50 protein-coding genes (2 of these 50 cut by a window edge) are annotated in these 57671 nt (G+C 57.9%); 19 read left to right on the top strand and 31 right to left on the bottom strand.

The features are described 5' to 3' along the window. From QEH54_RS12165 to QEH54_RS12150, 4 genes are all read right to left on the bottom strand, one after another. Positions 1–591, bottom strand: partial view of an OprD family outer membrane porin gene (locus QEH54_RS12165; RefSeq protein ID WP_309018950.1) — the start only. 642 nt of this gene lie to the left of the window's left edge; 591 of the gene's 1233 nt are visible here — the first part of the coding sequence; the start codon lies at positions 589–591; the stop codon falls past the left edge of the window. A gap of 46 nt (positions 592–637) precedes the next feature. After that, a complete protein-coding gene (locus QEH54_RS12160) occupies positions 638–2449 on the bottom strand; it encodes a methyl-accepting chemotaxis protein (RefSeq protein WP_309018949.1) in 1812 nt (603 codons plus the stop codon). A gap of 317 nt (positions 2450–2766) precedes the next feature. Next, entirely contained in the window at positions 2767–3687 is a 921-nt protein-coding gene (locus QEH54_RS12155; RefSeq protein ID WP_309018948.1) for an alpha/beta hydrolase, read from the bottom strand. 65 nt (positions 3688–3752) lie between these two features. Next, on the bottom strand, positions 3753–4526 hold the full coding sequence (locus QEH54_RS12150; protein ID WP_309018947.1) for a TIGR01458 family HAD-type hydrolase: 774 nt from the start codon (positions 4524–4526) through the stop codon (positions 3753–3755). A gap of 167 nt (positions 4527–4693) precedes the next feature. Between QEH54_RS12150 and QEH54_RS12145 the strand changes: the two genes are divergently transcribed. Both QEH54_RS12145 and QEH54_RS12140 read left to right on the top strand, forming a co-directional pair. Continuing rightward, the gene (locus QEH54_RS12145) at positions 4694–5806 is read left to right on the top strand and encodes an aminotransferase class I/II-fold pyridoxal phosphate-dependent enzyme (RefSeq protein ID WP_309018946.1); all 1113 of its coding nucleotides are present in this window, start codon (positions 4694–4696) and stop codon (positions 5804–5806) included. Continuing rightward, positions 5796–6332, top strand: coding sequence for a RidA family protein (locus QEH54_RS12140; protein WP_309018945.1), 537 nt, complete (start codon positions 5796–5798; stop codon positions 6330–6332). The genes QEH54_RS12145 and QEH54_RS12140 overlap by 11 nt, the downstream gene beginning before the upstream one ends. A gap of 16 nt (positions 6333–6348) precedes the next feature. On the opposite strand, the gene QEH54_RS12135 is transcribed toward QEH54_RS12140, so the two are convergent. The 9 genes from QEH54_RS12135 to QEH54_RS12095 form a co-directional block, all read right to left on the bottom strand. Beyond that, positions 6349–7638, bottom strand: a complete 1290-nt coding sequence (locus tag QEH54_RS12135) for an aminotransferase class V-fold PLP-dependent enzyme (protein WP_309018944.1) — start codon at positions 7636–7638, stop codon at positions 6349–6351. Positions 7639–7779: 141 nt separating this feature from the next. Further along, positions 7780–8499, bottom strand: a complete 720-nt coding sequence (locus QEH54_RS12130; protein ID WP_309018943.1) for a cytidylate kinase-like family protein — start codon at positions 8497–8499, stop codon at positions 7780–7782. A gap of 128 nt (positions 8500–8627) precedes the next feature. After that, positions 8628–9470 carry an aldo/keto reductase gene (locus QEH54_RS12125; protein ID WP_309018942.1) on the bottom strand — a complete coding sequence of 281 codons (843 nt, stop codon included), beginning with the start codon at positions 9468–9470 and terminating at the stop codon, positions 8628–8630. Between the two features lie 81 nt (positions 9471–9551). Next, positions 9552–10424, bottom strand: coding sequence for a 1,4-dihydroxy-2-naphthoate polyprenyltransferase (locus QEH54_RS12120; RefSeq protein ID WP_309018941.1), 873 nt, complete (start codon positions 10422–10424; stop codon positions 9552–9554). Between the two features lie 20 nt (positions 10425–10444). After that, positions 10445–10675 carry a hypothetical protein gene (locus tag QEH54_RS12115; protein ID WP_309018940.1) on the bottom strand — a complete coding sequence of 77 codons (231 nt, stop codon included), beginning with the start codon at positions 10673–10675 and terminating at the stop codon, positions 10445–10447. An 18-nt stretch (positions 10676–10693) separates the two neighbouring features. Continuing rightward, entirely contained in the window at positions 10694–11341 is a 648-nt protein-coding gene (locus QEH54_RS12110; protein WP_309018939.1) for an HAD-IB family phosphatase, read from the bottom strand. Positions 11342–11510: 169 nt separating this feature from the next. Continuing rightward, positions 11511–11756: a type B 50S ribosomal protein L31 gene (locus QEH54_RS12105; protein ID WP_309018938.1), complete on the bottom strand. Its 246-nt coding sequence runs from the start codon at positions 11754–11756 to the stop codon at positions 11511–11513. Between the two features lie 31 nt (positions 11757–11787). Beyond that, positions 11788–11913 carry a type B 50S ribosomal protein L36 gene (gene ykgO / locus QEH54_RS12100; protein WP_083794514.1) on the bottom strand — a complete coding sequence of 42 codons (126 nt, stop codon included), beginning with the start codon at positions 11911–11913 and terminating at the stop codon, positions 11788–11790. A 124-nt stretch (positions 11914–12037) separates the two neighbouring features. Continuing rightward, a complete protein-coding gene (locus QEH54_RS12095) occupies positions 12038–12601 on the bottom strand; it encodes a YqgE/AlgH family protein (protein WP_309018937.1) in 564 nt (187 codons plus the stop codon). 146 nt (positions 12602–12747) lie between these two features. Here QEH54_RS12095 and QEH54_RS12090 point away from each other — a divergent pair, with 146 nt between their 5' ends. Continuing rightward, entirely contained in the window at positions 12748–13503 is a 756-nt protein-coding gene (locus QEH54_RS12090; protein WP_309018936.1) for a Nif3-like dinuclear metal center hexameric protein, read from the top strand. A 73-nt stretch (positions 13504–13576) separates the two neighbouring features. After that, complete coding sequence (gene aroQ, locus QEH54_RS12085; RefSeq protein ID WP_309018935.1) at positions 13577–13993, top strand: type II 3-dehydroquinate dehydratase; 417 nt, start codon at positions 13577–13579, stop codon at positions 13991–13993. Here aroQ and QEH54_RS12080 read toward each other — a convergent pair. From QEH54_RS12080 to QEH54_RS12065, 4 genes are all read right to left on the bottom strand, one after another. Next, the gene (locus QEH54_RS12080) at positions 13967–15322 is read right to left on the bottom strand and encodes a hypothetical protein (RefSeq protein ID WP_309018934.1); all 1356 of its coding nucleotides are present in this window, start codon (positions 15320–15322) and stop codon (positions 13967–13969) included. The genes aroQ and QEH54_RS12080 overlap by 27 nt on opposite strands. 248 nt (positions 15323–15570) lie before the next feature. Beyond that, on the bottom strand, positions 15571–17379 hold the full coding sequence (locus QEH54_RS12075) for a hypothetical protein (protein WP_309018933.1): 1809 nt from the start codon (positions 17377–17379) through the stop codon (positions 15571–15573). Then, entirely contained in the window at positions 17369–18337 is a 969-nt protein-coding gene (locus QEH54_RS12070; protein WP_309018932.1) for a trypsin-like peptidase domain-containing protein, read from the bottom strand. The genes QEH54_RS12075 and QEH54_RS12070 overlap by 11 nt, the downstream gene beginning before the upstream one ends. Next, on the bottom strand, positions 18334–20469 hold the full coding sequence (locus QEH54_RS12065) for a hypothetical protein (protein ID WP_309018931.1): 2136 nt from the start codon (positions 20467–20469) through the stop codon (positions 18334–18336). Before QEH54_RS12065 ends, QEH54_RS12070 begins: the two co-directional genes overlap by 4 nt. Before the next feature lie 366 nt (positions 20470–20835). On the opposite strand from QEH54_RS12065, the gene QEH54_RS12060 reads away from it, so the two are divergent. The 3 genes from QEH54_RS12060 (at position 20836) to QEH54_RS12050 (ending at position 26978) form a co-directional block, all read left to right on the top strand. Further along, complete coding sequence (locus QEH54_RS12060) at positions 20836–21933, top strand: hypothetical protein (RefSeq protein ID WP_309018930.1); 1098 nt, start codon at positions 20836–20838, stop codon at positions 21931–21933. Positions 21934–22232: 299 nt separating this feature from the next. Beyond that, entirely contained in the window at positions 22233–24347 is a 2115-nt protein-coding gene (gene fusA, locus QEH54_RS12055; protein ID WP_309018929.1) for an elongation factor G, read from the top strand. A 264-nt stretch (positions 24348–24611) separates the two neighbouring features. After that, positions 24612–26978: a hypothetical protein gene (locus tag QEH54_RS12050; RefSeq protein ID WP_309018928.1), complete on the top strand. Its 2367-nt coding sequence runs from the start codon at positions 24612–24614 to the stop codon at positions 26976–26978. A gap of 122 nt (positions 26979–27100) precedes the next feature. Here QEH54_RS12050 and QEH54_RS12045 read toward each other — a convergent pair whose 3' ends face one another. After that, complete coding sequence (locus QEH54_RS12045; protein WP_309018927.1) at positions 27101–28732, bottom strand: choice-of-anchor I family protein; 1632 nt, start codon at positions 28730–28732, stop codon at positions 27101–27103. Between the two features lie 177 nt (positions 28733–28909). Between QEH54_RS12045 and QEH54_RS12040 the strand changes: the two genes are divergently transcribed. After that, the gene (locus QEH54_RS12040) at positions 28910–30079 is read left to right on the top strand and encodes a hypothetical protein (protein ID WP_309018926.1); all 1170 of its coding nucleotides are present in this window, start codon (positions 28910–28912) and stop codon (positions 30077–30079) included. Positions 30080–30415: 336 nt separating this feature from the next. Next, positions 30416–31126 (top strand): VPDSG-CTERM sorting domain-containing protein, encoded by a 711-nt coding sequence (locus tag QEH54_RS12035; RefSeq protein ID WP_309018925.1) that lies wholly within the window; start codon positions 30416–30418, stop codon positions 31124–31126. A gap of 72 nt (positions 31127–31198) precedes the next feature. On the opposite strand, the gene QEH54_RS12030 is transcribed toward QEH54_RS12035, so the two are convergent. Both QEH54_RS12030 and QEH54_RS12025 read right to left on the bottom strand, forming a co-directional pair. Continuing rightward, positions 31199–32701: a hypothetical protein gene (locus tag QEH54_RS12030; RefSeq protein WP_309018924.1), complete on the bottom strand. Its 1503-nt coding sequence runs from the start codon at positions 32699–32701 to the stop codon at positions 31199–31201. A 118-nt stretch (positions 32702–32819) separates the two neighbouring features. Next, positions 32820–33839, bottom strand: coding sequence for a hypothetical protein (locus tag QEH54_RS12025; protein WP_309018923.1), 1020 nt, complete (start codon positions 33837–33839; stop codon positions 32820–32822). A 171-nt stretch (positions 33840–34010) separates the two neighbouring features. Here QEH54_RS12025 and QEH54_RS12020 point away from each other — a divergent pair, with 171 nt between their 5' ends. The 4 genes from QEH54_RS12020 (at position 34011) to QEH54_RS12005 (ending at position 39956) form a co-directional block, all read left to right on the top strand. Continuing rightward, entirely contained in the window at positions 34011–35444 is a 1434-nt protein-coding gene (locus QEH54_RS12020) for an SLC5 family protein (protein WP_309018922.1), read from the top strand. A 151-nt stretch (positions 35445–35595) separates the two neighbouring features. Then, complete coding sequence (locus QEH54_RS12015; protein ID WP_309018921.1) at positions 35596–37101, top strand: hypothetical protein; 1506 nt, start codon at positions 35596–35598, stop codon at positions 37099–37101. 40 nt (positions 37102–37141) lie between these two features. Further along, positions 37142–38119: a glycosyltransferase family 2 protein gene (locus tag QEH54_RS12010; RefSeq protein ID WP_309018920.1), complete on the top strand. Its 978-nt coding sequence runs from the start codon at positions 37142–37144 to the stop codon at positions 38117–38119. 163 nt (positions 38120–38282) lie between these two features. Continuing rightward, a complete protein-coding gene (locus QEH54_RS12005) occupies positions 38283–39956 on the top strand; it encodes a hypothetical protein (protein WP_309018919.1) in 1674 nt (557 codons plus the stop codon). A gap of 14 nt (positions 39957–39970) precedes the next feature. Here QEH54_RS12005 and QEH54_RS12000 read toward each other — a convergent pair whose 3' ends face one another. Then, complete coding sequence (locus tag QEH54_RS12000; protein WP_345785654.1) at positions 39971–40975, bottom strand: rhodanese-related sulfurtransferase; 1005 nt, start codon at positions 40973–40975, stop codon at positions 39971–39973. A gap of 194 nt (positions 40976–41169) precedes the next feature. Between QEH54_RS12000 and QEH54_RS11995 the strand changes: the two genes are divergently transcribed. Next, positions 41170–42651: a capsule assembly Wzi family protein gene (locus QEH54_RS11995; RefSeq protein ID WP_309018917.1), complete on the top strand. Its 1482-nt coding sequence runs from the start codon at positions 41170–41172 to the stop codon at positions 42649–42651. Between the two features lie 12 nt (positions 42652–42663). Here QEH54_RS11995 and QEH54_RS11990 read toward each other — a convergent pair whose 3' ends face one another. The 4 genes from QEH54_RS11990 to QEH54_RS11975 all read right to left on the bottom strand — a co-directional run bounded on the left by QEH54_RS11990 (position 42664) and on the right by QEH54_RS11975 (position 45635). Further along, on the bottom strand, positions 42664–43521 hold the full coding sequence (locus tag QEH54_RS11990) for a VOC family protein (RefSeq protein WP_309018916.1): 858 nt from the start codon (positions 43519–43521) through the stop codon (positions 42664–42666). A 132-nt stretch (positions 43522–43653) separates the two neighbouring features. Further along, complete coding sequence (locus QEH54_RS11985) at positions 43654–44025, bottom strand: DUF6768 family protein (protein ID WP_309018915.1); 372 nt, start codon at positions 44023–44025, stop codon at positions 43654–43656. Further along, positions 44022–44579 carry an RNA polymerase sigma factor gene (locus QEH54_RS11980; protein WP_309018914.1) on the bottom strand — a complete coding sequence of 186 codons (558 nt, stop codon included), beginning with the start codon at positions 44577–44579 and terminating at the stop codon, positions 44022–44024. The genes QEH54_RS11985 and QEH54_RS11980 overlap by 4 nt, the downstream gene beginning before the upstream one ends. Before the next feature lie 105 nt (positions 44580–44684). After that, positions 44685–45635 (bottom strand): YafY family protein, encoded by a 951-nt coding sequence (locus QEH54_RS11975; protein WP_309018913.1) that lies wholly within the window; start codon positions 45633–45635, stop codon positions 44685–44687. Between the two features lie 115 nt (positions 45636–45750). Here QEH54_RS11975 and QEH54_RS11970 point away from each other — a divergent pair, with 115 nt between their 5' ends. Next, complete coding sequence (locus QEH54_RS11970) at positions 45751–49290, top strand: leucine-rich repeat protein (RefSeq protein WP_309018912.1); 3540 nt, start codon at positions 45751–45753, stop codon at positions 49288–49290. A gap of 79 nt (positions 49291–49369) precedes the next feature. Here QEH54_RS11970 and ilvC read toward each other — a convergent pair whose 3' ends face one another. Next, positions 49370–50854, bottom strand: a complete 1485-nt coding sequence (gene ilvC, locus QEH54_RS11965) for a ketol-acid reductoisomerase (protein ID WP_309018911.1) — start codon at positions 50852–50854, stop codon at positions 49370–49372. Between the two features lie 190 nt (positions 50855–51044). Beyond that, complete coding sequence (locus QEH54_RS11960) at positions 51045–51779, bottom strand: class I SAM-dependent methyltransferase (RefSeq protein WP_309018910.1); 735 nt, start codon at positions 51777–51779, stop codon at positions 51045–51047. A 79-nt stretch (positions 51780–51858) separates the two neighbouring features. On the opposite strand from QEH54_RS11960, the gene rplU reads away from it, so the two are divergent. From rplU to QEH54_RS11945, 3 genes are all read left to right on the top strand, one after another. Next, positions 51859–52173 (top strand): 50S ribosomal protein L21, encoded by a 315-nt coding sequence (rplU, locus tag QEH54_RS11955; protein WP_309018909.1) that lies wholly within the window; start codon positions 51859–51861, stop codon positions 52171–52173. Between the two features lie 43 nt (positions 52174–52216). Then, positions 52217–52459: a 50S ribosomal protein L27 gene (gene rpmA, locus QEH54_RS11950; protein ID WP_309018908.1), complete on the top strand. Its 243-nt coding sequence runs from the start codon at positions 52217–52219 to the stop codon at positions 52457–52459. 168 nt (positions 52460–52627) lie between these two features. Continuing rightward, positions 52628–52981 carry a hypothetical protein gene (locus QEH54_RS11945; protein WP_309018907.1) on the top strand — a complete coding sequence of 118 codons (354 nt, stop codon included), beginning with the start codon at positions 52628–52630 and terminating at the stop codon, positions 52979–52981. Positions 52982–53106: 125 nt separating this feature from the next. Here the strand turns inward: QEH54_RS11945 and QEH54_RS11940 are convergent, their stop codons facing one another. The 3 genes from QEH54_RS11940 to QEH54_RS11930 all read right to left on the bottom strand — a co-directional run bounded on the left by QEH54_RS11940 (position 53107) and on the right by QEH54_RS11930 (position 56173). Then, positions 53107–54519 (bottom strand): NAD(P)/FAD-dependent oxidoreductase, encoded by a 1413-nt coding sequence (locus QEH54_RS11940; protein WP_309018960.1) that lies wholly within the window; start codon positions 54517–54519, stop codon positions 53107–53109. Between the two features lie 148 nt (positions 54520–54667). Next, positions 54668–54922, bottom strand: coding sequence for a phosphopantetheine-binding protein (locus QEH54_RS11935; protein ID WP_309018906.1), 255 nt, complete (start codon positions 54920–54922; stop codon positions 54668–54670). Between the two features lie 15 nt (positions 54923–54937). Then, positions 54938–56173: a beta-ketoacyl-[acyl-carrier-protein] synthase family protein gene (locus QEH54_RS11930; protein ID WP_309018905.1), complete on the bottom strand. Its 1236-nt coding sequence runs from the start codon at positions 56171–56173 to the stop codon at positions 54938–54940. Between the two features lie 609 nt (positions 56174–56782). Here QEH54_RS11930 and QEH54_RS11925 point away from each other — a divergent pair. Beyond that, positions 56783–57418 (top strand): response regulator transcription factor, encoded by a 636-nt coding sequence (locus QEH54_RS11925; protein WP_309018904.1) that lies wholly within the window; start codon positions 56783–56785, stop codon positions 57416–57418. Positions 57419–57505: 87 nt separating this feature from the next. Here the strand turns inward: QEH54_RS11925 and QEH54_RS11920 are convergent, their stop codons facing one another. Then, positions 57506–57671, bottom strand: partial view of an Hpt domain-containing protein gene (locus QEH54_RS11920; protein ID WP_309018903.1) — the 3' portion only. Its footprint extends 215 nt past the window's final position; 166 of the gene's 381 nt are visible here — the last part of the coding sequence; the start codon falls outside the window, past its right edge; the stop codon is at positions 57506–57508.

Below are 57671 nucleotides of genomic sequence, written 5' to 3'. Positions count from 1 at the left end.
CAAGCTCGAAAACTCGGCCGTGAGCGTCGAGGTCCCATCTTCGCGACACGGCCAGGCGCTGTACCGTTCGATATGCCCGAAATCGACCTGCAGCCCGTCGTAAGGGCTCGTCTTCATCACCAGCCCTTCGATCGACTGGGCCTTATGGCGGATCTTGTAGGCCGCGAAGAAATCGTAGGCGATCGCCTGACGCCCCAGGACCAGCGAAGCGCCCTTGGGGCCCAGATTCGCGAAGTTAAGATCCAAGTAGAGCTCGTTGAGCACTCTGGTATCGTCGTTGGAAAGCCAATACGGAGCGCCTTCGCAGCCGTTTTCAGCGACGTTTTCCACGTGAATGTACTGACCGCGGGCCGAAACGGTATCCGTCAGCTTCGCGTCAGCGTTCAGAGTGATCGATGCGCTTGCGCTCTCCCCCTTGGCATCGCCTCCGTAGTCGCGTCCCATCATGATGAGCAGAGCGGAGCCGCTCAGATCCACTCCTGGGATCAGCTCGCGCTCGGCTCCCATGGTTTCACCAGTCGCCGCCAACCCGGTCAAGAGAGCCGCCAATGTCCCGTAGCGAAGAGGTTTGTTTCCTAGTCCTAATCTCATGTTCGTTCGATTTGAAATGAATGGCGCCCGATTCGCTCAGGCGTCCTCAATTGAAGAGGTCGACCGGCATGCCGTCCGTGCGTCGCCGATTCGCATTTCCCTTCGGGGAAGGCGAAAAGTCTGCGAAGCCGTCGTCTGAGCTATTCCAGTTTTTGGATACGTTCGCTTTCGACTGCTTCTTTCCATCGATCACGCTGAGGAGCTGGCCAACAAACTCGCGCATTTGCTCGGCCTGGCCTTTCAGCTGCTCGGCTGCCGCGGCGCTCTCCTCGGAGCTCGCCACATTGTCCTGGGTCACCTTGTCGATGGTCGACATGGAGCTGCTGATCTGCTGAATGCAGGCTGCCTGTGACGTGGAGTCCTCGGAGATCTCGCTCATGTGGCTCGCCACCTGATGAGCAATCTCTAAATTACTACTCATTGATTCCGCAATTTGGGCGTTCAGATGCGAGACCTGCTGCACCGACTCGTAGGAGCGATTGATCAGCTCGCCAGAAGTGCGCGCCGCAGAGGCAGCCTTGCCCGCGAGAGCTCTGACCTCCTCAGCTACCACGGCGAATCCCATGCCCGCTTCGCCAGCCCGAGCAGCCTCGACGGCGGCGTTCAAAGCCAGCAGGTTGGTCTGAAACGCGATCTCGTCGATCGTCTTGACTACCTTCAGCGTTTCGGAGGCGGTGCTAGTGGTTTCCCGAATCGCCTTCTGCGACTGCTCGATGCGACGGCTCACCTCGTTGAGGCTGCTGATAGCGGTCTCGTTGAGCATGCGCGATGCGCTGTCGGCCTTTTCCGCGTTTCCGTTGGTCTTTCCGGCGATCTCCGAGAGCGAGGCGGAAGTTTCCTCCACGGACGAAGCCTGTTCGGAGGAGCTCTTGGAAAGCAGCACGCTGGTGGACGCGACCTGCGCGGAAGCGGAGCTGACCTGGGAAGCGGATTCCTCCAGCCCGTCGATGATGGTATTGATGGGACGCACGATGCGAACGGCCAGCCATGTTATTACGACCGCCGTGATGACGCAGATGATCACCAAAACAAGAATCGACTCCCGAGCCACCGCTACCAAAGGAGCGAATACGTCTTCGTTGTAAGCCGTGACGCAGAAAACCCAGCCCGTAGACTCGACGCGTTTCATGGCGCCGATCTTGGGCTTGCCCTCGAACTCGTAGTCCACGAAACCATCTCCCTTCTGCAAGGTGATGCGGCCCCACTCGTGCTTCGAAATGTCGAGCGTGGCGATGTATTCACTATTCGGATGCGATACGATCAAGCCATGATCATCTGAAATGTAGGCATAACCTTCTTCGCCCACCTGGATATCGGAAACGAATCGCTCGAAGATGTATGTCAGCGAACAATCGACCACGAGATTGGCGTCGGGCCCCATCGGCACCGTAGCGAGCAAGCAAGCCTTCGCCTGAGCCTCGTCGTATCCGATGTCCGTATACAGGCTCCCAACCTCTCGTGTATTCAGAAGCCTGCGCATCAGTTCCAGACGCGACGCGGGAGGTTCTTCGGAACTCGAAAGCAGTTTTCCGTCCGTAGAGACGATATAGATCGAATCCGCGTAGGCGGCGCTCTTCGCCACGCGACGAAGCTTCATGGGAAGCTCAGCCCGGTCCTCCACGGAAGAGAGATCATCGGAAAACTGGTCCGCCCAATTAGCCAATGTCGCCCGGCGCTCCTGGAGCCATGCATCGAGCTCGCTTGCGGCGCTGCGAGCTTGCTGGATGCTTTGAGATTCGATGCCGCTTTTGAGGGCATCGCTGAACACGAAATAGTTCACCGTCGCAAGCGTGCCCATCCCGGTCAGAATGAGAGCAAGGGCGCTGTAGAGAATCTTATCTCGAAGTTTGAGAGTCATGCTAGTGGAAGATTAAGGGATTCTAGTCAAACAAGTGTAAACGCTACTGAACGATAAGCGCTTACACTTAATACGAGTCACCCTCATCGGTGAACTAGGTACCAACTTAATCTGATACAATCGATCAGTCGCCCTATGCAGGAGTTTGCAGAGTCGCTAATGTCTGCGATTAGCCTTCTGGGAGGGAGATCCGCTCTCATGAGCGCTCAAAAAGTCCCTATCGCCTAGGGTTGATTCCAGGTGCTAGGCCTTGTGGTTTCGAAATGAGCTCGAAACGCGAACGAAGCCGTATTTCGGCGAACGAGCGACGGAAGAGTCTAGTCCAAGCTCAGTTCCTTGATCCAACGGGCGCAGAGTTCAGGCCACTCGCCGAGCCGACCCTTGTTGATCGCCAGCGAATAGCCGTGCCCGCCGTACGGATACAGATGCATTTCGGTTTCGACCTCGTTCTTCAGCAGGGCTTCGTAAAACCTCAGGCTGTTCGCCACCGGCACAGCTCCGTCGTCCGATGAATGCACGAGGAAGGTGGGCGGCGTGTCGGGGCCGACCTGGAGTTCGTTGGAGAACTCCTGCACCCAATCCGAAGGCGGATCCTCTCCCAGCAAGTTGTTGCGCGAGCCCATATGGGTCACGGACTCGTCCATGGAAATAACCGGATACAGCAGCGCCATGAAGTCGGGACGGCAGCTCATCCTCTCCACTTCGTCGAGCGCTTCCGGATCCCCGAGGTCGAAATGGGTTCCAAGAGTGGACGCCAAATGTCCGCCAGCGGAAAACCCGATCACGCCGATGCGATCCTTTTGATAGCCCCAATCCTCGGCATGGAAGCGAGCGAGGCGCATCGCACGCTGAGCATCCATCAACGGCGTCAGGCGCGGCTGCTCGTTGCTCTCATCCTCAGGCAGCCGGTATTTCAACACGATGGCGGCGATGCCGTTGGCGTTTAGCCATGCGGCGATATCGGTGCCTTCCCAGTCGTAGGCCAGAAAGCCGTACCCGCCTCCAGGGCACACCAGCATGGCATCGCCAGTGGCGTTGCTGCGGGACGGGAGGCGGACCTCGATGCTCGGCTCCTGCACGAGCGTGACGCTGAGGATATCGCCCTCGTAGTGCGTTTCCTCCAGTTCGGAAGATCGATGGTTGGGCGGAGTCTCGTTCCAGAGCGGGATCGTTACGGGCGAAGAAGGCATAGCGAGCAGCATTGACGGAATGAAAAGGGCGATGAGGGAACGGAGCATGGTTGCGGATTGAGACGACAAATATGCCGCAATGCAAGGCTCTCTCCGGCAACCTCTTCCGTATTTCAACCCAATCGATCCGGCAACTGCGCAATACTGTCGAGCACGAAGTCCGGACGCACCGAGCTGCGCGAAACCAGCTCCGGACGATACTTGCCCGTTTTCACCAGCACCCCTTGCAGCCCGCTCGATTGGGCGCCTCCCACATCCGCCTCGATGTCGTCGCCCACCATGGCGACCTGATCGACCTCCAGCTCCATGGAGCCCACCGCCTGCTGGAAGAACGAGCTGGTCGGCTTGCCGACCACAGTGGCTTTCTGGTCGGAAACGTGCTCCAAAGCGGCCACGAAGGCCCCGATGTCCATGCGCAAGCCATTCTCGTCCTGCCAAAACTTGTTTCGATGCATGCACAGCAGTTTTGACCCGCGCATCAGCATGTTGAATACATCGTTGAGCGTTTCGTAATCCCAGTTCGCTCCGATGTCGCCAATCACCACATAGTCCGGCGTATCCGCGTCGAGCTCGAATCGGGAAAACTCCTTTTTCACCGTATCCCTCACCAAAAGGTGCAGACTAGGACTCCCTCGCGATTCGAGAAAGCGCTTGGTCGCTGACACTGCGGTGAAAAGACAGGACGCCTCCACGGGTAACCCCAGCCCCTCCAGCTTCTCCATCAGCTCGACTTTCGTCTTAGTCGTGGTGTTGGTGACGAATCGAAACGGGATGTCTCGCTTCTGCAGTTCCCGCAGGCAGGACCTGGCCCCGTCAAGCAGCTTCCCGCCCACGTAGAAAACGCCATCCATATCGAGCAAATAGCCCTTCGCATTTATGGTATCCATTCCGATCGCTCCTTTCCGTTTTTTCCTCTCGCTCAACCTACACCGACTTTCGGAGAGGTCAAAAAGCCCACGCCGGTATATCGAGGAACAAACCGTCGGAGCGATTTCGCCCCGACCGCCCATATGGCGCGAAAACTGGTTTCGGGGAACGAAAAGATGTCTCACCTATGAAACGACGCGACTGGCTCAAAAACGCTTCGATCGCCGCCGGGGCGGCCGCATTCAGCCCACGAATCCTTTCTGGGCAGGAAGGTGGCGCCGCGAGCTCGGCCCGCGACTTCGTCAACCTGTCCATAAACGAAAACCAGTTTGGTCCCTCTCCGCGGGCTATCGCTGCGGCGCAAGCCAACGCCAAGTTCGGCCACGAGTATCCGCTGGAGACGCAAGATCAGCTCAAGCGCCTCATCGCCGCGCGCGAAAAGGTCCGCCCTTCTCAAGTCATCTTGGGAGCGGGGTCCTCCGACGTGCTGATGGGCATGTCCAACGCGCTCGGCGGAAGAGGCGGCAACATCGTCAGCTCCGATCCGTCGTTCGGTCCGCTGATGGCCTGGGCAGCGAAATTCGGCGTCGAGCACATCAAGGTGCCATGGACCGAAAACGGCGAAGTCGATCTGGAGCGTATCGAGCGGTCAATTACAGATGAAACGCAGATCGCCTACATTTGCAATCCGGAGAATCCCGTGGGCACCGTCATCTCAAAAAGCGAGCTAGCCGCCTTCTGCCGCCGCGTGTCCGAGCGCTGTCCGGTTCTGGTTGACGAAGCGTATCTCGACTTCGCTGGGGACGCAGACCAGCTAGGCATGATGGACTGCGTCCGCGAAGGCCTTCCCGTGGTGGTGCTGCGAACCTTTTCCAAGGCCTACGGCTTAGGAGGTATGCGAGTGGGCTATGCGGTGACCAGCGAAGAGCTCGCGTCGCGAATTTCTCAATACTACGTGACCGGCATCGGTTGCGGCTGCAGCCGCGTCTCGCTAGAGGCCGCCATCGCTGCCTACGAAGATCGGGATTGGCTGTCGCAAGTGCGACAAAGGACCAACGCCAATCGGACCGAGTTTTGCCGGTTCCTGCGAGAACGGGAGCTGGCCTACTTTTCCTCCTCCACTACCTTTGTGCTCTTTCCCGTCCCCGTGGACTCCCAGAGGATAGCCGACGCGGTCTACGGCGGATTTCGCATCAAGATCAGCCCTCGCAACTACTACGATCGAAACTACCTTCGCGTTAGCATCGGGACCCGCCAACAGATGCGCGACCTGCAGAACGCCCTTTCCTATGTGCTCTAGAACCTTCCGAAACCTCACCCTCGCGCTAGCGGGCTTGATCTCTAGCCTGCTCGCCCCAGCTTCCGAAATAGACGCAAAGCTCAAGGAGCTCGGTATCGAGATTCCAAAGACAAATGCTCCGGTCGCGAACTACGTCCCTGCTGTCCGCTCCGGAAATCTGGTGTTTCTCGCCGGAGCCATCGCCAAGAATCAGGATGGCTCTTTTGTGAAAGGGAAACTCGGTATCGATACGTCGATCGACCAAGGCTACAAAGCGGCTCGTGCGGTCGGCGTTTCCTTGCTGGCGGCCCTTCTCGCCGAGATCGGAGACCTTGATCGCGTGGAGCGCATCGTGAAGGTGGAAGGCTACGTGAACTGCTCCCCCGATTTCGAGAAGCAATCTCAAGTCATAAACGGCTGCTCCGATCTGCTGGTAGAAGTCTTCGGAGAAAAAGGCAGGCATGCCCGCTTCGCAGTCGGGGCGTCCTCCCTCCCCTTCGGCGCTCCGGTGGAGATCTCCGCTATCGTGGAGATAAGCGACGACTGAGGCGCCAGCATTTCCTTCAGAGCGTTTGAGCCGCGTCGTCGAGGGCCGCCACCAGATGGTCGAGATGCCTGAGCGGCGTGGGTAGTCCGGGCGTGATGCGCACTCCCTTCACTACCGGGTGGTTGGGAATCGGCGCTGTGAGGATATTGTACCGATCGAAGAGGAAGTCCCCCAAATCGCCAGGGTCCACGCCACGAATGCCTACGTTCGCGATCGCCCCATGACGCGATGGGTCGTCGGGGGTATTGAGAAAAACCCGCTCATGGTCCCTGTAGCGCCGGGTCCAATACTGATTCAAATAACGTAGGCGCTGCATCTTCGCTTCGCCACCGATGGCATCGTGGTAGCGTATCGCCTCACGCATGCCGATGTGGTGATTGTAGGGGCGCGTGCCCAAGCGCTCCAGTTTGCGGATGTCGCCATCCTCGCGAGCGACGTCACCCATCAGACCCCAAACGTGAGGGATCCTATCCTTCCGCACGTAGAGCATTCCCATGCCCACCGGCGAGCAGAGCCACTTGTGCAAGCTGGTACCCAAGTAGTCGCAATCGAAGTCAGGAATTCGGTAGTCCACGTGGGCGAACCCGTGAGCGGAATCCACCAGGACCTCCACTCCTCTCGCGTGAGCCATGTCGCAAATCTTGCGCACCGGAAGGACCTGGCCTGAGAGATTGATGAAATGCGTGACGTGCAGCAGGCGCGTTCGCGACGTGATCGCGTCTTCGAAGGCCGACACGATTTCCTCGTCGTTCTTGGGATGCAGCGGAATGGCGACTTGCTTGAGCGCGATGCCTTCCCGTTCCGATTTCTGCTTCAAGGCTTGCACCATGCTTCCGTAGTCCTGATCCGAATACACGATTTCGTCGCCCTTCTCGTAGTCGAGACCTTGGATTACGATATTCATGGATTCCGTGGTATTCCGGGTGAGGCAGATTTCATCGGAGGAGACTCCCGCTAACGCTGCGAGGGCGCTGCGCGTCTCCTCCAGTTCGTCCCGCATCTCTCGGCGCATGAAGTAGGAGGCGCGGGCGTTTATCATGCGTCCGTTTTCCTCGACCGCTTCCAAAACGGGCAGGGCCGCCGGGCAGAAATAGCCGTATTCCAGGTTTATGAAATCCGGAGCCGGGGCGAAGTCGCGTCGCACCCGCATCCAAAACGCTTCATCTTGAGCAAGTTCGGCGGCCTCCCTTCCCCCTCGATCGTAATCGCCGATGCCTCCACTCGTTTTCGCCCTGGCCCAGGGCGTCGCAACCGCAGAAGCAGCGCCCGCGATGGCTGCCGTTTTGAAAAATTCGCGTCGTTCCATACAATGCCGGCAACCAGCACGTTCCGCACCAGAGTGGCCCTAAGCCGATTGCCTAGGCGCACGCGATTCGACAGAAAAAAGAGAGAGAGGCTCCCGTCGCGGGAGCTCCCTCCGATCCGATGACGCCTCTCGCACCGGGGCCTAGTGAAGCAACGGCTCGGAAGCCTTGCACAAGGCGGCTTCCTCGATCATGCGGGCCGCGAATTCATTGGAAATGCGATCCGTATTGATAACCAGGTCGTAGAGGTGCGGTTCGTCGAGATTCGATATGTTGAAGTTCTCTTTCGCATAGTTGCGACGGTCCTGATCCTCCCGTTTGGCGTAGGCCAGAGCCTCCTTTTCCGACATCGAAAGGCATTGCCTGAGGTAGGCGACTCGACGCTTGGCGGAACCGACCAATCGCACGTGCAGGGTGTTGGGGAGATCCTTCGCCAGCACATTGCCGCAGCGGCCGATCACCACCGCGTGTCCCAGTCGGCACAGATTGAGAATCATCTCATGACAGCGTCGATTGATATCGTAAGACGACGGGTGCAGGCCCACGATCTCCTCCACCGTCTCGGTCCAGGATCGCGACGACTCTTCCTGGAAGTAACGAGAGAGGTCTTCCGGCAAATTGCTTTCGCGCAGCACGTGCTGCATGAGCTCGTTTCCGTAGAGCGTCCAAGGCGGGGCGGAATCGTCTTCTCGAGATTGAAACCTGCGTATCAAACACTTGCCGATGGTGGTGGCTCGAGCGCCGACCTGACGGCTAATGGTAATGGCGGGGTATTTGGGGCGCTCCGAAAGCGCTGTGGTCCGTTCGGACAGATTGGCGCCGAGGTACCCAGCTACGGCGCTTAGCGACTTTTCCACTAGCATGATTTTGGATGGGTTCTGAGGTTCGGCGCGGCCATTAGGGGCGTTAACAGCGACGCGCATTGAAGTGAAGGAAAGCTAATCCAAAAAGCGGAAAAAGTACAGCCTTTGCTCGAGGAATAAGAGCGGGCTCATTCGAAGGCTCCGGGATCCTTCTCGAAGTCCCCGGGCCACCAATCGATCAGGCGCTTTCGCTCTTCCAACGCTTCGATGCGCTGCGCCAAGCCCTCTTCCAGCTCGAAATCCGCGGCTGCTAGATTCTCCGCCATTCGAGAGCGCGAGGCGGATTTGGGAATCACCGCGATGCCTTTCTGCAGAAGCCAGCGCAAAGCGACCTGGGCCACCGTCCGTCCGATTCGTTGAGAGATCTCCTGGAGAACCGGATCGTTGAGAACATGCCCTTTGCCGTGCCCCAAAGGCGAATAGGCGGTGAGCAGAATCCGCTTTTCCAGGCAGTAGCGTAGCAGGCCCTTTTGGTTGAGGTATGGGTGATACTCCACCTGGTTCGTGGCGATCGGCAAACGATCCGCGCCGACGGCTTCCTCGAGATAAGGTCGGATAAAATTGGATACGCCGAAGCGTCTCGCCTTCCCCTGCTCGACCAAGCGCTGCGCTGCTCGCAAGGTCTCTTCGATCGGCACTTCTCTATTCGGCCAGTGCACCAGCAGCAAGTCGACGTAGTCCGTATTCAGCCTTTCAAGACTGCTTTCGCAGGACGCGATGAAACGATCGTAGCAGAGATCCTCTCGATCCACTTTGGTGGTGAGGAAGATCTCTTCGCGAGAAACTTGGGAGAGCGCCATGCCCCTGCCCACCTCCCGCTCGTTTTCGTAGGTCGCCGCCGTATCCAAATGTCGATAGCCCATGTCGAGGGCTTCCAGCACGCAGCGAGCGCCGTCCTCGCCTCTAAGCCCATAGGTCCCCAAACCAATCATAGGCATCCTGCCGCCATCGGGAAACACGTAATAAATCATGAGCCGAGGCATAAGGGCATAGCCCAGCAATGGCAAGCGATGCCCGACTGCCGCGGCCCTCGCTTGCGATCAACGAATACGCTAGGCGCTTAAAACCACTCCTGCAGCGAGCAGCGCGCCCACCAGCAGCACCAGTCCGGCGCTTTTGGCCAAAATGCCGTTGAGCGCCCGGCCGTCGGTTCGCCCCAGGTCCACCGCCAACTTCGCGCCCAAAGGGAAAGCCCCAAGAGGCAACAGCGCCCAGACGCTATCGGTCAACCAGGCGTAAGCCAGGAGCGAGCCCGCGGCACCAGCGAGCTGAGACCAGTATTGGGCCCGTCCGAACCGCAACCCCCAGCGGGCGATCAACGTCATTTTTCGGGCCGCTCGATCGGTATCGCGATCGCGGTAGTTATTAACCACCAGAATGTTGTTCGCCAACAGCCCGATCGCCAGCCCGAGCGAAGCAGCGGAGATCGCAAGCTCACCCACCAGCACGTAGTAAGTGCCCATGGTCGCGACGAGGCCGAAAAAGAGCACCACGAAAACATCGCCCAGTCCTCGATAGGCGAGCGGAAACGGACCACCAGTGTATCCATAACCGAATACAATGGATACGATGCCTACAACCAGCAGATACCAATCGCGATAGGCCACCAGATTTAGGCCGATGAAGAACGCCAGGGCGAAAACGCCAAGCGAGGCCCAGAGCATCGCTCGAGGAGAGATACGACCGCTAGCCACAAGTCTCTCCGGACCGAGACGATCCTTCGTATCCGCTCCGCGGATATGGTCATAGTAATCATTCGCCATGTTGGTCGCGATCTGCACCAGCAATGCGAATACGAGGCAGACAGCGGTGGGCCAAAGCGCAAAGGCTCCCGCGCGATAGGCTTCGGCCGCCCCGACCGTCACGGGCACCACGGCCGCGGGCAGCGTCTTGGGGCGGGCGGCGTCGATCCAATCCGAGAGCATGGCCTATCCTTCCGCAGAAGCTATTTCCTACTATCGAGAGCCGTCTTTCTTCTTATCACGAAATAGACGATCCCGAACACCACGACCTCGGAGTAGATGATCACTCGAGCGAGGGTCGGCTCCCGCTCGAAAAACCCGGTCACGTAGATGATCGTAAGCGTGATGACGTTGGAAAAGAGCATGATCAGCACCCACGTCAGCAGGCGACGCTTGGCGGCTTCCTTTTCCAAGAAACTATCGTCGATTTTCATTTTTGGGGTCCGGTAGGGTTAGAAGGCAGTCAGCAGATTTGGGATATCGCTCAGCCGATATACGAACGCCTTGGCTTCCGCCTTCACTTTCGGGCGCTCGAGGAATCCGCCGTATCCGATAAAAAGATCCACGAAAGGCTGCGTCTCCAGATCGCTGGAACCGTCTCCCACCATCACGACACGCATCGCTTCGAGGGCTGCTCGGTCGGCTTCGATGATCTCCATCTTGCCGCCCATTCGCGAGGTCGGGCAGTTTTCGTCGAAACCGACGTAGCCACCGTTTTCATCAAAGATCAAGTCCACCGCCCTGACCCGATCCACGCCGAGGTAGGCAGCGAACGGAGCGATCACCTGCGTCAGCCCTCCGCTCACGATGATCGGTTCCCAGTCCAAGGCTCTCAACTTCTCCAGGAAGGACTTGGCGGTCGGCTCCACCGTCTCGATGTAGAGCTGGCCGATTCGGGCGCACTCTTCGGCGGACGGCTTGATCAGATTCAGCCGAGCCCCGTAGACGTCTTCGATGGCGATTTCGCCATCCATGGCTCGATTGGTCATGTTTTCGCACTCGCGAAAGGTGTCTTCGCCCCGCAAACGGGCCAGTTCGTCGATGCCCTCGATGGAGCTCAAGGTGCTGTCGCAGTCGATGAAGATGAGATTCTTAGCCATTGTGGGGGATAGACCTAGGAGCGAGCTCGCCAGCGACTCAAGGCGAGAATTGAGGCCGAGCTAAGAAATGGTTTGCCAATCTGTGGGCCTGAAGCGGCTCTGCCCGGACATGAAAAAGCCCTCGAACCGTGGCTCAAGGGCTTGGAAAATCGGTGGTCGAGTCGTCCGACTAGCGGCGACGACGGAACTTGTTCTGGAACTTTTCCACGCGGCCAGCGGTGTCGACGAAGCGCTTTTCGCCGGTGTAGACCGGGTGGGAGTCCATGGTGATGTCGCGAACGACCTTAACGTATTCGACGCCGTCGATTGTCTCAGTCTGGCCAGACTTGATGGTGGAGTTCGTCAGGAACTGCTTCCCGGACGATACGTCGACGAAGACGGTTGGATGATAATCTGGGTGAATACCTTTTTTCACGGCGAAAGAATAAAAGCGGTTAGAGCGATGGTTAACCCTGACGGGCCTTGAAACGCGGATTGGTCTTGCAGATCACGTACAGTCTGCCCTTGCGACGCACTACTTGGCAGTCGGGGTGACGTGTCTTAGCTGACTTCAGTGAAGAGACTACTTTCATAAGGGGCGATAAAAGAACGGTTGCCATTCCACCTGTCAACAAAGGAATAGGAAAACTTTGCTGCCCTCGGCAGCCGTCGGGCCGCGGATCGAAACGCCTAGGGGAAGCGCCCTGAGTGCGACCCTCAGTTGCTGTCCGGATCCTTTGGTTCCAGCGAAATCAAGCCGAGCTCCGGGTTCACCTCCATTATTAGATGACGCCAGAGCTGCTCGCCTTCAAGCTTGGAAATGGAGCCCGCGTCCACGTCGCTGACCACCCATGCGTTGTCCTCGAGCTCTCCCATCAGCTGACCCTCGCCCCAGCCGGAGTAGCCCTTGAAGGCCCGAAACTCCAGATCCGGATCGGTTTGCATCTTGGACTGAGCCACGACTGGCTCCATGCCAAAGTAGAGCTTGAAGGCGCCCTCTTCGGTCAGGGTTTTCCACGCAGCGATGATGAGCTGATCCTGGTTCACCGGCCCGCCTTCGTATATGGGGATGTCGCCCAATCCGAGCTCCTCGAAGTCCGGACTGAGCTCGCGCAGTCGCTTTCCGGTGAAGCGGTTGAGCACCACACCCAGCGAGCCGGCCTCTTCGTGGGCAGTCAGCAGCACCACCGTGCTCGCGAAGTTTGGATCCTTCAGGTGCGGATGGGCTAGCAGCAGGGAACCTGCGAGTTCGATGGTGTCTTCGTGCGACTCGTCGTACATCGTTGCGTCGTCCTTTATAAATGCCCGCCGCCAGTGGATTGGCCACAAAAAAGCGCCGCGGCGCCCGCGAGAACTTGCCCTCCACCCGCCGCCTCGGTTTTCTCTAACCCTCTTAAATTCCCTCCCACTCCAGCAGCATCCCTCTCATGATCGAACTGAAGAAATTGGTCGAGTTCTGCGACCAGCGCGCCCGCACCCACCAAGTGAAAGACTTTTCCGGGGCCCTCAACGGCCTGCAATTCGCCAACGACGGCATGGTGACCAAGATAGGAGCGGCGGTGGACGCTGGACTGGTCCCCTTCCAGAAGGCGATCGAGGCGAAGATCGATTTCCTCATCGTGCACCACGGCATGTTCTGGAGCGGAGCCAAGCCCGTAGTGGGATCTGAATACGACAAGATCCGCTCCCTCATCGACGGAAACCTGGCGGTCTACTCCTGCCATCTGCCGCTCGACGCCCACCCCGAAATCGGAAACAACGCTCTGCTGGCGAAGAAGCTGGGCATCAAGCCAGTTGATACCTTCCTGCCCTACGAAGGCACCGACATCGGCTTGATCGGCCAATGGAACAGCACCCGGGCCGATTTGAGAGCCGTGCTGAAGCAGACCTTTGGGCAACGCTTTTCCGCTATCGAATACGGCTCGGACGCGCCCGAGAAGATCTGCGTGCTCACAGGCAGCGGAGCCAGCGCCATCGAGCATGTGAAAGCCACCGGAGCGGACACCTTCGTCACCGGAGAACTGCGCCAGCATCATTTCAATCAAGCTCAGGAGCTCGGCTTGAACGTGTATGCGTGCGGTCACTACGCGACCGAAACCTTCGGCGTGTCCGCTCTCGCCGCCGAGGCGGCCAAAGCCTTCCACCTGAAATGGGAGTTCATCAAAACGGAGTGTCCGCTCTGAGGATTCGAGCCGCCAGCAAGCGGCTATTTCTGCATGTACAAGCCGTCGAGTTTTCTCCAAACATCTAGCTATTATGAAGATCGCAGTGCTAAACGGCCCCAATCTGAATCGTCTCGGCAAGCGCGAACCGGAAATATACGGCTCGAAGACGCTCGACGACATCGCGGCCGAACTGCGATCCGCCATTCCGGAAGCGGAGTTCGAATTCTACCAGTCGAACCATGAAGGCGACCTGGTGGACAAGTTTTCCGAGCTCGCCGAGTCCGACTGCCAAGGCGTCATCTTCAACCCAGCCGCCTACTCGCATACCAGCGTGGCCCTGCGCGACGCGATCAGCGCTTCGGGCCTGACCGTGATCGAAGTGCATATCAGCAACATCCACAGCCGCGAGCAGTTCCGACACCACTCGTTCACAGCCGAGGTGTCGAAGGGCGTCATCACCGGGCTTGGCACCGACGGCTACCTACTGGCGGCCCGAGCGCTGCTCTGACAAGCTCAGCAGAGCCTCCCGCGCTTCGTCACGCTCCTGGAAGACCTCCCAACCATAGTGGCGAAGCCGACTCTCCGCGATGCCGGAGACTTGCCCGCTGATCCAGATCTCGCGCTTCTCCGCCTTGAAGGCGTCCGAAGTCAGAGCGGTCGAAACCACAGGAGTCCAATGCAGGAAATCAGCGGCGATGGGCAGCACCAGGTATCCATTTTCGGATACGGCGCTTAGCATGCCCTGACGCAGCGAAATCGACGCGAGAGGCGCGACCTTGCTCTGGTATTGCTCCAACAGCTTGATGGTGTCGAGCAGCACTCCGATATCCTGATAGGTCTTGGCCTCCAGGACGATTTCCACGAGATCCACGCAGCCTTCGACTGCCGAAAGGGACTCCAGCTGAGCGCAGAGCTGCGTCTTCTCAGTCAAGGACAACGCATCCGTGTCCATGAATTCCTGTATAACATCCTTGGATACACTGAGTTTCTTGAGCAGTTTCTCGTTTCTCTGCTCCAGGAGGTGAGCCGGCGTATCCCAGACCAGCTCCCTAGCCTTGCCCGCGTAGGAGACCACTTCCGAAGCAGGGACGACGAAATCGCCCGCGAAATCGCCGAAGGATGACGCCCACGCGATGCGCCCGAGCTCCTCCTGCAAAGCCGGGTTGGAGGAATAGGGATCCACCCCGAACTGGCGGGCCCACTTTCGCTTGGAGGAGTCGTATCCGAGGTGCTTGCGGCTGAGCGATCCAGTGGATCGGGCGATCCGCTTTCCGGTCCCGACCTTTTCTTGATCCTCCTCCACCACCTGCTCCTCCTCTTCGTCCTTTCGGTCGCTCAACTTGTCCATGGCGCGACGTGAGGTGCGGCTGACTTGATAAAGCTTGCCACCGATGTAGCGCGTGATGCCGCCAGGAAGACCTGTCACCGTGGAAATGGGTCTGCGGGCCACCCCGAAGGTAGTCATCACCGGATCGGTGAAGCGCTTGGAAAGCGTCTTGGCGAAGGCTTCGGTCTGGCCGATCTCCTGGAGAGACTCGATCACCTCCAGCTCATGAAGGTACTCCCGCAGGTTCTCCACGCCGAGGATAACCACTTTTCCGAAGTCGCTCTCCACCTGAAAGGCGTAGCGAAAGTCATCCACCTCGACGATGGGCCGCACCCAGTAGCTAGGCTGCTTGCAGGCGCAATTCGGTATGACTTCCTCCAGAAAGAACACCGGGGCGCCCTCCTCCGGCTCCCTGCCCGCCTCCAGGGCGCGGGTTTCGGAAAGAAAGGACAACGCCAGACACGAGGCGGCGAGCGAGGGCATGAGCATCCGAAAAGCGAGGAGAATCATAAAGGAAGCGATACAGTCTGTTGGAGTTCTCTCTAGTGGCGCGAAACGGTCGTATGTTCCCCATCTGCGCCCCGTCTGTAACGACTTTTCTGAACCAATCTCATGCAACACCCGTCCAAGCCCTTAGGCAAACGAAAGAAAGCGCTTAAGGCAAACGAACCCTTGGCCCTAGCGAAGGTGGGGGCACGAAAAAGCCGCTCCATCGAAAGGACGAAGCGGCTCTGAAATTCGATTCGCGAGGCTGGCGACTACTTGTACTGGCTGACGCCTTCCACCACGAGGCCGGCCTCGTTGAAGTACATGCGCGTCAGGCCGATCCCCAAGAGCCCGTCCAGCTCCTCCTTCGTAGGCAGCAGGTCGATCAGCTCTTCGAAGAGCTCATGCTGGTCCTCCTGACCGCTCGCCTGCATGGTCTTGGACAGCGTCTCGAGCGCCGGGATCATGTTTTGCAGCGCCTTGTCGCCACGCGTCACACTGAAGGCCACTCCAGGCTTCACGGGATTCTGAGAGAGGTACTCGCGAAATTCCGGATCGTTCACGAGGGCCTCTTCCCCCTCCGGCACGGAATTCAAGGCGGAGAAGATCCGACTCGCAGTGGTATCGCCTCCCACGGCGAAGACCAGCTTGCCCATGCCATGGGCCACCGTGACCACGCCTTGCGGTCCGCTTGAGGAACGGATGCCGCTGAAGCCCTGCTCGTCGATAATCTCGATCCCTGCGTTCGGGTTTCCGGCCAGCATGCCGCCCATCATGGCCAGTCCGGCCTGCAGGATCTCTGGACGGGAGAAGTCCATCACGATGACTTGAGGAGCCTTGGCCACCTCCATCGAAGCGCCCGTGCCGAGGTCGATCGAAAGGGTTTCCACTGGAAACTCCGCCACATAGGCTCGTTTCCCGAAACTGGACAGCAAGGTATCCATATCGGTCTGCAGCATCATCCCTAGCTGGGCGTTCAGCTGGGCCACCTGCTGCTCCACCACTTCCGGCGGCGCGAACTTCTTGGCGATGTCCAGCAGCAGCTGGTAGACCTCGTTCAAGTCGAAGGAGAAAGCGGAAAAGGTGTTCACGGAAGCGGGCACCCACTCCGGCGGCTGAAACTCGAAGGATTCGCCGTCGATCAATGCCGCCAGTCCACGGCGAGGAGACGGAGCTCCGAGAAACAGCGTGGAGCGCTCCTCCATGTCGACCAGTCCGCTCCAAGCGGCCAGTTTGGTGAAGGACTTCAGGTCGAGAGCCTCGACGAACTGGGCCCCTTTTTGCGGAACGAACTCCAGCAGAGCGCCGACATCGCCCAGCACTTCGATGCGAGGCTCGAAATCAGGTCGCACCGCGTTGATCGCGGGGTCGGAGTAGAAGCTGGAAAGGAATTCGCCCCCGTCACCCTGCTGAGCGGCCAGGAAGACTCCTAGGGCTTCAAGCTCAGCATTCTCAAAAAGCTGCGCGTCCTCCATGGAGGTGATCGGCTCCATCACTTGGCCAATGGCGAAGTAGAATCGGTTTTCGAGGGAGGAAACGAGGAACGAGGAACCGGTTTCCTTGTTTCGAATCCGAGAGCCTGCAGCTCCCGGAAGCTCGAGATCGGTGCGCTCGACGGCCTCGTTTTCCGCGGCGCCGGAGAGCACCGCGTCGAAAGCCTGCTTGGCGACGCCCTCCTCCATGTCCGCCCAGACGAAAAGCGTAGGCATAGCCTGATGGTCAGGCACCTCCTGCATCACCACCGCCGCGCCGATCTCGCTGGTCAGCATGGCGTAGAGATCGTCGAGCTCCAGCCCGACTTCGCCGAGGCTTTGCAGCACGGCCACGCCTTCGTCGTCGTCTTCGATGAGCTTCTGCACGAAGGCCTTGTATTGCTCCACCTTCTCGTCGGAAAGCAGCAGCTTGCCGATCTTGGTGGTCTCGACGTAGCGGTCGAGGGTTTCGGGCGAATTGTCGAAGCGCAGCGCTGCGACGGTTTCGGCTGGTAGGGCTTCAAATGGACTGAGCAATTCGGCGGCGCCGAGAGAGGCGACCAAGGTGCAGGCCGCTGTCAGGCCCAAGAGCTGGGATCTATTTTTCACTGGATTCAGGATTGTTCTTTTCGGGTTCGTCACCCTCGTACTCCCGATAAGGTGGGGCGAGGTACTTCACCCCGTTTTGGGGGAAAGATGAGTCGTAGAGATAGGTTTCCTTGTTATCGAGAAAGTCGATGAGGTCCTGCACGGGGATGCCGAAGGCCAGGCCCGCGAACATGGCATGACCCGCGCAAGCTACGCCGACCACTTCGCCGCGGGCGTTGAACAGCGGTCCGCCGCTGTTGCCGGGATTGATGGCGGCGTCGGTCTGGATGAAGCGAAGGTAGCCGATCGAGCGGGTTCTGGAGGACACGATGCCCTGGCTGACGGATCGCTCCAAGCCGAGAGGATTGCCGATGGCGAACACCAGCGAACCTACATCCACGCCATCGTCCTGAGAAAGCACCACTGGCTTGATCTGCACATCGGCGGCTTCCTCCTGGTCGACCTGCAACAGAGCGAGATCGCGCACGGGATGCAGGGCGATGATCTTGACCTTCTTCAGTTCCTTGCGCTCGTAGCCGCTTTCGGTCCGGTCGAAGACGCTCACCGTGATGTTGGTCTCGCGCTCGATCACGTGATAGTTGGTGACCAAGTAGCCGTTTTCGTTGATAAAGAATCCGCTGCCGAGACCGCTCGGCGTCTTCACCATAACCACCGAATCGCCGAAGCTTTTCACCAGCTCGTTGACCGGGGCCGCATTCAGGCGGCCCACCGTGTAGAGACCGTTCTGCTCGCTCTGCTGCTCCTGGGCGCCGCCGTCGGCCTCCTCGATCGTGAGGATCTGGTCCGAGGGGATTTTCAGCACTTCGAAGCCCAGATCGAGCACCACGTACTGGTCGTCCTTCTTGATCACTTCGGCCACGATTTCGGTGCCGTTTTGAAAGGTGAGCCGGTCAAAGCCGACTGCTCCGAAGGCAAGGTTAGAGATGAAAAGGGATAAGGCGATTGCTCGGATCATCATTCTGCGTCTTTCGCAAGGTAGATAAGTATTCGGTCGTGACTCGCTAAAACTAAATCCTGAAACGAGTCTCCATCAACATCCATGGCCAACATTCGGTAGGGATTCACGCCTCCTCGGCCGCCATTATCCTGGCCGTAAGGATACTTCCCGTCGTCGTAAACCTTCCAGGAAATGACCTGGTCGTAGCCCTCCGAGGCCTCGCCGTACACGATCACGTCGCGCTGCCCGTAGTCCACGGTGGCGATTTCGTCGATGCCATCCCCGTCGATATCCACGGTGAACAGGGTGCCGAGGGTCTTCTTTTCGTAGTCGCGGCTAGCGTTCTCGTTCGGATCGATGCTGTGCTTGAGCGTGAGCTGCCGGGAACTGCCTTCGCTCGGAACGTTGATCGAATTGCTGCCGATCAGCGTCAGACCCAGCACGCGGTCCATCTTCAGGCCCAGCGAATACGGCACCGCGCTACGGTCCTCGGTGCGAAAGATGCCGGACTGATCGACCACCATACGGTGCACGTGCTCGCCGTCCGACTCGAGAGCGTAGGCTTCGGTTTCGGAAATCGGCGCGAAGGAGCGGATGGAGTAGTCGCCCTCCAGCATGATCTGATCGATGACTTCCAGATTGGAATCGAGCTTTTGCACCACGCCCTCCTCCGCGAGATACAAGGCCCCGCGGTGCAAGCGTATGCGGCCGATGTCGGCCCCTTTGAAACGCGAGGTGGCCAGGGCCGCCTTGCCCTCCGCCAAGGTGCAGATGGAAGTGGTCTTGCTGAACTTCTTCTTCACCAGCAGGCGCTCGCCGCCCAGCCAGACGCAGTCCTCGAAATCCCCGTTGAGCCCGGGAAAAAACACCTCGCGCGGCGCGTCCTCACCCGCGGACCAAACGCTGAGCACCAGCGAATCGCCACGCTGCGAGATCCACCAGGTGTCGTCCTCGAATTGATCGAAGGCCAGAATCTTCCACTCGCCGTAGTCCTGCCCGGTCTCGCCTATTCGCTTGGGAAAGGTGAAGCGGGTGCCGTCCCAGTGGCTCTCGTAGGGTTGGCCTTCGTCCTCCACCTGCAGCAGGATGGAGCCTTTCGCGTTGCCGATCGCTTTGATGCCGATCACGTCCTTGAGCATGGGGAAGGAGCCGAGAAAGCTCCAGAACTCCCCTTCCTGCACGTAAACGTTGAGGATGGGCTTGTTGCGGTCGAGCTCCACGATGGCCTTTCGGCCGTCGAGTTCGATGGAAGCCCAGCCATCCGCGTCGGGCTGGCTGATGGGGAGCAGGTTTCGTTTCCCCAAGGGGCTTTTCTCACCCATGCCCAGTTCGTAGAAGCTGATGGTGTTGGCCTGGTTGGCCCCCATGAAGGCGATCACTGGTCCTTCGCTGGAACGCATGAGTCGAGCCACGTTGGTATTGCTGATCTCCTCGGAAATGTTGATGGCGGGGCGAAAGCGCTCTCCCTCCGACTCGTACCAGCGGATGGGCGAGTTCACCGTGTTCTGGGCCTCCACCAGATCGAGATCTCCATCTTCGTCGAGATCGACCAGCCACCAGCGGTTTCGTTCGATGTCGCGCTCGCGCGGGTGCAGCCATCTCACCTCATCCGAATCGAAATCGACCAGCTGTATGCCGTCGCTGAAGCTGATGAGCGTCTGCAGCGAATCGCCCAGCGGCCGCACGAGAATCGGTTTGGCGGTGCTCAAGTCGGATTCGGAGATCTCCCACTCGCGCAACGCGTTCCACTGTCCATCCTTGTCCTTCTTCAGGATGACCAGCTTGCTCGGGTCCGACTGGATCATGAAAATCTCGTCCACGCCATCGCCGTCCACGTCGTACACGGTGGCCACCTGCGGCAAGCGGGAAAAGGGAATCTCCACCTTCTCGAAATCCTCCGCCATCGGCAGGAAGTTCGGATTTTCCACCTGGGACAGATCCGGGACCACGCGCTCGCCGGTGTAGCGGTAGAGGTCGATACGGGACTGCCGCGTCTCCACCACCATCAAGGAGGCTCCTTCGCCTTCGCGGTCTTGGACGGGCCCCATCTTGTAGGCGCCGCTGTCGACTTTGATCACTCTCAGGCCTTGCCAGCCGGGAAACTCCTCGGCGCCGAGCGTCGAAACGAGGGCTAGGCTTAGGGCAACGCGCAATGGACGTAGAAAAGGCAAATATCTCACAAGTAAACCGGAGTTCGTGCATAGGATCCCGAGGCCGCTGATCATGGCAATCACCAAATCGGACTGAACGAAAAGGCCCCGGGGACGGTTCGCTGGCATGGTCTCAAATCAATCGCGGGATCCGTTCGTCTACCCCTTGGGGACCTGAGACTCGCGACCGTTGGTCGCCATCCGCGCTTGGCCAGCCGCGCCGACGGACGAACAGACAAGCGAATCACAGCTTTTCTCCCAAAAAAACGTCAATATCTGGCAGGAGAGATGCTCAGCTCGGCATAAAGTGGTACATTGTCTCCACCGTTGAAAAACGGACGCCATAACACCAGCAACCCAATCGCATTCATGGTACCGAATACGCGCTTCACCACCAAGATTGTTGCCGCCTTCGCCCTCGTCTGGGGGCTCGTCCTCTCCGCCAACGCGCAGGAGGACGCTCTTTGGGATCAAACCTCGGACCAGCCTTCCGTTTCGCCGATGCCACCCGCCATCACCCAAGGCGCGGAGGCCTACCAGCGAGACGCTCCGCCCTTTCGCCGACGCGTCATGCGGGAGGACATATCCGTGCGTTTCCGCTCGCTCCGCCTGGACTCGGGCAAACGCGTGACCCTCGTCTACGGGACGCCTAAAAACGTGAAAAGCTGTCCGGCGGTCTTCGTGCTGGATGCCGAAGCGAACGCCTTGGCCAACGCTCAGGGCATCCGCATCCCAGGACTTTCCAAACGGAAATTCAAGGAGGCGCGCCAGGCCTCCTACCTGCTTCGCTCCCCCTTCGGCAGCAACATGCTCGGAAACGGGTTCGGCGTGGCCTACGTGGTAGCGGACGATCTCGACGCCTTGCGGTCCGCTCGGACCAAGGACTGGATCGGGATCTTCGATCGCGTGCGCGACTTGAGAAACGTGGCGGACAACAGCGTTTTCCTCTTCTCCACGCGCGAGTACGCGAACCTGTCGATCTATTTGACCACCAAGTACAACTTCTCCGGCTTCGTGCTTGAAGAGCCAACCTACATGCTATTCAGCCGCGACACCCACGAGGACGTGATCCGCAAGGCGGACCGGCTCACTCCCGACGAGATCTGGAACCGCACCGACCCGACGCGAGCGTTTCGCTACCGCGAGCTCTTCAGCCAGATCAACACGCCTATCCTCCTGATACGCAATCCGGAGTCCGAAGCCTACGCCTTCAATGAAAAGACGCTGATCCCGCAAATGCAGCTGGCTGGGACCTATGTCGAAGCCATCGAGATCGAAGGCCCCGCCCGCGCCTTGACGGTATTTGGCGGCAGTCCCGATACCGGAGTCATACAAGTGAACCCCGAGGTCGCCTACCACGCCCCGACCATTTCCAAATGGGTGGACGAAATGATCACCTATATGAAAATGAATTCCAACGTGGAGGCGGTCGCCCTGCGCGATCCGACCAATCACCGAAACTGGTAGCGCAATCCGCCTCCTCGACACTTCCAAGGAGCTGAGGCCGGCAAGGCTTCGGCTCTTTCGCTTTTGCGAGGGCTTCGAAGACGAGCCAGAGGACTGAACCGCGGCCCCTTTCTGGAATTCGGACGGCGACGGGAACCCCGTCTAGACCGCCCCAGAACGGGAATCCTCGACGAAATCTCCCCGATCCAGCGGCAATCTTTTACCCCATTCCCCTATTATAAAGTTGCGTCAGACCCAAGAATCCTTACCCGCCTTTCTTTCCGCGAGCGAATCCGCCGCCAAATTTAAGGAATAAGATCATGGCAACAGACCTATCCAAGTACAGGAACATCGGTATTTTCGCCCACGTTGACGCGGGCAAAACCACCACAACTGAGCGTATTCTCAAGCTCACTGGCAAGATCCACAAGCTCGGTGAAGTTCACGAAGGTGAATCCACCATGGACTTCATGGAACAAGAAGCGGAACGCGGCATCACCATCCAATCCGCGGCGACCACCTGTTTCTGGCCAGGAAGCGAGCAGCAATTTGATTCCCACCGCTTCAACATCATCGACACCCCGGGTCACGTCGACTTCACCATCGAAGTCTACCGTTCGCTCAAGGTTCTCGACGGCGGCATCGGCGTTTTCTGCGGTTCCGGCGGCGTCGAGCCTCAGTCCGAAACCAACTGGCGCTACGCCAACGACTCCGAAGTCTCTCGCATCATTTACGTAAACAAGCTCGACCGTATCGGGGCGGACTTCTTCCGCGTGGTCAAGCAGATCGAAACCCGACTCGGCGCCAAGCCGCTGGTCATGGTTCTGCCCATCGGCCGCGAATCCGAGCTCAAGGGCGTGGTCGATCTCCTCACCCGCACCGCTTGGGTGTGGGACGAATCCGGCGACCCGATGAACTACACCAAGAAGGACGTTCCTGAAGACATGAAGGACGCCGTCGAAGAGTGGCGCGAAAAGCTCATCGAAACCGCAGTCGAACAAGACGACGAGCTCATGGAAGCCTACCTCGAAGGCAACGAGCCATCGATCGAAGACATCAAGAAGTGCGTTCGCAAAGGCACCATCAACCTCGACTTCTTCCCGACCTACTGCGGCTCCTCCTTCAAGAACAAGGGCGTGCAGAATGTGCTGGACGCAGTCGTCGAGTACCTGCCAAACCCGACCGAAGTTAAGCCGCAGCCAGAAGTGGACGCGGAAGGCAACGAAACGGGCGAGTTCGCGATCGTCGACCCGAAGAAACCGGTTCGCGCCTTGGCGTTCAAGATCATGGACGACAAGTACGGCGCCCTGACCTTCATGCGCATCTACTCCGGCACCATCGGAAAGGGTTCGACGCTGCTCAACACCTTCACCGGCAAGACCGAGCGCATCGGCCGCATCATCGAGATGCACGCCAACGACCGCAACGAAGTCGACTCCTGCCAAGCGGGCGACATCGTGGCTTTCCTCGGCATGAAGACCGTGCAAACCGGCCACACCCTCGCCGATCCCGATCATCCAGCGACCCTGGAACCGATGGTCTTCCCGGATCCCGTTATCTCCATCGCCATCACGCCGAAGGACAAGGCCAACGCTGAAAAGCTGGGCGTCGCTCTGGGCAAGATGGTGGCTGAAGACCCCTCCTTCCGCGTCGAAACCGACGAGGACTCCGGCGAAACCATCCTCAAGGGCATGGGCGAGCTTCACCTCGACATCAAGGTGGACATCCTCAAGCGCACCTACGGAGCGGAGGTGATCGTGGGCAAGCCACAAGTCGCCTACCGCGAGTCCATCACCGCTCCCATCAACGACGGCTACACGCACAAGAAGCAGTCTGGCGGTTCCGGTCAGTACGCGAAGATCGAATACTCGATCACTCCAGGCGAGCCCGGTTCCGGCTTCACCTTCGAGTCCTCGGTCGTGGGCGGCAACGTGCCGAAGGAATTCTGGCCTGCGGTCGAAAAGGGCTTCAAGTCCTCCGTCGAACGCGGTGTTCTTGCTGGCTACCCAATGGTCGACGTGCACTTCAATCTGCAGGACGGTGGCTACCACCCGGTGGACTCCTCCGCAGTGGCTTTCGAAATCGCAGCCAAGGCCGCGTATCGCCAGTCCTTGCCAAAGGCCAAGCCTCAGATCCTCGAGCCGATCATGAAGGTAGACGTATTCGTGCAGGAAGAGAACATCGGCGACGTCATCGGCGACCTCAACCGTCGTCGCGGCATGATCAAGGAACAGGATTCCACGCCGACCGGCGTGCAGATCAAGGCCGAGGCGCCGCTCTCCGAAATGTTCGGCTACATCGGCTCCCTCCGTACCATGACGTCCGGCCGCGGTCAGTTCTCCATGGAGTTCTCGCACTACGCGCCGACTCCCAAGAACGTTTCCGAGGAGATCATCAAAGAAGCCAAGGAACGCGAAGAGGCCAAAAAGAAGTAATCGCCTTCCGATCCTTTCCTTAAATTTACCCAAGCCCGACTCCTCGCGAGTCGGGCTTTTTCGTACCCGCTCAACCACCTGGCCACCCCCTTTAGCCTCGACAGAATCCCCGCCTGGGATTAGGAAAACCAATAGCCCGCATGCGTCCTGCTAATCGCTCGACACGTGCCGACCCACTCGACTCCAACCATCCTAATCCAAGACTCAACCCGTCTTTGCGAAGGCTTCGTTCGCGCCGACAGCTTGACCTAGGCGGCCACTGCTATGCCACCCCACCCTTTGCGCCAGCGACCGACCGACGGGTCGCCTAGCCCACGGGTTCCCATCCGCTGGATCGCCTGCGGCTTGGCTACCTTTGTTTTCGCCACATTCGCCACTGCCGACGGCCCGATCACCTTCGGTGAAAACCATGTCGACTCCATTTCCCAAGGCGGCGAAGTCGACCTCTGGACCTTCGAAGCCGAAGCGGGCGACTCGGTGCTGATCATTATTTCAGAGTCCATACCCGAGGGCATGAGCGATACCGACTTTCGCCCCAATATTAATTTGAGCGATCCGGACGACCAACTGATTAGCTTTACCAACGGGGCCATCGGCAGCCGACTCAATGAGAGGCTGGAGAAAGACGGGACCTACACCATTCGCGTGAGCGATCTCCCAGACGTGGAAACCGGCGACTACCAGCTAAGGGTTGCCAAAACGCCCGGCGACTTCACCACGCCCGATGGCGACGAGGGCGGCACTCTCGAAAATGGGGCCAACCAGTTGGGGGCCATCGATATTGGCGATCTGGACATTTGGCGATTCACGGCCGAAGCGGGCGACCATTTCACTCTCTCCATCGCCCGCGAAGTTCCGGAAAACACCGACTTCAGCCCAACCATGTGGCTCTACGCCCCGGACGGAGCGTTTCTGTTTTCCTACAATGCCGCGTCCGATCCCGCCACCGAAACCAGCCAGGTGGCAGAGCAGGACGGGGCCTACACTGTGGTGATCAGCGACTTTATCGGAGATGCGCCCGGCGCCTACACCCTGCGTCTCGCTCAACTCTCCCAGACCTTCACCATTCCGGAAGGCGATGAGGGCACCATTCTGGTCAATGGCGAAAACCACACCGGCGTGCTGGAAATCGGCGATCTCGACCTTTGGACTTTCGAAGCGGTCGTGGGTGATAACATCTTCCTTTCCATCGCGGAGCTCGCTTCGTCTTCGGAGGAGCTCACGGATTTCTCCCCTCAAATTCGCGTTTACGACCCCAACGGCGACGAAACGGGAAACCGCGGCGGCCCGATCTCGCGCACCTTCAACCAAACCGTCGCCATTTCCGGCACCTACACGGTCCTTGTCACGGACGACCACGAACACCATCCCGGCTCCTACATCCTTCGGCTGGCCCGAACGCCTCAAGCATTCCTGGTACCGGACGGCGACGAGGGAGGCCCGCTTCCCAACGGATTGCCCCAATACGGGTCAATCGCCTGGGGAGACCTCGACCTGTGGACTTTTGACGCGAACGAGGGCGAAACCATTGTGCTCAGCATCGCCGAACAGCCAGATGGAGAGGACCAGCTCACCGACTTCAGACCGCGCATTCGGCTGCTCGATCCCGACGGAGTCGAAGTCCGCGACAATAGCGCAGAAATCGGAGCGCAGGCGCTCAAACAAGCCGAAAAGACCGGCACCTACACCGTGCTCGTCAGCGACGCGGTCGACGACAACGCGAAGATCCCCGGTCACTACCGACTAGAGCTCGCCCTGATCCCAGCCGCATATCAAATATCAGAGGGGGACCAAGGCGGAGCGCTTGCTAATGGCGAAACACGACTGGGTACGATTTCGGTTGGCGATCTCGATCTCTATCAGTTGAGGGTGGTAGACAGCGACTTTGTCACCATTCGCCTGGACGAAGTGATCCAAGCTGGCGACTCGGGAGACTTTTCCCCGAACCTTCGAGTCTTTGACGAAACCGGCACCCTTCTCAACGATCTCACCGACGAAAGTTCTCTGGAATGGACACGAACCAATCGCGGGACTCGTACCTATTTCGCTCTCGTTTCGGACGGAGATGAGGACAAGGCCGGCTCCTACCAGATCCGCTACCTTAGCCTTCCCGCGAAGCTGGAATTGAACCCGATCCGAACCGTCAAACAAACGCAGGCGGTTTCCATCCCGCTCTCCGCGACCGATCCCAACGATCCCGACAGCCCGGTCGCGTTCGCCATCGAATCCGGCGGACTTGATGGCATGGAGATTCAATCCCTCTCCGCCACTGAAGCGGAGCTCATCTGGACAGCCCCTGAAGGATTCGAACCTCAGACAGCTCAAATCGTCGTGTCCGCGAGCACGGACTTCGAGGGGCAAACCTACAGCGATACGCGAACAGTTTTCCTGACCATTCAAAAGCACGAAACCATTATCGACATAGCTTCCTACTCGCTCGACCCAGGAAAGAGCCTAGCCATCCACTATGCGGGAGAAGACGCGAAAAGCTACCAGCTGCTGCGCTCCAGCGACCTCTCCCAATGGGAGGTGGTAGAGACGTTTCAAGGCACGCGGCAGATTGAGATTGATCTAGAAGAACTGGAAACCGGCGGCAGCGTATTCTACCGAGTGGTCGAGACCCAGGAATAAAGCCGCTGATCCTTTTTTTGGATACAGAAGAAACCAGATCTTCAGAAACGAAAAAGTCGCCCCGGGCGAAACGCCGAGGCGACAAGTCAGACTAGTTTGGCGGGGAGGTTTAAAAGCTCCTCCTAGCGGTGGCCCCAGCCACGCTTCACAAAACCGAAGAAACCGCGGTGCCACTTCCAACCGCGATCGCTTTCGATTTCAAAAATAGTGGTCGTTCCGCTAACCTCGCTTGCAACCAGGAGCAACGGCTTGCGAGTCGGGCTCTTGTGGGCTGGCACGAATTTCAATCCTTCCGGTCCAAGGTCGCCAGCTTCAGGAGTATCGGCGTCCACTTCGAAATTTCGCGTATTCACATACTCGATATACTCCGGATCGTAGGGATTGGTCACGTCATATACCATGATGCCTCCGATGCGCTCGAGTCCGATGAAAGCATAGGTGCGGCCTCGAATCGTGCCAACGGTGACCGCCTCCGGCTCAGGGCCTTTGGCATCGCTGCGGCTATCGAAGTCATCGTTGTCGTCGTTGCTCGAATTAAAATCGACAGGCAGCAACAGGCTCGTGATGGTCTCGAAGTCATCCCCGCTATCAAAGACAAGGTTGCCCTTGCGATCCCAGATACTGAAAGAACGCGTGCCATAAGTGTAGAGCTCGTCGAAGTCGCCATCGTTATCGATGTCCCCATCGATGATAGAGGCGCTGAGGCGACCGATGGCTTCGTTTTCCTGCAGTTCGTCCGCATTCGGAAACGCCGTGGGATCGAGATCCAAATCCTTGATACGCACGGCATCAAACTCGCGGTCGTCTCCTTCGTTGGCGGTGATGTAAAACGGCTTGCCGAGGAAGGAATAGCTGGCGATCGAGTCGGGCATGAACATGCCTTTGACCGGCCAGTTGGTTATGTTGATCTGGTCATCACGATCGCTCGCATCCAGTCCGAAACCGGGGATGCTGTGATCAATAGTCCCGAGGGGTACGACCTTCTCCAGCTCGCCACTCCAAGCGTCCACGATGGCGACAGCGTTCGCTTCCTGCAACGTCACCCAAAGCGTATTTCCCCAAGGACTGAACGCGATGTACTCTGGCTCCAAATCTTGGGCGATCGATTCGGCCTGCGGAAAGATACGCACGCCTTCCGGTACGCCGCCATTGAGGCTCTTGAAATCAATAGTGGTCACATCATCGGCGTCCACATGCTTTCCGCCGCGAAAGACCGTGATCAAACTCACCGATCCTTCCGGATCCTCGCTGAAGATAGGATTGTCGTCCTCGTCGCGAGCTGACTCCCCTTCATTGGCCACTGCTAGCTGAAAGCCAAAAGGGCTGTAGGTCACCATGTCCGGCAAAGCTCCGACTTCCACAGAATTAAGGAACGTGCCATCAGTCGTGTAAAACAGGACATGGCCCGGATCAGTCACTGGATCGGAGGCCACGGCAACAGCGATTTCGCGTATCCGTTTTCTGGGGTCGACAGTCACACTGTTTGGCGAACCGTACGCGCTCACGTCTATGGAGAACTTGAGAACAGGATTATCAATGTCGGAAACATCCAACACATCGATCGAATCAGAGTCGCCGTTGACGACGTAAGCCTGATTGGTAGCGGGATCGAAATCGACGATTTCTGCAGCGCTTTCGTCAAAAACGCCGGTGTGATAAGTCCCACGAGGGACCAGCGATATGCCGGCTATCGCATGCGAGGCGATTCCGGCGGTTAGAAGACTAAGGGTTAGGCAACGTAATGATGAGAACATAGGGATAACACAACAGGTCGCCAGAATTCGGCAGACAACCTCCTTACTCTTGGCCGCTCGACATTTCACCTTTGCGTCACAAACCGCGCTGATCCGTGACCCTACTGGCGCCCGTTCGTCGCCTAGGAATTCCTTCGACAAACCTCGCTTCATGCGAAAGCTCACTCCCCTTTTCCAATGCAAAAGCGACCTATTCTTGTCACTTGTCCCAAAGCCTGCTCGGGCTACCTCGCTCAAGAGCTGGAAAGTCTCGGCTACTCGGTCCATTCCGAGGTATCGAACGGCGTATTCACCGAGGGCGACTACCGCGATTGCATCCGCCTCAACCTGAGTCTGCGCACCGGTTTACGGGTGCTTTGGCAAGTGGGCGAGTTCCTAGCTCACGACGGCGAAGATCTCTACTATCACGCTAACAAAATGCCTTGGGAAAGCTGGATTCCCGAGGACGGCTACCTTTCCATCGTATCCTCCATCCGCAACGACACCGTCAACAACACCAAGTACCCGAACCTTCGGCTCAAAGACGCCATCGTGGATCGAATCCGCGACGAGACCGGCCAACGCCCCGACTCTGGAAACGAACGCGATCGCTGCGTGGTCTTTCTGTATTGGCAGCATGACGACGTCTGCCTGTACCTCGACACCTCAGGCGTGCCGCTGAGCAATCGCGGCTACCGCGTCATGCCGGGCAAGGCTCCGGTCCGGGAAAACCTCGCCTCCTCCATCATCGCCGCCACTCGCTGGGACTATAAAAGCCCTTTCTTGAACCCCATGTGTGGAAGCGGCACCCTTGCCATCGAAGCCGCTCTCATGGCGAGCCAGATCCCAGGCAATCTACGCCGCGACAATTTCTCCTTCATGCATTTCAAACCGTACCGAGATAGCGACTACAAGGAGCTCCGCGAAGAGCTGCGTAAACGCGTCCCGGACAGCCTGCCATTTCCCATCATCGCCTCCGATATCGATCGGGAAGCCATCAAGGCCGCTGAAACCAACGCCCGAAAAGCGGGCGTCGATCACCTCATCGAGTTTCGCGTGTGCGACTTCCGCGACGCCCCTATCCCCGAAGAAGCGGGCGTCATGGTATTGAATCCTGAATACGGAGAGCGCCTCGGCGAGCAACGCAAGCTTGAGCAGACCTACAAGGAAATCGGCGATCTCTTCAAACAGCGCTGCCCGGGCTACTGGGGCTACATTTTCACCGGAAACAAAAACCTCGGCAAACGCGTCGGACTGAAAACCAAGCGACGCATCGAGTTCTACAATGGCCCCATCGAATGCCGCCTGCTTGAGTACGAACTCTACGACGGCACGCGAAATCCGAAATACCTGAACCAGAACGACTGAAACCTTTCGCAACTACCGCGGAACGGGAAGGCCGATTCGTCGTTCCTCTGTCGACGACGCGCCGATGGCCGCAACGCTCGTCTCAGCCAGCGATCGCCCGGCATCGGGTATAGCCAAGCGGATTTCTGTCAACGCTAGGCCTTTTCGTCGAATTCCTTGACACCCGCGAAATTTCGGACGCGGAGCCCTTTACGGCACCTATCCTCCCATAGGTCGTTGCTGCGTAAAAGCTTATGCAATTACGTACATCCCCTTACCCGCCAAGCTCAATCACTTGGCGCACGGCAGGCTAATAGGAGCCATCAGGGGAATTACTCCCGCCTAAACCCGAACACCATGAAAACACATCTAAAACTTGTCCTCGCCGCACTTTCCTCCCTCGTAGCGGCCGCGACCTGTCTCGCCATTCCCGCCTCTTACGGCACGGCGACGCACAGCACCACCGAATGGCAGGAACTCGCCACCTACGACAACAACGGCTTGGTCGATGAGCAAGGCGTCTTCTGGAGCGTAGACAATGGCGTCACCTGGGGAAGAGAAGCCCTATCCGTCGGCCAGACCGTCAAGTTCCAATTCAACATGCACAAGCGGAACGTCGGCACGCACTACGCCGACTTTGTGAAGGCATGGATTGATTGGAATAAGAACGGCTCGTTCGACGATCCGAGCGAGACGATCATATTCGCGAAGCAAGAGCTGCCGAACGTAAATGGATCCTATACACCTCCAGCTCCTGGTGAAGCAGATTTCGTATTCGAGTCCGGCGACTTCACCATCGAAAGCTTTCACATCGGCAGCTTGTGGCTCCGAGCTCGCGTCGTCTGCAGCGAATCCTTGAACGACAAGAGGGCGAACAGCGTTTGGGAGGACCAATGGGATCTAAGCGACGAAACGTACAACAATCTGTTCCAACCCACCGGCCACCTATGGCAAGGCGAGGTCGAAGAACACAAGATCTCCGTTGTTCCCGACGCTTCTTCCACCATCGCGCTTCTCGGTGGCGCCCTTTTCGGTCTGGCGTTCTTCCGCCGCCAAGCGCGTCGCTAATCGGCCCACGTTCACTCAATATTTTTCAGAGCCCGTCGCGCCCGCCGCGACGGGCTTTTTTCGTTCTCCTTGCTAGGATCCAGGAGCGCGCAGCTTCTCGCTCAGAGCTTTGGCCTGCTCCGAGAGTCCGGCTTCCGATTCGGCGATGAGCGACAGGGCCTCGCGAAAGTCGTCGCTCATTCGCGTTCCCGGGCGAGTGGCGGCCGTCAGGATCTGCTCGAGGGAACGCGAACGCGATTCGCCGCTTGGAATGCCCTCCAGCAACTGAGCCAGCTTCGCTCCTCCATCGCTTCGACCCGTCAGCGACCAAGCCATCGAGGGCAGGTAGCGGGCCCGCTGCTCCACCGACTCCTCCTTTTCGTAGTAGGTCACGGCGGCGGCGAAATCGTTGCGGGCCAGATGAGAAACCGCCCGCATCCGGATGTTGTTCCGCTCCACCTCGTTAGGGATGCTGTCGGAGATCTTGAGAGCGATCTGCGGCTGTATGAAGGCCAAGGTCCGAGAAACTTCCATTCCCACCTCCGCAAGCAGCCCTTCCTCCGAGAGACGATCCACGAGCTCCAAACTCTGCTCGGCGCTGCCATCGCGAAAGGTCTGCTGCAGCATGTCCGGAAAGGCGCTCTTGACCGCTGGGTCGTCGTAGTTGGCAAACGCGAAATTCAAGGCCCCTTCCACATCCGATTCAACCCAGCCACGTAAAAATCCTTCTAGGGCGCCTTTCGCTTCCTGCGGATCGTCGATCTGGGACAAGGCGTTCAAAGGCGCCTCCGTGTCCAGAACTCCCCAACGGTGGTAGACCTGCGAAATCAGCTTCGCCCGGTCCTCTCCATTTTCGATCTGCGATAGCTTGGCGAGCAGCTGCCCCTGACGCTCCTCCTCGAACGCCGCATCGACGAGAAATCGACTAAACGCATCGAAACGCCGATTCTCGGTATCTTCGGCGATGTACTGCAATAGAAGATCGGGATCCTGCTTGGCCAATTCCATGACCGAGCCGCGGGTCAGTCTCAGTTGAACGAACGAATTGCCACCCCCTTCCATGAGCTCCTTCGCCGCCTCCCAAGACGCGTGCACATCCGTATGGGCCCAGCCCGCCAATACCGCGGAGACGCTGTCGGTGCGATTTCGGCCCTTCATTTCCGAGGCGATCTTGTAAGCGATCGGACCGTCGAGTTCGCCCCATTTCACGAAAAACGGTCTCAGCAAGTCGCCCCGCAATCTCGGCTCCGAGATCTCCAGAATCTTCGCCAGCATCTGCGGGGCCTCCTCGGAGCTCAGGTTTTCGAACAGGCGCTCGAGCTCGTATTGACGGCGTCGATACGAATCGTGATCCATCGCTCGGTCGATGCGTTCCTGAAAGCTGAGCGCGTCTTCATACGAAGCGCCGTCCGCCGAGTCGCTGGCATAGGAAGCTCCGATTCCACGGAGAGGTGTTCCATCCTCCGAAGCTTTTTCGACAACCACTGCGTCGGAAACGTCCTGCCGCTCGACGGTCTGGAAATAGGAGCTAGCGAGGAATCCCGATATTCCACCAAGAGCGAATATCAGTATGAAAGCAGGTATGCGGGTTTTCATTTGGGGCTATATATATCTGGGTAACGGGTTATAAAACAGCGGGAGTATCTAATCTGGATACAAGCGCGTTGTCTCCTTACAGTCTAAACCGCGCCTTGAGACGCTCGTTGTCGATCCCTTATTCAATCTCCAGCCGATCCAATCGCTCGCTCCAACGCCCCAGACTTCGATTTCCTTCGATAAGAAACTTATACGATCGCTCGTCACCGTTTATCATCAGATCCTCGTACGGCTTGGAAAACGCCAGAATGTGCGGGATGTCGGAAAGCATCTGACTGGAAAAGATGTCCATCTCGCCGTATTCGCTCAACCAGACATCCACCACCGAATGCTTTCCGACGAAGCGAAGCATGAAAGTAGCATTGTGGCTCGCCCAGGAATCGGCGGCATAGACAAACAGGTCGTCCAAACCATCCTTCGCCGCCTTCGGATCGAGCTTCTCCACATAGCTGCTAAAGCGAAACCGTCTGAATCGCTGCGCGATCTGTTCATCTTCACCCTTCTCCCTGATGTCCATCGGCGTTTCGTAGCCAGGATAGAAGTTGTCGCGATCGAACGGATCCATGCGCACGTGCTTGACGCGATAGAGCAATACCTCATCCGGTTCATCGATAGCGTCGAACCCCGGAGTCGTTTCCAGACGGGCCAAGGCGGATTCCCAGTCCTCGCCGCGAGGAGTGGAGATCCAGTACATGATGACCGCATAGGCCGCAACCGCTCCCCCGAAAAGCAGCCAACGAAAACGTATCAGCAGACGCCCTACGCGAGAAGCCTGGATCTGTTTGGCGTGCAGAGCGAGGTAGCCGAAAAGAAAGCAGCAGAGACTCAGAAAAACCGCGAGAAAGGTCCAGTACACGCCAAAATGCATGTACCGATAAGGCAGGTAGTGATACCCGACGTCCAAACTGCGGGCCCAACTCACGAAAACGAGCCCCATCCGCCCCACCGCGCAAAATCCGCAAAACAGACCCAAGACGCTTAGCTTCGCCACATCCGACACGCAGGACTCGCCTCGAATCGAGCTCCGGGCGATGCGAAGCGAGTAGCGAAAGGCCATGACCAGAGTGAAAAGCGTCACCAGGAAAAGGCCGCCATCGGGCGGCGACTCGAATAAGGTGATAACCGTGGTGGCAATCATAGAGGCAAAACAATCAATATCCTACATCTGTAGGATTTCAACCCGGCTTTGGCCATTCGGAGTGATTTTTCCGATCGCAGCGGGAGGATTTGACGTTCCGAGAGCGGCGATGTGGCGAAGCGTCCTCAGTTTGCCTATGTCGACTTCTTACCCTCTTCCCCCTTTGCCCAAATGATCCAGTTTCTCGTTTTCGCCCTGATCACGGCAGCAATCGCCGTCCTGACCTACTGGAAATGTCGCGGAGCTCGTTCTTCGGAATCGGGAGCCAAGGAGTATTTCCTGGCTGGAGGAGGACTGAGCTGGATCTTCGTCGCCGGCTCGCTGACCTTGACCAACATAAACACCGACACCCTAGTGGGCTGGAATGGGAACCAGATGCTGAACGTGATCTGGTGGGAGCTGGCTGGGGTGCCGGGGCTGATCCTGCTGGCGAAGGTCTTCCTGCCCCTTTATTACAAAAACGACTGCACCACGGTCACGGAACTGCTGGAGCGCAAGTACGGGGAACCCAGCCTGCGGGCCACCGTGGCCTTTCTCTTCCTTCTGGGAAACGTGGTCATTTTCCTGCCCATCATGCTCTATACGAGCTCGCTCTTCCTCATCTCCCTCTTCGGTCTGCACGTTCCCCTGATGCTGGTCGCCACCGTCATCGCCATCGCGGGCGCCCTCTACGCGATCTTCGGCGGGCTGCGGGCCGTGGCGGTTTCCGATACCTACAGCGGCGTGCTGCTTTTCGGCATGGCTTTGCTCGTAGTGGCTCTCGCCCTCGCGGCGGTCGACTGGGATCTCAGCGGGCTTCCCGCGGAACGCCTCGCTTTGATCGGCGACAGCTCCGCTCCGGTGCCTTGGCACACTTTGCTGACCGGTATGATCTTCACTCAGCTCTACTACTGGAGCGTGAACCAGACCATCACCCAGCGGGCCCTCGCCGCCAAGTCCTTGAAGGAAGCCCAGCGCGGCTGCTACGCTGCAGCGGTCATTCGCGCCTCCATCGTGCCTGCCATCGTCATCATCCCCGGCCTCTGCGCCTACAAGCTGTATGGAGATATTGGCGACGCAACCTACGGGCGCATCGTGTCGGACACCTTGCCGACGTGGCTCTCAGGGGCCTTCGCCGCCGCGATGGTCGCTGCCACCATGACCAGTTTCAATTCCACGCTAAACTCCTCCGCGGCGCTCTACGTCTGCGACCTGCATCAGCGCTTCGTCAATCCAAAGGTCAACATCGGCCCGCTCAGCGTGGGCGTATCCATTTTCTTCGCAATCCTGGGCATCGCGTTGGTGCCCGCCTACATGGGAGCGGAAAGCATCATTCAGCTCATTCAGCAGCTTATCGGGCTCTTCAGCATGCCGATCCTGGCGGCATTCATCACCGGTCTCCTTTTCAAGAACGTGCACGCGCGGGCGGTGATCGCCTCCCTCTTTTTCGGAGCTGGGCTCTACGCGCTGCTGTCATTCGGCTGGCCGGCCTGGCACGCAGCCGCTCCAGAGACTCGCCCCGCGCCATGGCATTTTCTGCACCTGATGTTCATCAACCTCTGGCTTTGCGTCGGCTTCGCCCTGCTGCTCAACTCCCTGTTTTTCAAACGACGTCCGGCCAGGTAGGAAATCCGCAGATTTGTGGAAAAAGGCTGCGCTCCGCCGCCATGGGCGGACCGGCAGCTGGCGGCCTTTGCAGGGCTTGTGGGCCATGGGCAGCTTAAGGTGGGCCGCTTCGCAGCCGTTCAAACAAGACGCGCCAGCGCAATGTTACCCTATGTCACGCTCCTCCCTCCAGTCCTTGCTCGTCTTTCTGCTCAGCGTCGCTCTCTACGCTCCTAGCCTGGACTCCGGTTTCGTTCGCTGGGACGACGATATCAATCTGCTATCGAACGAGCGTCTGATCGAGTCTTCGCTCACCGAGCCTGGAAGTCTCGCTTGGGCGTTCAAGACCGACTACGTCTCGCAATGGCGACCGCTGAACTGGATCGCCTATGTCGTCCAGCATCAGCTTTTCGGTCTGACGCCTTCGGGATTCCATCTCGTCAACATCCTGCTCCACGCTTGCGCCGCGACTCTGCTGCTTCGAATCGCGCTTCGCCTTCGCGCCCGCAGCGAAAACGAATGCCCGACGCTCTCTTGGCTGGCCGCTCTGGCGGTGGTCCTGTGGTCGTGCCATCCGCTTCGGGTGGAAGCGGTTTCCTGGATCTCGGCCCAAGCCCACCTGCTGGCGGCTAACTTCCTTTTGCTTTCCTACCTCGCCTACCTGAAGTCGCGCTCATTCGAAGGGGGAAACAAGCCACTGCTTGCCTGTTCCTTTGTCGCCTACTCGCTCGCCATGCTGAGCTATCCGACCGGCATTCTTTTCCCGGCTATTCTTTTGCTCACGGAAATCGGTTTTTTCAAAACGCTCAACCTGTCGCAAAGCATCAATCCGCTATCGCCGCCCGGACGGCAGGCGTGGATGCGATTGGGCCCCTTCGCCGCCGTATCCATCGCCGTATTCGGGATCTACTTTCTAAAGGGCTCTTCGGACTCGGCCCTGTATTCAGAAGTCGCCGACCTATCGGACAGCGCGTCGCTGCAGAGCGTGGCGGACGCCGCGTACTTGCTCGGGCAGTTTCTGCTCAAGACGCTCGCTCCCTTCGGCCTCACCCCCTACTATCGAGGCGCCCATGAGGTTCCCGCGAACTCAGCCAGCTACCTTGTCTCCATCGGCTTGCTCGCGGTCTTCGCCTGCCTCGCGGCGTGGCTCGGAAAACGAGACCGGCGAATCTGGGGAGCGAGCATCGCATACGCCCTGCTCTCCCTGCCGTTTCTCGGTTTCACCGGCCCGATCGACCTTCCTTCAGATCGCTACACCTACCTCAACAGCATGGCGCTCGCCCTCGCGCTCTACTGGGTTCTGGAACGCTCGCTCGGAAAAGGGGTTCTGAAAATCGCAGCCCCTGCCATGGCCGCCGCGTTGATCGCGTGCTCGCTTAACACCATACGCTACCAAAGCGCCTGGCGGTCGACCGAGTCGCTGATGCAGCGCATGCTGGAAGTGGATCCAAACCACCATGCGGCGTGGCTCTTCCACCAGAAGATAGCAGAGGAAGCTCTCGACCAGGAACGGTTTGAGACGAGTCTCGAGCATTTGAATACCGCCATCGCCCTCGACGACCAACGCCCGCGACTCTACCTGCTCCGATCCTATGCCCACCACCGACTGGGCAACCAGGCAGCGGCCGAGTCAGACTTGCAAACGCTCGAACGACTGGATAGCAAGACCATGAACTAAGCTGCATCCTCACCTCCTCCCACACGCCGCGATCGAGCGAATGGATTCCCCCTTATCCAGAATACCGACCATCTCCCTAGCCGTTCCCTGCCACAACGAGGAACAAGGATTGGATGCCTTCCTCCATCGAATCCACTCGGTCATGAAGCCTTTGCAGGAGGCCTACGAAATCGTCCTCGTCGACGACGGCAGCTCCGATGGCACCTGGGAAAAACTGGTCGCGCTGCAAGCGGGCGACGAACGGCTAAAAGCCGTTTCCCTCTCGCGAAACTTCGGCAAGGAAGCGGCTCTCACCGCAGCGATTCGGCATTGCAGCGGAAGAGCGGTCATCCCGATCGACGCCGACCTGCAGGACCCTCCGGAACTCATCCCAAAGATGGTCGAACTCTGGCGGGAGGGATACGAGGTGGTAACCGCCCAGCGGGGCTCTCGCCACGCCGACAGCAGCGCCAAACGGCTCACCGCTCGAGCCTTCTACCGCGTCTTCAATCTGATTTCCCAGACCACGCTCCCGGTGGACACAGGCGACTTTCGTCTGATGGACCGCAAAGTGGTCGAGGCCTTCCAGCAACTGGGGGAACGAAACCGCTTTCTCAAAGGCATCTTCGCCTGGCTGGGATTCCGAACCGCCACGGTGAGCTTCGATCGCGACAATCGAGCCAGCGGCGACTCCCGATTCACGCCCTCCAGCCTGATGCACCTAGCCGGGAACGGCATCTTCGCATTCAGTTCCAAACCCCTTCGCATCTGGGCCTACATCGGAGCCTCCGTGTCCGGACTGGCCTTCGCCTATGCAGCCTTTCTTTTCGTTCGCACCTTGGTCTCCGGCGTCGATGTGCCGGGCTACGCCTCCATCATGGTCGTCACCCTCTTCCTTGGCGGCATCCAGCTGATCGGACTCGGCGTCCTTGGCGAATACCTCGGTCGCGTCTATGACGAAGTGAAAGCTCGTCCGCTCTACGTGATTCGAGACCGACGCGGCTTTCCCGATAAGCGAGAGGAAGTCGAACGCAAGTAAACCCGCTTCCAAACGACTCTTCAACACGCTCTTTCGGGGCGGGTTGAACTTTCGCCTTTCTGCTGTCTAGTTAAACCTAATCCTCGGAATGAGCCAGCGGCGCGAGAGCGCTCTCGATCACGCCATTCCATCGCCCCAAGCCCCTAACCCAACATCCATCGCCATGATACGCGCCGCCACCTGCCTGCTGCTTGCCTTCTGCCTCAACGTCGCTTCCCGAGCGAGCGAACCCTTCCCCGTGGAAATCACAGTGCAGGCCGACAAAGAGCTCGGGCCCCTGCGCCAGATCTGGCGCTTCTTCGGCGCCGACGAACCCAACTACGCCTACATGAAAGACGGCAAGCGCTTGATCGGGCAGCTCGGCGATCTCAAGGAGGGAGACATCTATTTCCGTACCCATAATCTGATGACAACAGGCGATGGTTCGCCCGCGCTCAAATGGGGCAGCACCAACATGTACACCGAGGATGACGATGGGAATCCGATCTACGACTGGACCCTAGTGGATCTGATTTTCGACACCTATCTGGAGAACGGGGTTCGTCCCTACGTCCAAATGGGTTTCATGCCGGAAGCCCTCTCCACGAACCCGACTCCCTACAAACACGAGTGGCGGCCGGGCTTTCGCTACGAGAAAGTCTATACTGGCTGGGCGTATCCCCCAAAGGACTACGAGAAATGGGGCGAACTCTGCTACCAATGGGCGAAACACTGCGTCGAACGCTACGGAATGGAGGAAGTGGAGAAATGGTATTGGCAGACCTGGAACGAACCGAACATCGGCTACTGGCAAGGCACGTTGGAAGAATTCAACAAGCTGCATGACTACGCCATCGCAGGCGTGCAACGGGCCATCCCCAAGGCCCGCGTCGGCGGGCCGGACGTGGCTGGCAGCGGTGGCGACTTCCTGCTCGGCTTTTTCGATCATTGCCTCTACGGCACCAACTACGCTACGGGGGAAAACGGTACGCAGCTCGATTTCGTTTCCTTCCATGCAAAAGGACATCCGAAGGTGGTGGATGGACGCATCCAGATGGGAATCGCCAACCAGCTGAAGGCCATCGACAACGGATTTCGAAAAATCGCGTCGTATCCGGAACTCAAAGACACCCCGATCGTTATCGGCGAATCCGACCCGGAAGGCTGCGCCGCGTGCCAAGGAGGCATGTTCACCTACCGCAACGGCACCGTCTACTCCAGCTACACAGCTGCGAGCTTCGTCCGAAAGCACGATCTCGCCGACCGGCATGGCGTCAACCTCGAAGGCGCCCTGACCTGGGCATTCACTTTCGAGGACCAGGCCTACTTCGCTGGATTTCGTCAACTCGCCTCCAACGGCGTGCCCTTGCCGGTGCTCAACGTGTTTCGCATGTTCAGCGAAATGAGCGGCAACCGTATCCAAACGTCCAGCACATCGGAGGTGGACTTGCAGGAAATGATCGACGTCGGCGTGCGCCAGCATCCGGACGTGGCCGCATTCGCGAGCCGGGATGGCGATCGCCTCTCCATCATGGTCTGGCACTACCATGACGACGATCTCGAAGGCCCCGTCGCAGAAGTTTCATTGACGCTCGATCACCTGCCCAGCGACGCCACCAAAGCCGAGCTCACCCACTATCGCATCGACGAATTTCATAGCAACGCCTACGATCTGTGGCTGCGCATGGGCCAGCCGGTCGCTCCAAACGAAGAGGAATACGCGGAGCTGCAAACAGCCGCGGAACTCGCGACCTTGGAGGAATCGCCAGAAGAGGTGTCGCTCGAAAACGGCGCCGCTCGCCTTGCCTTCAAACTACCGCGGCAAGGCGTGTCGCTGATCGTTTTCGACCTGCAATAGCGGAAGGCGTTCGCTTATTCGCCAGCGTCTTCTTCGGCTCGCTTCTCGTTGCTCCTCTTACGCTCGGCAAGCTTTAGCTCGCGCCAGGCCTCGCGTTCGAGCTGCGTTGCCCCGATGTGCTTTCGTCCGAGAGCCTTGCTGATTTCCACCTGCTTCTGTCGCTCCGCCGCCCGCACCCGCTGCTCTTCGCTCAACGTATCGAAACAATGGGGACAGCTCGTTCCCTCCACGAACTTTTCCGATTTCAGGTCCTCCTCGGTCAGGGCATGACGACAGGCACGGCACATTTCGTAATCGCCCTTCTGCAGCTTGTGGTCGACCGCCACCCGATTGTCGAAAACGAAGCAGTCCCCCTCCCACATGCTCTCGGCAGGATCCACCTTCTCCAAATAGTTCAAGATTCCGCCCTCCAGGTGATACACCTTCTCGAAACCTTCCTTGAGCAGCAACGATGTCGACTTTTCGCAACGAATGCCGCCTGTGCAGAACATCGCCACCTTCTTGTCCTTCTTGTCCGCCAGCTCCCTCTTCACGTATTCGGGAAACTCGCGGAAGCTCTTGGTCTTCGGGTCGACGGCTCCCTTGAAGGTGCCGATCTCGTATTCGTAGTCGTTGCGCGTGTCGATCAGCACCACGTCGGGATCGCTGATCAGTTCGTTCCACTTCTCCGGCGGCACGTACTCGCCCACCTGCTCATTGGGGTTCACCTCCGGCATGCCCAAGCGCACAATCTCCTTTTTCAGCCGCACCTTCATGCGATAAAACGGAGGCTCCTCCGCCCAAGAACGCTTCACGGTCAGTGGTCCGATGGCAGGATCGCTCTGCAGAAAGTCCAAAACCGCCTCCACTCCCGCTTCCGGGCCTGCCATGGTGGAGTTGATGCCTTCGCGAGCGAGCAGGATCGTACCCTTCACCTCGTTCTCCTCGCAAATTGCCTGCAAGAGGTCTCGGCGGAGTTCGAAGTCTGGCAAGTCCACGAACTTGTAGTAGGCAACGATCAAAGTCTTTTCTTGGCACATCCCCTTAAGCTCTGCCCATACGCCCCGCAAGGGCAAGCCGAGAGTCAGCAGGAGGGAAGAGCTGAAGTTTTCCATTTCAGGATCGATCCGAAACCGAAACCACCTTTTCTACGTAGATGAATCTAAGCAAAACTCCTTTTCACACTAGCGATACTCGCTAGGATCCATCTCCCAACCCGAAAAAACGTTTCACTTTGACCCATTTCATTTCACGTCTCTCACGCTCTCTGCCCGCTTTCGTTCTCGGGATCAGCGTCTCGTACCCCTCCCTTTTCGCCGCACCCAGCGATACCATCGCGCCCGGCGATGAAGCAGCCCGCTACCGGCTGAGCCAACTCAGCGATCAAGGCCAGGCCGAGCTTCTCACCTCCGTCTGGCCCATGAGGCTTCAGGCCGTAAACATAGAGCTGAACTCGCTCTCCGATTCAGCAAACCACCCCCATTCGAGCTCCTTCGACAGCTCCAAGCCGCTTTCAAACACCGCGACGCAATCCCTCAGCTTCCAGCTAGGCAGCGACGCTCTGCCGTTTCGCGCCTTCGATAGCGACTCGCGCAATGCCACCGAGCTCCAAATCGCCCGCCAAGATCGTTTCGGTCCCTTTCGAGCCAAACTCTCCGCCTCCTGGGTCGACGCCCCGAGCGATGACAAATCGCTTCGCCTCGACGGAAGCTACCTGGCGGTCGATTGGAGCGATTGGACGCTTGGCTTCGGCCAAGTGGATCGCTGGTGGGGTCCGGGCTGGCAAACCAGCCTCATCCTCTCAAACAACGCCCGTCCGTCCCCGGGATTCTTTTTCGAACGAAACACCCACCGAGCCAGCGAACGGCCAATCGTCAAATGGCTCGGTCCATGGCACTTCACCAGCTTCTTCAATCAGCTGGAAGGCGATCGCCACGTGCCCCATGCCAAGCTGTTGGGCGCCCGCTTCACCTTCAAGCCACTGCAAAGCCTCGAGCTGGGGCTCTCCCGCACCGCTCAATGGGGCGGAGACGGTCGTCCCGAATCATGGAGCAACCTCGTGGACCTCATCCTCGGCCACGACAACGTAGGCAGCGACGGAATCGACCTCGACGGTTCCAACGAACCGGGCAATCAGCTGGGCGGCGTCGACTTTCGCTGGACCACCCACATCGCCGCACGTCGGATTTCCTTCTACGGTCAGCTTATCGGCGAAGACGAAGCGGGCGGCCTGCCTTCGCGCGAAATCGGTATGATCGGTCTGGATACGCCTTTCGAGACGCCCTTCTCGCAAGGATTCCTATTCGCCGAAGCAAGCGATACCGGCATGAATTTCCTGAACGGCACCATGTTCAACTCCACCTACAATCACCATATCTACAGGAGCGGCTATCGCTACTATGGCGACGCAATCGGAGCATCCATCGACAACGACTCCCGACTCCTCACACTAGGCGGGTATCAGGAAGTCGGCGACGGCAATTCGTTCACCTGGAAAGCGCACTACGCATCGCTCAACCGGGACGGCATCGAAGCGAGAAATACGGTTTCCCCCACCCACTATCAGACCGCGGGGCTCTTCGCATCCTATCGTCATAAACTTAGCGAAGGAGCGACCATCGGAATACAGGCCCACCATTTCCTGAACAACTCGCTTCCCGTGGATTCCGGACTCTCAAAGTCCAGCGTTCAGCTCATGGTGAGCCTGTTCAACTAATCGCCGGCTTGTTTAGGAAACGAGCTCCGGCTCGGAAGCGACGAAAAACGGTTTGAGCGATTCGTCCACTTTCCCCGTCGTATGAGACACGTAGATCAGCACTCCATTCGGATCGACCACCACGCAGGTTCGCTCGCCCCATGGCTGATCCTTCGGCTCCTCTCTCACCGTGACTCCCTCGGCTTTGAGTCGCTCAAACTCCGCGTCCGCGCTCTCGACTTCTAGGGTAAACCACAGACCGCTTCCGGTCGTCGCCACCTCAAACTCCGCCTGTCCCGCCTCCGCGCTCGTCGCCATCAACCCGAGCTGCTCTCCGCCAACCTCACGCACCAGGTGCACGTAGCAAGACGCGTCAAACACCGCCTTGAAGCCGAAGTGCGATACATAAAAATCCCTCGTCTCCTCGATCCTATCGGTCACCAGTCCGGGCAACAGCCTTCCACCTTCCGGCAAACCGCGGCTAATCTCCCCGCCACCAAAGCGCTCCACCAGCGCCTCCACTTCCTTCACCAGCTGCCGGTAGTGAGTCTCGAACATGGCATCTGTAAGATCGGGACGCTGCGACTTGAACATGGTAAACGAGGCCGCGGTCTGCCCGCTGTCCACCTTGTAGACGCGGATCGGAAAACTCTCCATTTGCTCAAGTGTCGGTCCAGCCAGCATATCGATGCATCCGCTCGAACGATCCGCCTCCAGAGCGAAGGCCAGCTTATGTCCTTGAGGCGTTTCCACCTCCCAAGCTCCATCCTTCGGGGCGATGCTCTTGCTGAAGGTATGGGCCCACTCGGGAAGCGTTTTAGGATCGGCGAGGAAGGAAAACACTTCGTCGATGGAAGCGGCAACAGTGATAGTAACAGTATGGTTTTTCATATCGGAAGCCACTCTAGCGCCTTCCACTGACAACCCTATGTCAGCAGCGCTTGAAAAAGTTCACGGGTTCTCCAAACCCAGTCCAAAAACAGCAAAGCCTGTTCGCTGCGTTCCATCAGATGCGACCACAGACTAGTCATCGCTCCCCTCCCTCCCGCTGACGATCAACAGCTCCACTCGCTTCACTTCGCGCAAGACACGGTTGCTCTGCATCTCAAGCCAAAAATAGAGTTTAGAGAACGCTACGAACATAAGCGCGAATCCGCCGATCACTATCCAGTTCAGTTTCTCGTTGGTATCATCTGTAGTGAAAAACTGATACGCTGAGTAAAAGAAGGCCACGTTGGCAATCGAGCCGTAGAGGAGCCCTAGCCAGTTTACCCAACGTCGCTTGCCGCGAAATGGCGTCACCACCTCCGAAAACATCGAACGCTCCTTTAGCAGCTCGTCGTCCGATTCAGACGATCTCAACGCCTCCCGAATTCTATCATCTATTTCACTCATTTTTGTAACCCTTCTAGTTGCTTTTTCAATTGCCTCCGCACCGCGTGGAGCCGTGATTTCACTGTCCCCTCCGGGATTTCCATCGCTTCGGAGATTTCGGAAACGGATAGCTCCGCTTCGTAGTAAAGGTGCAGCAGTATGCGAGCGTCCGTATCCAGTTTACTGATCGCTTCGGCGAGGTCAGCCGCGGCCTCGATTTTCGGACCAGATACGGTGTCGGTCGTCTCCATCTGACTCGCTCTGAAATACGACTCGTCACGAGCGCGTTCTCTCGATTCACGACGGATTCGATCGATGCACTTGCCGCGAAGAATACTGAATGCCCAAGCTCGAAAGCGCGCCGGATCATCCAGTTTCCGGATACCACGAGCGATAGCGATCCAGGCGTCCTGGGCCGCATCCTTCATCCCCTCTCGATCTCGCAAAACCGATCGGCCTAGACGAATGAGGTCCAGCTTCCAGAGCTCGTACAGGTCTGCGAAGGCCTTTTCATCTCCGTCCTGGGCCTTGTAGACCAGCAGCTCCGTAAAAACCTGTTTCGCGTCTCGCTTCATGTCCTTTTCCTAGGAGTCGCTCCTCATGCAGGATCGGTTCGAAAAAAGGGGCCGCGATGCGAGATATTCCGTCAAAGCAAACGCGACTATCGCGACGGCGACATGCTAGACCGCGTGATGCTCCGCCACTCGCCGGGCCGTCGAGGCGAGTTCTCGCTGCAGTTCCAATGGCTCGAGTACCCGGACGTTTTCGCGAAAGGAAAGCAGCCAGCCGGTGATCCACCTCCAGTCGCCCGTTCGCAGCGTCACGACACTGCCGCCTTCCACCTCCTCCTCCGCCACAAAACCCAGCGACCACTCCCGTTTGGCTCGCGCCACGGAGTAGGCGGAGAAGAAGATTCGCGTTTCCAGCACCGCCGGAAGCTCGCGTTGCTTCTGCAGGTACGCCTGCAGATCAAAGTCGCGACGTCGGGAAACCCGTCGATCGAGCTGCTCCACTTTTTGAATACGATCCAATCGAAAGTCACGATAGTCTTCGCGCAAGCCGCACCAGGCGATGAGGTGCCAGTACTCGAGGTAGTGCACAAGACCCAGCGGTTCGATTTCCCGGGTCGTCACCTCGCCTCGCCCTCCGGTCTGGTAGTCGATTCGCAACGCCTTCGATTCCGCGAGACTTCGCTGCAGGTCAACGAGGCGAGCCACCTGCTTGACAGGCTTTTCCCCGTATCCATTCCAGCCGAACACCACCGATTGCTCCACCCGCTCCAGACGGCGACGCTGGGGCTCGGGCAAAGCCGCTCGGATCTTCATCAATGCAGTCTGCATCGTCGCGTCGAGCGACGGATCGCTGGTCTTGCTCAAAGCCATGGCAGCTGTGCCCAAAGCAGCCGCCTCCTCTTCGCTAAACATGATAGGCGGAAGCAAATAGCCTTTCATCAGCGAATAGCCAATGCCCGCCTCCGCGATCACCGGCACTCCGATCTCGCTCAAAGCGGATACATCGCGATACACGGTGCGCAGGCTGATCTCGAAATGATCCGCGATATCCTCCGCCCGGATCACCCGCCGACTCTGCAGCAGAAGCAACGTCCCCATCAGCCTGTCGATGCGATTCATGGCCTCCAACGCAAGCGGGCCATCAGCTGCCACGCAAGTAAAGACTGTCTCGCAGACCGGCGGTACTTGACACCCAGTATTAGGTATTTTTTCCTATCGCCCAACCCCACACCGCATGACTCAATCACACCCTCCGTCGGCGGCGACATCCCGCTCTCACCACTCCCCAAGGAGCTTACCGGCCGCCCTGCTTCTCATCGCGATTCTCATACTCGCCATTGCCCCTGCCGCCTCTCAAGCCCAAGTCGATTCGGACTTCAAAACAATCGAAAACGACGCTGGCGTCACGATCACTGAGTATACGGGCAATCTCTCCGCTGTCACCGTCCCAGACACCATCGAAGGGAAAACGGTCACTCGGATCGGAAAAAGGGCCTTCGCTTCGTCGACGATTCGCTCTATCACGCTCCCCAGCACGGTCTCTCACATAGCTGAAGAGGCTTTTCTCCAAGCCAGAAGACTTGAGGAAATAAGTCTTCCCCACTCCATCGAATCGATAGGCGATTTCGCTTTCGCAAAGTGCTACAACCTCGAGGCCATAAGCTTGCCCGACTCCCTCTCCTTCTTGGGAGAGTTCTGCTTCGAGTCCTGCTACAATCTCGAGCAGGTCACTCTCCCCTCAAACCTTACCTCCATCGAGGAACGAACGTTTGGCGACTGCTGGAAGCTGACTGAAATAAACCTGCCCGACGCCCTCGTATCCATAAAGCAGTACGCTTTCGCCGACTGCTCAGGGTTAACAGGCATCACCTTGCCTGTCTCCCTCCAAAGCTTGGACCCAACCGCTTTCCAAGGTTGCTTCGCCTTCGCCTCTTACTCCGTAGATCCGTCCAACGCTCATTTTACTTCCGAAGACGGCATCCTTTTCAATCGAGCGAAGGATACCCTCATCGCCTACCCCATCGCTAAAACCGAGGCCGACTATTCGCTTCCTTCCGGGGTTACCTCGATCGCGCCAAGAGCGTTTCTGGCCCAAACGAGCCTAACTCAGGTCGTTCTTCCTGACTCCCTTACCACCATCGGCGAGCACGCTTTCGGTCGATGCGAAAACCTGGTGACGATCAACTTTCCGAACTCAATGAGCAGCATAGGCGAACGAGCCTTTGACAGGTGTAGGAGCTTGGAATCTCTTAGTTTACCCCAAAGCCTTACCAGCATCGGCGTCGCGGCGTTTTCAAACTGCTCCGCCCTTACCGAAGCAACGCTTCTCGCCAACGTAGACACCATTCGTGACTCGCTCTTTTCAAACTGCGCGAGCCTGACCAGCGTCACGTTGCCCGAATCGATTAAGACGATCGAAGCGAGTTCATTCCGAAACTGTAGCAGCCTACGTGAGATCAATTTGCCAGACGGCACCTTAAGCCTCGGAAATGGAGCCTTCAGTGGCTGCGAAAGCCTCGAATCGATCAACCTGCCGAGCTCGATCACCAGCATCGAAGCGGGCGTTTTCTCAAACTGCGTCGCCCTCTCTGAAGTCGATTTCCTCGCGAGCGTCGATACTATCAGCCAAAACCTTTTCTCCGGCTGCTCGAGCCTCGCGCGCATCTCTCTGCCCAGCTCCGTTCAGATCATCGAACAAGGCGCCTTCACCAACTGCAACAGCCTGAGCTCCATCGAGTTCCCAGAGACCCTAGTGGAAATTGAGTCTTCCGCATTTTCGGGATGCGACGCCCTCGAATCGATCGTCCTACCAAGCTCTGTCACAAGCATCGGTAGTCGCGTGTTTTCGGATATTGCTAGCCTTTCCGAAGTCACCCTTCTGGCAAAGGTCGAAACGATCAGCGCCGGCCTCTTCGAAGGCTGTTCAAATCTGACCAGCATCACCCTGCCCAGCTCCGTAAAAACCATAGAGCAAGACGCCTTCGCGGGTTGCAGCGGTCTCGTGTCTGTCGTTTTGCCGGATGGTCTAGTCGAAATAGGAGCCCGAGCCTTCGCCGGGTGTGAGAGTCTCCAATCGATCGATCTGAAAAGCGCGATTTCGACTATCGGTGGCTCAGCCTTTTCCCAGTGCTCCAGCCTCTCGGAAGTGACCTTTCTGGCGAAGGTCGATACTCTTGCCGTCAGTTTATTCGAAGGCTGCTCGAGTCTGACTAACATCGACCTGCCCGACACCTTGATCGAAATCGGGGCGAGCGCCTTCAAGGGTTGCGCAGATCTAAACGGTATCGAATTTCCTGATACTCTTGAGCGAATTGGCGCCTACGCATTCCATGGCTGCGAGAGTCTCACGACTGTCCAGCTCCCTGAGAAGATAACGACAACAGAGCTTTCCTCCTTCGAAGACTGCAGCTCTCTAGAGTCAGTCGTACTCCCTAGCCAACTCACCTCCATCGGAGTCGCTTCCTTCGCAAACTGCGCCTCTCTGAAAAACATAAATCTCCCCAGCTCGCTCGATATCATCGACACAGGAGCTTTCGCTGGCTGCTCATCTCTGAAACGCATCGCGTTTCCCGACCTGCTCAAAACCATCGGAGCGAACGCCTTCTGGAACTGCTCGAAGCTTACGCGAGTCGAGCTTCCCGGTTCCCTTGAAGACCTCCCGGGAAGCCTAAACTCTTCCTGCGCCTTCACAAGCTGCTACAATCTCGAGGAAATTGTAGTGGACCCTGAAAACGCCTACTTCTCTAGCCTCGATGGAGCTCTCTACAACAAGGAGCAAAGCGCTCTCATCTCCTATCCCGCTGGGAAGCCAATGGAACGATATCAACTGCCCGACACAACCACGAGCATCCACGAATTCGCCTTCTACCTCTGTTTCCACCTTGTCCAAATCGAAATTCCCGACTCCCTGGAAACGCTCCCCGCTGGCGCCTTCGGAACTTGCGCAAACCTCGAAGAGATCATGGTCGGAGCGGACCATGGACTTTTCCAAAGCAGCGACGGCGTACTTTTCAACAATGGCTTGGGACATCTCCTAGCCTACCCGCCCGGAAAGAAAACCCCCTCATACCAGATCCCAGAATCCGCCAGCGCCATCGGAGACTCAGCTTTCTACGGCTCCTCACACCTTAGAAAAGTAGTGATCCCCGACTCCGTCACGAGCATCGGCGAAAACGCCTTCATGCATTGCTCAAACCTCGTGAGCATCGTCGTTCCCGATGGGGTAGATTTCGGCAGGTCAGCCTTCTTCCACTGCCCGGAGCTTCGCAAAGTTTTTCTACTCGGAGACGCGCCGACGCTTTATACGTTTCTCTATACTCCACTCTGGGGAACGGAATCTTGGACTGTATTCGACGCGCCAATACCTACCTTCTACTATTTTGAAGACAAACGCGGATACACCTGGGAACAAGAGGAAGAAGACCGAATCGATTCAGAGTATCTTTTCGAGTCATTCCATCATTTCGACAACGCCGTCAGCCTAGGTCCGAGTTCATCCGATAAAATTGACTACATCGTCAGCATACATCTTCCCTTCGAACCACTTGAATTCATCCACCAAGAAAACCAGCTGCGTATCGTAGCCCACAGCAAAGCCTTCGAGCCCGAGTTCATTCTCCAAAGCAGCCACAATCTGGCAGATTGGAAGAGCGAAGATATCCAGTTCGATACCACCGACTTGCTAGGCCGAAAAACGGCGACTCTCGACATCGCCGACTCCCCGCTCTTCCTTCGCTTCATTCCAAACGCAACGAGCCAAGCCTTGTATCCATAAAGACTGGAGACAGAAAAAACGCCCCACTCGTTCGAGCAGGGCGTTTTCTTAAAAATCCAAAAATCGGATACGTCAGCGCTTAACCGCCAACCGCGATCTTCTTCATGGCCCGCATGTGGCCGCGCAGCACGGCGCCGATCTTTTCCACGCCGTGGCTGCGGATCTTGGCGTTGGCAGCGACGAGCTCCTGATTGTCGACCGCGTTGTCCTTCACCTCGAGACCTTTGCCGATCACGTCGGTTTTGATGCCGGACATGAAGTCGGCGAGCAGAGGAATCGCGGCGTTCGAGAAGAGATAGCAACCGTACTCAGCGGTGTCGGAGATGACTTTGTTCATCTCGTAGAGCTTCTTGCGGCCGATGGTGTTGGCGATGAGCGGGGTTTCGTGCAGCGACTCGTAGTAAGCGGACTCTTCCTTGATGCCTGCGTTGGTCATGGACTCGAATGCCAGCTCCACGCCAGCGCGAACGAAGGCCACCATGAGGATGCCCTTGTCGAAGTATTCCTGCTCGGAGATTTCGACGTCGCCAGCGGTGGACTTTTCGAAAGCGGTTTCGTTGGTCGCTTCGCGCCAGGCTAGCAGGTCCTTGTCGTCGTTGTCCCAGTCAGCCATCATTCCGCTAGAGAAAGCGCCGGACATGATGTCCTCCTGATGCTTGTCGAACAGGTCGCGCATGATGTCTTTCAGCTGCTCGGAAAGCTCGAAAGCCTTGAGCTTGGCCGGGTTGCTGAGGCGATCCATCATGTTGGTGATGCCGCCGTGCTTGAGGGCTTCGCAAATGGTGTCGAAGGAGTGCTGAACGAACTTGGATGCCCAGCCGGCTTCGATGCCTTCGGCGATCATCTTGTCATAAGCGAGAAGAGAACCGGCCTGCAGGAGACCGCAAAGGATGGTCTGCTCGCCCATGAGGTCGGACTTCACTTCAGCGATAAAGCTGGACTCGAGACAGCCAGCGCGATCGCCGCCAGTGGCGCAAGCGTAGGCCTTGGCGATATCCCAGCCCTTGCCTTCCGGATCGTTTTCGGTGTGCACCGCGATGAGGGTCGGAACGCCGAAGCCGCGCTTGTACTCCTCCCGCACTTCGGTGCCGGGGCTCTTAGGAGCGACCATGATCACAGTCAGGTCCTTGCGGATTTCCATGCCCTCTTCCACGATGTTGAAACCGTGCGAGTAAGCGAGAGTGGCGCCCTTCTTCATGAGCGGCTGCACCGCGTTGATGACGGCGGTGTGCTGCTTATCCGGAGTGAGGTTGAGCACGAGGTCAGCGGTGGGAAGCAACTCTTCGTAGGTGCCAACGGTGAACCCATTTTCAGTGGCGTTCTTCCAAGACTGACGCTTTTCGTCGATGGCCGCCTTGCGCAAGGTGTAGGAAACATCGAGACCGGAGTCGCGCATGTTGAGGCCCTGGTTCAACCCTTGAGCTCCGCAACCGACGATGACCACCTTCTTGCCCTTGAGGGCTTCGACTCCGTTGAACTCGGAGGGATTCATGAAACGGCAGCGGCCGAGCTGATCGAGCTTTTGGGCAAGCGTCAGCGTATTGAAGTAGTTTTTTCTGCTCATGGTGCGAGGTCTCTAGAATTTGGAAAACCCCGCACTATGGACGCCTCTCCCCTCGGGTAAAGCGCTTTTTCGAACAGCCAAACAGAGTTTCCAATCCGAACAAAGCGATCCGCCCATCGCACGATTCGCCCACCTCCTCGCAGCCTAAGTTTTTGCTACAACGTTGTAGCAAAAACTTTTCCACTCGCTCCTAACTTTTCCTAGCCACCCAAAGGCGGCAGTCCTCTGAAAAATCCAGCACCGCCGCCGACTCTCGCGCCAGCTCGCTGCGCATCGCCGATTCGATCAGCTCGAATCCCGCCTCACCGAGAGCCGCCTCAACCTCAGCTCGCGTCGGCACATGCATAAAGGTTGTCCCATGCTCTGTCTCGAAATGCCGGTCCCCGAAATCGATCAGATGCGGGTTCTGCGCGTGATCGTGCTCCGGGTCGTCCGCCACCGCGAATACCTTCGAGTACAGCCGGTCCTCTCGATCAAGGGTGCAGAAGAAAAACCGTCCTCCCGGACGCAACACTCTATATATTTGCTGCAAGGCGAGCTGACGGACCGCCTTTCCTGGGATCTGCATCAGCCCGTTGAAGGCGAAGATAACCCCGTCGAAGCTCCCGGCCGGATAGGTCAAATTCGTCGCATCCTGACGTTCGAAGCGAAACGGACAGCCTAGACACTCCCCAATTTCGCGGGCCTCGCGGGCCATTTCTTCCGCCAGATCCGCTCCAATCACCGACTCGAAGCCTTCCTCCCAAAGTCCGATCGCCACTCGTCCTGCTCCGCAGCCGAGATCCAGCAAAAATTCTTTTTTTCCGAAATGCTTCTCCAGCAATAGCTTCTCGGATTTCCAAAGGCCCACGTTGGCCACAGCGCGAGCATAGTGTTGCACTGAACCCGCTTCATTGAAATAACCCCGCACTCTTTCTACATCCATATTCCGGAAAATTTCCGGATAAAAAGATTGATCAAACGCCGCAAAGCGACCTTATTACGCGGTTTCCAATTTTTTCCAAATGAAAGCAACCATCCAGACACAGGGCAAACAGTACACCGTACAAGAGGGCGACGTTCTCATCGTGAACCGCTACCCGCAGACGGAGGCTGGCTCCAAGCTCGAAATCAACGAAGTCCTCACTGTAGGCGAAGGCGAAGCGTTCAAGCTCGGCGCTCCATATGTCGATGGCGCTAAGGTTTCCGCAACCATCCTTGAGAACAAGCGCGGTCGTAAGATCGTCGTCTTCAAGAAGAAGGCGAAAAAGGGTTACGAACGTCGCCGCGGCCACCGTCAGGAACTCTCCGTCATCAAGATCGACTCCATCGAGTCGTAAGCGAAACCTCAACCGACGAGCCCATTTTTAGCTCCTAACCGATATGGCACACAAAAAAGGACAAGGTACTTCCAAGAACGGACGCGACTCGAACCCGAAGAACCTCGGCGTTAAGAAGTTTGGCGGAGAAGACGTCATCGCAGGCAACATCATCGTTCGTCAACGCGGCACCCGTTTCCACGCTGGCAAGAACGTCGGCATGGGTCGCGACCACACCCTCTTCGCTCTCAGCGACGGCAAGGTCGTTTTCGACAAAGCTCACCGCAAGGTAGCCGTCGAAGCCTAAAGACCTGGCGCGATACAACAACACTCTCCGAAGCCCTTCCCTCGCGGAAGGGCTTTTTTTGCGTCACCGGCTATCGCTAGGACGCTTTTGGCTGCACTTCGGGCTGTTTCGCTATCACTCAATTCCTGCCATTGCGCGCCGATGGAAGGCACTTAGCTAGCGGCAAAAATGGAAAGCGACTACCTCAAGCAACTCCGACAACAAAAGGAGCTACTTCTCAAGCATCTCGACTGGATCGACCAACAGATCGATCGAGAATGCCTAAACGAGAAACCATCACCTAGCCCCAAGACGAGCCGTCTGCTGGAAACCTTCGAACCGGACCGCCCGATATCGCGGAAACTGGAGATTAAAGACCCGGAATCCCTTCCCAAAGAGCAAGTCGCTACCGACATCTACGAACAGCTAGGGCCCGACACAAAATCCGCCGCCCAGCAGACCCGCCGCGGCTGCTTGCTCTTTAGCGTCCTGTTCTTCGCTCTCTTCGGTGGCCTTGTAGCCTACATCTACTACGCCTACTAGCCTTGGGGCCGCCAGACACCAGGGCGCTGCATTCAAATGGTGGAGCGGGACCTCCGGGCAAGCTCCTTCGGCAACCTTGGGCCGAGAGGAGCCCTACCAAAGAAAACTCTCCAGCTCCGCCCCGCTCAACCGCCCTTGAGCACGTACTGATTGGCGATCACCACGCCGCTGAGCATGCTGCCTACGATGCCGAGGTAGCCTTGGTCAGTTCCGCAGAGGAAGAGGTTATCCACCGGCGTGCGCCCATCCTTGATCTTGTTTGGCGAACCGTAGATCGCTCCGCGGGACCGGCGCGTGAAACGGTGAACCGTTTTCGGTGTGAACATGTCAGTAGCCAGCAGCCCGCCCTGGTACGCACGCGTAGGCCGCGGCATCATAGGCAAGATGGCGCTCTGGATCCGGGCAAACCAATCTTCCTTCGCCTTAGCGTAATTCGTTTCCGAATACTCGAACCAGTCACGGTTGTTGGCTAGGCAGGTCACGCGCACCAACCCCTCGTCCGGCTTGCGATCCCCGTACTCGAAGTTGCTCGGCAAACAAATCACCCCACTGTTCAGGTCGATCGGCGTATCCGGATTTCGAAACGAAAAACGGTCCGTTCGATTGAAAAACACGATGGTATCATCGCCCCACCCCCAAGTCTCAGGAAGATCCTGGTAAACGGAAATCGTTTCCGCGAAGGCCAGACGCCCTTCGAGCGCGGGAGTTTCGACGCCTAAGCTCGGCTCCACCAGTCGATACGTCTCCGGCAGCCCGGCGCAGGAAAGCACCACCTCGGCGGCGATCTCATCACCGCTGGCGAGCTCGATTCGCGACACTTTGCCCGCGTCGACCACTAGGCGCTTCACCTCCGTCTTCATTTTTCGAATACCGCCTAGCTTTCGATAGCGATCAAGCACCACCCGGATCAGCACGCGAATGCCGTCCACCGGTCGAGCGAAGCCCTCGTGCAGAAGCGAACGGAACATGATGACGAATTGCCCTACATCCATATCGTCCTCCACCGAGGAACCGTAGTACATCAGTGGGCAGAACAGCATGTCTTCCAGCAGTGGGTCGGTGATAAATCCCCGCAGCCATTCGCGGGCAGACTGATAAGGTTTTTCCAAGTCGCTATCAGCGTAGTTGCGAATCGTTTCGCTCAGTCGCCTAAATCCATCGATCTGGCTAGGGAACTCTCTTTCGATTTCGCTCTCCAGCAGAGCCTCGTCGTTGCTGAACCTCAAATCCGTATTCGGAAACGCGATACGGGAACTCTTCTGTTCTATCAAGTCGAGCTCGGCTCGATCGATGCGCAACTGCCGCAGCAGTTTGCTGAAGATGGCTCGCCGCTCACTGGCGGGCACGAAATTGGTCATGGCGTGCAGCCCGACGTCGTACTTGCGACCGTCCTTGGCGTAGAAGCTATTCAACCCTCCAGGGGCGTTGTGCTGCTCCAGGATCACCACTTTCTTGCCGAAATGCGCCGCACGTATGCCCGCTGTCAAACCGGACATGCCCGCGCCTATGATCGCTACGTCGTACCGCTCCATCGTAATTAGAACCTTGCTACGCTTTCCGTCGCCCGCTTAGTCGTCAAGATCCCACTCTCGAACCAGCGAGCTTCCCGCATCGAGGCGAAACGAAAAACGGCCCGACCTGCCAGTCGGACCGTTCGGAAAGTCAATTTGCTTGCAGGTACTCGCTCTAGACCAAGGCGTTGAACTTCGGCGTAAGGTACTCCGCGCAGCTGTCCAGTGACGCGAGATGCCCATAGTCTGCTTCGGGGACCTCGATGCTGTGCTGCTTACGGAGCTCCATCACGATATCAAGAAAGTCCATGGAGTCGAGATCGAGCTGCTCACGCAGGGCAACATCTCCTTTGATATCTGTAAGGTCTTCGTCTGGAGCAATTTCCGAAATGATGTCGAGCACCACTTGTTTGCATTCGTCTTTGGTCATGTACGTCGTCTTTATCTAGTTCGAAAAGCGCTTTACGATCAGCGCCGAGTTAATACCGAGCATACCAAAGGAGTTATTAAGAATGGCGTCAACCTGTTTCGATTGCTTTGGCTGCCCGAGAACCAGCCCGGGAAGAGCGCACTTTGGATCGAGATCCTCGCAGTTGATCGACGGGTGCACCAGGCCGTCCTCCAGAGACGGAAGATTGCCCGCCAGCTCCAAAGCTCCGGCTCCGCCCATGGCGTGCCCGATGAAGCCTTTGGTGTTATTGACATAGGTTTCCGGGCAGTCCGCGAACACCTCGCGCACCGCGGTGCACTCCTGAATGTCGCCCATGGGAGTCGCCGTGGCATGGGTGCTCACGATATGGATCTCGCTGGGGCGCATGCCGGCCTTCTTGAGAGCCCCTCGCATGCACTGAGCCTGGCGCTCGGGATTGGGCAGCACGTAGTCGGTGGCATCGGAATTGATGTGATAGCCCACGATCTCTCCGTAGATCTTCGCTCCGCGAGCCTGGGCGTCTTCGAGACGTTCCAAAGTGTAGAGGGCCCCGCCCTCGCTGACCACGATTCCGTTTCGCTTGAGGTCGAACGGGCGCGAGGCCTTGTTCGGATCCTCGTTCTCAGCCAGAGCTCCCTGGCTCTTGAACCCCGCGAAAATGCCGAAGGAGCGAATGCTCTCCGAAACGCCCCCCGCGATCGCTAGGTCGACTTCTCCCAGCTGCAGCATCTGTAGCCCTTGGATCAGGCCCAGGTTTCCAGCGGCGCAAGCGGCTCCTACGGTGTAGGCGGGACCATGGATCTTCAAATTCAGCGACACCTCGCCCGCCGGGTTGTTGGAAACGGTACGGGGATTGTGATGGTGCGACCAATACTTGGTATCGTAGTCGAATTGGGAAATGTTGTAGACCTCGTTTTCCGTCTCCACATTGCCATGCTCGGTGGTGCCCACGTAGATACCGGTGCGGTCCGAAACCAAGTCCGCGACCTCGATGCCAGCATCCTTGAGAGCCTCGCGAGCGCAGTAGATAGACACGCTGCCAGCGCGTGTGCCGACCCGCAGCTCCTTTCGTTTCTGGTAGGCCAAAGGATCGAAGTCGCACACGCCAGCCAGCACCTGCCCCATGTAGCGCATGTCGATCCGGCTGATACCCGCCTTGCCCGCTAGAAGGTTGCTGCGAAATTCGCTCAAACTGTTTCCGTTGGGGGCTGTCAGCCCAACGCCGGTGATTACGACTCTGCTTAGTGCCATGTTAGTAGATTGCTTTCTCTCGCTGCGAGCTCATTGGGCGTAGCCAATTCTCTCTCCCATTCAATACTAAACCCGAGCGAGATACCCAATTCGAAGCCGAAACGCCAAGCGCGGGCGACACCCCGCGCCGAACGGGGCTCCGACGGGCATCTTACAAAGTTACCCTTATGCCAAATTCGCGCAACGCTTTCGACCACTCGCCCGTTTCCTTCCCTCGTCGTGGCCCTCCTGCACACGAGCTCGCGAAGGAAAAGCAACGCTACACCTAGCCCGGCTCGCCAGCGACTTCCAGGTACTTAGAGAGTCCTCACAGGATCGTGAGCCAAAAAACAGCCACCTGGACATACAAATCGCGCATCGCAGCGAAAGCCATTTCATAGACCGCAACTAGATATAAGATAACGACTTGCCACGGGCTAGACCCGCATAGCTTTCTCTTTTTCCAAAGTTTACGACATAATTAACCACAAAGAATGAACAAACTTGTTGCTAAGTTTGCAGTCTCGCCCAAATTTAGACGTTAACCATACACGGTAGAATTACCGATCGACGCAATACTCCACCTAGAAAGTAAACCACGTGCTCACTCCCAACCAGTCTACCGACCCAATGAAAGTCATACTCATCGAAGACCAGATCCTGTTCCGGGAGCTTACCGAATCGATTGTGAAGGCGGATTTCAATCTAGAGGTAGTTGGACAGTACGAAGACGGCGAAGAAGGACTTCAGGCCTGTCTCGACCTCCGACCCGACCTTGTAATCCTCGATCTCAAGATCAAGAAGCTCGGAGGACTCACCGTTTTCAACCGCATCAAGGACCGCATGCCCGAGTGCAAGGTCATTCTGGTTTCCGCTCACTTCACTCCGGAAATCGTCAAGAACACGGTGGAGCGCGGCGTGAACGGCTTGGTCACCAAAAACAGCTCCATAGAGAGCCTGAAGGACGCCATCGGCCAGATCCTCAAGGGCGCCGTCTACTACTCTCCAGAAGCGTACAAGCTGCTCCGCCAGCCGATCACCAACAAGGACTACAACGACAGCCTCAAGATGCTGACACCTCGCGAGACCGACGTGCTGCAGATGGTCGGGGAAGGCTACAGCTCCAAGGAGATCGCTCGGTCCTTCAATTTGAGCGTTCGCACCATCGACGCCCACCGCTCCAACATCATGCGCAAGCTCAACCTACGCGGAGCCACCGACATGACCCGCCTCGCGGTGAAACTCAAGCTGGTCAGCCAGGACTAGCGAACGCCCATCACTTTTTCAGCACGCGAAAGGCGACCTCTCAAAGGGTCGCCTTTTTCGTTCACGCCGATCTTACGGAAGGAGGACCTAGCCCTTTGCGTGCCCATCGAGGATCTCCGCCACCTTCTGCACGAACGCGTCGGATTCGGACTCGATTCGCTCGACGATATCATCGATCTGCAGCACCTGTCCGTTTCGGCAGAGCGGGAGAGCGGCTTCGGTCAACTTGAACACCCGCAATGCCCCAAGAGCG

The organism is Pelagicoccus sp. SDUM812003, assembly GCF_031127815.1.
Taxonomy (GTDB): domain Bacteria; phylum Verrucomicrobiota; class Verrucomicrobiia; order Opitutales; family Opitutaceae; genus Pelagicoccus.
The sequence above is the reverse complement of the archived record's forward strand: the minus strand, read 5'-3'. Positions and strand labels throughout refer to the sequence as shown.

Bases quoted from the DNA above. Each gene is read 5' to 3' on its own strand.
- QEH54_RS12160 (WP_309018949.1), bottom strand. From the start codon at position 2,449: ATGACTCTCAAACTTCGAGATAAGATTCTCTACAGCGCCCTTGCTCTC.
- QEH54_RS12155 (WP_309018948.1), bottom strand. From the start codon at position 3,687: ATGCTCCGTTCCCTCATCGCCCTTTTCATTCCGTCAATGCTGCTCGCT.
- QEH54_RS12150 (WP_309018947.1), bottom strand. From the start codon at position 4,526: ATGGATACCATAAATGCGAAGGGCTATTTGCTCGATATGGATGGCGTT.
- QEH54_RS12145 (WP_309018946.1), top strand. From the start codon at position 4,694: ATGAAACGACGCGACTGGCTCAAAAACGCTTCGATCGCCGCCGGGGCG.
- QEH54_RS12140 (WP_309018945.1), top strand. From the start codon at position 5,796: ATGTGCTCTAGAACCTTCCGAAACCTCACCCTCGCGCTAGCGGGCTTG.
- QEH54_RS12135 (WP_309018944.1), bottom strand. From the start codon at position 7,638: ATGGAACGACGCGAATTTTTCAAAACGGCAGCCATCGCGGGCGCTGCT.
- QEH54_RS12130 (WP_309018943.1), bottom strand. From the start codon at position 8,499: ATGCTAGTGGAAAAGTCGCTAAGCGCCGTAGCTGGGTACCTCGGCGCC.
- QEH54_RS12125 (WP_309018942.1), bottom strand. From the start codon at position 9,470: ATGATTTATTACGTGTTTCCCGATGGCGGCAGGATGCCTATGATTGGT.
- QEH54_RS12120 (WP_309018941.1), bottom strand. From the start codon at position 10,424: ATGCTCTCGGATTGGATCGACGCCGCCCGCCCCAAGACGCTGCCCGCG.
- QEH54_RS12115 (WP_309018940.1), bottom strand. From the start codon at position 10,675: ATGAAAATCGACGATAGTTTCTTGGAAAAGGAAGCCGCCAAGCGTCGC.
- QEH54_RS12110 (WP_309018939.1), bottom strand. From the start codon at position 11,341: ATGGCTAAGAATCTCATCTTCATCGACTGCGACAGCACCTTGAGCTCC.
- ykgO (WP_083794514.1), bottom strand. From the start codon at position 11,913: ATGAAAGTAGTCTCTTCACTGAAGTCAGCTAAGACACGTCACCCCGAC.
- QEH54_RS12095 (WP_309018937.1), bottom strand. From the start codon at position 12,601: ATGTACGACGAGTCGCACGAAGACACCATCGAACTCGCAGGTTCCCTG.
- QEH54_RS12090 (WP_309018936.1), top strand. From the start codon at position 12,748: ATGATCGAACTGAAGAAATTGGTCGAGTTCTGCGACCAGCGCGCCCGC.
- aroQ (WP_309018935.1), top strand. From the start codon at position 13,577: ATGAAGATCGCAGTGCTAAACGGCCCCAATCTGAATCGTCTCGGCAAG.
- QEH54_RS12080 (WP_309018934.1), bottom strand. From the start codon at position 15,322: ATGATTCTCCTCGCTTTTCGGATGCTCATGCCCTCGCTCGCCGCCTCG.
- QEH54_RS12070 (WP_309018932.1), bottom strand. From the start codon at position 18,337: ATGATGATCCGAGCAATCGCCTTATCCCTTTTCATCTCTAACCTTGCC.
- QEH54_RS12060 (WP_309018930.1), top strand. From the start codon at position 20,836: ATGGTACCGAATACGCGCTTCACCACCAAGATTGTTGCCGCCTTCGCC.
- fusA (WP_309018929.1), top strand. From the start codon at position 22,233: ATGGCAACAGACCTATCCAAGTACAGGAACATCGGTATTTTCGCCCAC.
- QEH54_RS12050 (WP_309018928.1), top strand. From the start codon at position 24,612: ATGCCACCCCACCCTTTGCGCCAGCGACCGACCGACGGGTCGCCTAGC.
- QEH54_RS12045 (WP_309018927.1), bottom strand. From the start codon at position 28,732: ATGTTCTCATCATTACGTTGCCTAACCCTTAGTCTTCTAACCGCCGGA.
- QEH54_RS12040 (WP_309018926.1), top strand. From the start codon at position 28,910: ATGCAAAAGCGACCTATTCTTGTCACTTGTCCCAAAGCCTGCTCGGGC.
- QEH54_RS12035 (WP_309018925.1), top strand. From the start codon at position 30,416: ATGAAAACACATCTAAAACTTGTCCTCGCCGCACTTTCCTCCCTCGTA.
- QEH54_RS12030 (WP_309018924.1), bottom strand. From the start codon at position 32,701: ATGAAAACCCGCATACCTGCTTTCATACTGATATTCGCTCTTGGTGGA.
- QEH54_RS12025 (WP_309018923.1), bottom strand. From the start codon at position 33,839: ATGATTGCCACCACGGTTATCACCTTATTCGAGTCGCCGCCCGATGGC.
- QEH54_RS12020 (WP_309018922.1), top strand. From the start codon at position 34,011: ATGATCCAGTTTCTCGTTTTCGCCCTGATCACGGCAGCAATCGCCGTC.
- QEH54_RS12015 (WP_309018921.1), top strand. From the start codon at position 35,596: ATGTCACGCTCCTCCCTCCAGTCCTTGCTCGTCTTTCTGCTCAGCGTC.
- QEH54_RS12010 (WP_309018920.1), top strand. From the start codon at position 37,142: ATGGATTCCCCCTTATCCAGAATACCGACCATCTCCCTAGCCGTTCCC.
- QEH54_RS12005 (WP_309018919.1), top strand. From the start codon at position 38,283: ATGATACGCGCCGCCACCTGCCTGCTGCTTGCCTTCTGCCTCAACGTC.
- QEH54_RS12000 (WP_345785654.1), bottom strand. From the start codon at position 40,975: ATGTGCCAAGAAAAGACTTTGATCGTTGCCTACTACAAGTTCGTGGAC.
- QEH54_RS11990 (WP_309018916.1), bottom strand. From the start codon at position 43,521: ATGAAAAACCATACTGTTACTATCACTGTTGCCGCTTCCATCGACGAA.
- QEH54_RS11985 (WP_309018915.1), bottom strand. From the start codon at position 44,025: ATGAGTGAAATAGATGATAGAATTCGGGAGGCGTTGAGATCGTCTGAA.
- QEH54_RS11980 (WP_309018914.1), bottom strand. From the start codon at position 44,579: ATGAAGCGAGACGCGAAACAGGTTTTTACGGAGCTGCTGGTCTACAAG.
- QEH54_RS11975 (WP_309018913.1), bottom strand. From the start codon at position 45,635: ATGAATCGCATCGACAGGCTGATGGGGACGTTGCTTCTGCTGCAGAGT.
- QEH54_RS11970 (WP_309018912.1), top strand. From the start codon at position 45,751: ATGACTCAATCACACCCTCCGTCGGCGGCGACATCCCGCTCTCACCAC.
- ilvC (WP_309018911.1), bottom strand. From the start codon at position 50,854: ATGAGCAGAAAAAACTACTTCAATACGCTGACGCTTGCCCAAAAGCTC.
- QEH54_RS11960 (WP_309018910.1), bottom strand. From the start codon at position 51,779: ATGGATGTAGAAAGAGTGCGGGGTTATTTCAATGAAGCGGGTTCAGTG.
- rplU (WP_309018909.1), top strand. From the start codon at position 51,859: ATGAAAGCAACCATCCAGACACAGGGCAAACAGTACACCGTACAAGAG.
- rpmA (WP_309018908.1), top strand. From the start codon at position 52,217: ATGGCACACAAAAAAGGACAAGGTACTTCCAAGAACGGACGCGACTCG.
- QEH54_RS11945 (WP_309018907.1), top strand. From the start codon at position 52,628: ATGGAAAGCGACTACCTCAAGCAACTCCGACAACAAAAGGAGCTACTT.
- QEH54_RS11935 (WP_309018906.1), bottom strand. From the start codon at position 54,922: ATGACCAAAGACGAATGCAAACAAGTGGTGCTCGACATCATTTCGGAA.
- QEH54_RS11930 (WP_309018905.1), bottom strand. From the start codon at position 56,173: ATGGCACTAAGCAGAGTCGTAATCACCGGCGTTGGGCTGACAGCCCCC.
- QEH54_RS11925 (WP_309018904.1), top strand. From the start codon at position 56,783: ATGAAAGTCATACTCATCGAAGACCAGATCCTGTTCCGGGAGCTTACC.